This is a genomic window from Arthrobacter sp. MDT2-3 (genome assembly GCF_059090465.1).
Map to the genome: position 1 here is coordinate 230,687 of NZ_JBNHFS010000006.1, position 57,050 is coordinate 287,736.

The following is a 57,050-nucleotide window of genomic DNA, read 5'->3' on the forward strand; positions in this document are numbered from 1 at the left end:
CGACTCCCGGCGGTCCACGACAGACATCGATGCCGTGTACCACCCGGAGCAGACGGTGCAGGACGTAGCCACGGACATGGCACAAGACATGGGCCTGGACCCGCGGTGGCTGAACAACGCCGCACGGGCCTACATCCCGGACGGACAGGACACGGAAGCGGCGGAAGTGACAATCGCAGACAACCTGGTGCTGCGCGTCGCCTCACCAAGGTTCCTCTTAGCCATGAAGCTCGCGGCCGGCCGGGACCGGGACATCCCCGACATCGCGGTTCTCTGTCGCGCCCTGGACATAAACACCGCCAAAGCAGCCGTAGACGTTGCAGTCGAGCTTTACGGCGAGCACTCAATGCAACTCAGTAACCGCGACGACTTGCTCCTGATCGCCCAAGAGGCCCTCGACAGCACCAGCAACTAAGGCACGCGCCTTGACGGAATCACGGTTATCGGCTCTTCAAAAATGAGCGGGGGAGGGGCTGCAAAAGGAACTGTTTTCCGGCATTATTTGATGTCGCTTTCGCTGCTCCATGCTGTAATCCTTCTCAGGCCTGTCGCCCGGTTCTTCACACTCCTGGGTGGGAAGCCTTATCGGGCCTTCCGGAAGTTCGCCTCGGCCGGCCGACGCGAACGGATGACTCGTTAGAAACCGGTGCAGGTGCGCGTCCTCCCAGCGAAAGGCCGTCTGCAGGGCCTGAGTACTGGCCGGCCGCGCGAGCGTCGGCAGGGCACTTGGTGCTGTGTCTACTAGCTACATGCCTTCATCGCCCTCGCCGACGCCCGTAAGAAGCGTTTGTCGCAGCTTGGCGGATCAGCTAATCAATTTGAGTTCTTGGACATCTGCGGCTGAACGGTCCAGTCCGTTTTCCCCCAGAATATCTGCCAGACTTCCGTCGGAACGAAGCGTCTCGAGATCGTCCTTTATCGCTTTGGCTAACGCCGCGTTCGCCTTCGGAACGGGGAAGCAAACTTGGGCAGGATTTACGCTCGAAGCTACCCGGTCATCGGGTTCAGGGACCTCGACGGTCCACTTATCACCGTGTTGGGCGTTGGAGTATTTGGCCGATCCATAGGAATCCACGGCCACATCGATACGCGCGGCCTTGAGATCACTGATCATTGCCGTTGCATTAGGGTAAATTTTTAGGCCAGCGCCGTAGAGGGCCTTGAACTCGGCATTCCAATGATAGCCGTCTACTGTTCCGACAGCTTTTCCTTCGAGCTCCGAGAAGGTCTTTGCGCCGGTGGAGGAGAGGATCCCGATCTGGTCACCGTAGGCGGGGCCCGCCAGCGACATGGCATTGGCGCGTTCTGCCGTGCAATACCAGTTGCCGGCCGCGACATCCACTCGTCCGTTTTGTGCTGCTGAGATGACCGAGGCAGTGTCGAGAGGCTGGGCAGCAAGGGTCAGGCATTCCATGGCTGCGATCTTTTCCAAGATCTTGCCTTCTGCTCCTGCAAGTTTCGTGCCGTCAACCTGCGTGAATGGCGGCAGGGTAGCTGCGGATACTGAGAGTACGCCCTTGGTGACGGTCGATAGATCTTGATGAGCGGGCGTGCAGTCGGCTTTCGCTGATGAGCTGCTGGAGTCCAGGGAACATCCAGCTAGGGCGGTTGCGGCAAGAAGCGTGGCCCCTGCAATGGCGGTAATTTTACGCATGTGTGTATCTCCTTGGCTAGCAGTGAATGCGGGTTATTGCAGTTGAAGATGACGGGACATCTTCTGTTCCAACCGGTCTGTCAAAAGGCTTGCCGGGATCGTGATTACGGCATAGAGAAGGCCGGCGATCACGAAAACGTTGAAGTAGTGGAAATTGACATTCGCGATAGACCTTGCTTGAGCCAGAAGTTCTGGGACGGCTATCGTGAACGCCAGGGACGTGGCCTGGAACATGATGATGCAGAAGCCCAGCAAGGGCGGGATGGCGATTCGCAGGCCTTGAGGAATCACAATGTCACGCATGACATAGAAATTTTTGAGACCAAGGGCATGACCAGCTTCGATCTCCGCCTCGGGAACAGCTTGGAGGCCACCTCGGATGATTTCGCTGGTGTAAGCGGCAGTTGTGAGCGCCAGAGCGATTCCTGCGGAGAGGAATCCTGTCAAAGTGACGGGGATCCCGTAGTAAACGAGCTGAAGCATTACCAGGGCGGGCGTTCCACGGCCGATCTCGACCAAAAGGATAGCGATGATGCGGATTGCCTTGGCCGGGCTGAAACTCGCGACCGCCAGCAGGAGCCCGGCGGGAAGCCCTATGGCAAAGGTTAAAAGTGCCAGACGGATACTCATGCTGAGGCCATCAATGAGTTCGAGACGGTGTGTCATGAAGTCACTCCAGATCTCATTCATCGGGCAACCTTTCTACGAAGCCGGTTATCAAGGCGGCGCGCTGCCCATGCTGAAGGGATCGTCAGGGCGATGTAGTAAGCGCCCGCGACAAAGAACGGCAGTGCCGAGCTCGTCGAGCCGGCTGCGGTGTTTGCGAAATAGGTGATTTCGAAGACGCCAATGGTGGACGCCAGTGATGAGTCCTTGATGAGGCCAACCGCGTATGCAGCAGAAGCTGGTACCGCAACCCTGATCATTTGCGGGCCAACGACTTTTGTTGCTGTGTCCATCCGGGGCATTCCCAATGCGTCGCCAGCTTCCCACTGGGATTGGCTGACAGCTTTTAGCGATCCCCGGTAAATTTCAGCCATGTGAGCGGCTGATACCAACCCGATTGCCGCAATCGCGGAAGCACCGGAAGTGAAGATCGAGCCGAGGCGCGGGTCAAACTGCGTCGGGCCGTTGTAAATGAGAAAAAGCCAGACAACCAAGGGGACACCCCGAACCAGCTCAATGAATGCTCTGCCTATCCAGCGGACGGGACTTATGAGGGAAGCCCGCATAACAACCAAAGGAAGACCCAATACGGCTCCCAAGGCAAAGCCAATGACCGTGAGTTGGGCCGTGGCAAACACTCCCTGGGCCACGAATGACCAGACGTTCTCCGTCATCGACGGTCCAATACTGCCCGGAGAAAGTCCCGCGTTCGCTGCTGCTGAGGAGCAGCGAAGATGTCCTGGGGATCGCCTTCCTCTGTGATGCCTCCGTCACTCATCACCACCAAATGATCGCTTACGTCCCGCGCGAACTGCATCTCGTGGGTCACGATAGCCATCGTCATACCCTCGTCTGCCAACTCCCGCATAACCTTCAGGACCTCAAGGCCAAGCTCCGGGTCGAGGGCCGATGTTGGCTCATCGAAGAGCATGACCTTCGGGTCGAGGGCCAGGGCTCGGGCAATTGCGATGCGCTGCTGCTGGCCTCCAGAGCAACGGCCTGGATACTGTAAGGCTTTATCAGCAAGCCCCACACGTTTGAGCAACGTGTGTGCTCGTTCCTCTGCCTCTTCTTTACTTCGCCCAAGCACCCGCTGTTGCGGGAGCGCTATGTTGCGAAGGGCCGTCATGTGAGGAAAGAGGTTGAATGACTGGAAAACCATGCCGACACGGGAGCGCAGCGCCGCTAGCTCCCTGGCGCTGATTTTGTGGTCAGTCCGAACCGTCACGCCATCGACCGTGATCGTTCCTGCCGTTGGTCGCTCAAGCAAGTTGATGCACCTGAGGAGCGTGCTCTTGCCTGCGCCACTGGGGCCGATCAAGGCAAGCACCTGACCCTCATCAACAGTAAGGGACACCTGCTTCAGGACGACGTGGTCGCCAAATCGTTTCTCAACACTCTCGAGTTTGATGGCGGGACCGGTGGCCGCCGCGGACGAATCTCTCATGGTTACGGGTACCTGCTTGGTCACGGATGTCTACTCTCTGAACCTTGGCCCTGGTGAGTTCTTTCGCCTTCACCTTGCCCAGTGCCGGTAGTGGTATTGATGAGCCGAACCGTAGGCTCACAAAGCTCACGGGTCCCGCGACTGGAATAACTGCGAAAGCCGCTTTGCTTCGGAACCTACTGAATGGGATTGCTCATTTTGCTAGTCGCAGAAGACTGTAGGCCGCGACGCGGACCCCTAGAATTGGAATTTTCCTTGCGCTCTCAAGGTTCATCCGGAATAGTTCCAGTGTCCGTGCGTAGTCCGAAATCTTCCGGACGGCGTCAGCTCTGGAGAGTCTCCCGTTTAGTTGCGGATCAGCGCACAGATGCGTGAAAGGTGAGGTTCTCCTGGACCATCGTTTTTAGTCGGTACTGCCCGCGGCCGGTTATCGGTCGTCGTTCGAGTGGCCGTGTTCGACGGCAGTCGCGGCGTCTAATCTTCCGCGTACGATCCACGACGATGTTGTAAGAGGTGAAACACCATCCCGTGGAGCGGCGCGAGTCGGCGGTGAAACGACCCGTCCGCTGGCTGGCCGGTTATCAGGAAACGCCCCTGGCCCCGGCGGCGCCGAGAGCGCTGAGGTCCAGGTTCCCGCGAAATCCTTGGCATTACGACGGCGGCTGGCAGTTTGAGCCGGATACCTTCCCGATCCTCGTGGTCCGGCATTCGGCGAAAGAGTTCATGCTATGGACATCGAACTGCGCTAGCAACCCTCCCCCACATCACCACCATGCCTAAGTCCAGCCGTCTTGGTGTTTCTTCGCCTGTTTGTGGCTCCCGGAAAAGGAACGCTCAGCGGGCCTTTTCCGGGAGCCGCCGCCCCGTCAAGGACAGCCGTGGCAGCTCCTTCGGGGAAGCTTATTTTTCGTGCCGGCACGGCGGGCCGAATACAACCCTGGGAGAATCGCTACTACGCACGATGACCAGTACTATCGCAGGCATCCAGTCGAACCCGGCGAGGCTGTCGTAGGCGAGAAAATAGGGGGTTCTTCGCGGATGGACTATTGGCGCCCAATCCGGGCGTAAACCTGCGGTTTAGTCCGCTTATACGCACTGGCAAGCAGGATCCCTCCTAGGAATACGACGCCGAGGAAGACCATAAGTGCCGTAGATAGTGCTTGTGATCCACCGGTCAATGCGTTGAAATTCGTGATGGCGAGGTACGCGCAGATCCCGAGTCCCACACCCGCCACGCTGGGAGCAAATAGGCGCGGAAAGACGGAGAACTGGTCGCGGCCATGTCGATGCAGGTAGACGAGGATGGCACCATCACAGATTAGGAGGATCACAATCAGCACGAGGCTGGTCATGCCCAACATCGCGGCGTAAAACGCCACCGGATCAACGTTTGCCAAGACCGCCGCAATATTGACCACCAAGCAAGCGAGGCTGGCCGCAAGCGAAGCCCGGTAGGGAGAACCCTGCTTAGCGTGGACCATGCTCAGTTGCTTCGGCAGAATGCCATCGGCGCCGAGATTGAAGAGATAACGGGAGACGATGTTGTGCCCCGCTAGAATCACGGCGAATGTGCTCGTGAAGACGAGTACCGAGGAGATATCGGATAGTAGCTTCCCGCCGAAGGCCAGGAAGGTCGCGTGCATTGTTCCAGTGGGGTCACCGGCGGCCTGCGCAACAGCGTCATTGATTCCGGCCGCGTTCAGAAATGCCCAAGACGTGACCGCATACATGACCGTTGCAACAATAACCACCATGTAGGTCGCAACGGGTACCGTCCGAGATGGGTTCCGAACCTCGGAACGGAACAGCGCTGTGATCTCGAACCCGCCGAACATACCGATAGCGAACAGCATCGCCATTGCGACGGAGCCGTTGACCCAGTTCGCGGGAATCAGAGGGTCTGCAGAGATGACCCCAGTAGCGCCGCCCTGCATAAACACCGCAACGTTATAGATGACGATGACGAGTATCTCAAGCCCGAGGAACACGGTGAGGAGGGTCGCCGAAAGTGAGAACTTCAGGAGACCGAGTATGGCCACGACGAACCAAAGGATGACCCCCCAAAGATACCAGGGCAGTTCGGGCAGTCCGAGGGTGTCGTGGAACAACTGATTCGATACGACACCTCCAAAAGCGAATGTCCCGGAATAAGCTGCAAAGTAGCCGATAAGGGTCAGCAGCCCGGAGCCTAGGCCAAGCTTCTTCCCCAACCCCGCTGTGATGTACGCGTAGAAAGCCCCGGGCGTCGGCAGTATCTTTGTCATCCGGGTAAATCCCAATGCGAACAAGCCGATTGTCACACCGGCGACAATAAACGCGCCGGCGGCCCCTATGCCGTTTCCGTATCCCACAACGATTGGGATTGCCGCAAACACGATCACGAGCGGAGCATTCCAGGCCATCACGGTGAAGAACAGATGAAATAGGCCAAGATTGCCCTTGAGGTCCGCCTGAACGTTCCCAGCCTCTTTCGTAATTGTGGCCATGAGGTCGTCCTATCTGGTGGAGGTCAGTTGATTCGTGTGGGTCGGCAAGCTGGCTCCAACAAGGCCTTCTTGATCCACACCCTGCCAAGTTATGCACTTTGTGGCGATGGTCACATAGGCGCTTTTACGATGTAACGCCCCACCGCCCGTGAACTCCACAAGCTATTGAGACAGCGGGACAGCACCGTCCTCAACGCCGGACTAGGGCGGGACGCCGCGCTGCCCCCCGGGTGAGGCCCAGCATTATGCCCGTGACACACAAAGGGGCTATTGCTCCAACCATGCTTCTCCGTCATAGGGCGACAAGCTGCGTGAGAGCTCCCTCATCAGGGGCCGGCTACCCATACGTGCGCCTGGCCGGTGCGAATTCTTCCTATCGGCGCCCGGTTATCTCCTGGGGAAACGTTTTGCTGTCGGAGAGGGGCTGCGATCGAGTGGATGCACGTTCGATGAGCTGCGTAGCGAACTCGTAGCGCTTGAGTTCTGGTCTTTCACCAGCGAGTGATTGCAGGAGTAGTTCGACAGATGCCCTGCCCATTTCGGCATAGGGTTGCCTCACGGTGCTCAGTTGGGGACTGACGAGCAAGGCGGCTCGCTCGTCGTCGAAGCCGACGACTGCGACGTCCTCGGGAACACGGAGTCCTCGGGCCGCCAGTTCGCGCATGGCTGGTGCGGCAAGCCCGTCAAAGGCGCAGAAAAGTGCATCAATGCTCTGGTTGGTTTCGAGCAGTTGACCGAGTTCGGGACAACCGCTGGCGGTCTCGTCGTAGACGGTTTCAACGATGAGTTTTTTGTCAATCGGGATGCCCGCCTCGGCCTGAACATCACGGTAAGCCTGCTCGCGCTCCCGGATAAAGAGCTCCCCATCAGGTGTCGAGCGGGTTTTTCCCGCTGGCGTACGAAGGAATGCGATGCGGGATCTTCCCAGCGAAAGGAGGTGCCGGGTAACGTCTGCGGCGCCCGAGTAGTTGGCAGCCGATATCGACGGGAAATGAATGTCATGGCTGGAGTCGTCGATGGCGATGCCGGGAATACCAATGCGATCACAGGCTTCTCGAACAACTTTCTGGTCCGGAGCGCTAATAACGATGACCCCCTCGGTCGGAACGTTGGACAGCCCTTCGATGACTGCAGCAAGCCCGCCGTCGACTCCCGCTACAGGGTGGACCAGCACCTGGTAGCCAGCTGCCGACGCCGTTTCGAAGGCGCTGCGGACGACAGGTTCCCACCAGCCCCAGGCGTTGTCGGGAACAATCACGCTGATCACATGGAACCCACCCCGTCGAAGCGCGCGCGCTGCCGCCGAGGGGCGATAGCCAAGCTGGCGGGCGACTGCCCGGATGCGGTCCCGCGTGGCGGGACTCACGTCTTTGTGGTCCCCCATTGCCCGGGACACCGTTGCGATGCCTACACCGGCCTCCCGGGACACATCAGCCAAGGTCACTTTTTGCGCCATCGTCGTTCCTCCAGGGATTGAGGTCTTGACCAAACCAAATGGGGTGGTCTAACTTTATCGGAAACGTCACCGGAAACGTTACCGGTCGGCTACATCAACTTTCAGTACTCAACGACGAGGAATCCCATGTCGATATCCACAGCGGCCACGGTCAGCAGCCCCCGGGCAAAGGTCGGGCCCCTTTTCATCGCGGTATACGCGCTTGCCATGTTCGGCATTTGGATGGCCATCAACCTCCCAGCCTCCGTGACTCTGGCGCTGCGGATCTCTGAGATTGACCCCGAGGGGAAGACAACGAGCTATTCGATTGCGGCGGGCGTGGGCACCCTCACCGCAGTGCTAGCGAACCCATTCTTCGGGCGGCTGAGTGACCGTACACGCAGCCGGTTCGGGCGTCGCCGCCCATGGATCGTCGTCGGGCTTATTGGAACCAGCCTCGGCGCCGCCGTAATCGCCTTTTCCAACACTTTCCCGATGCTCCTGATCGGCTGGGTGCTCATGCAAGCGTTCGTCAACGCGGCGATCGCCGCCACGCTCGCCATCGTGGCCGACCGGGTCCCGGACTCCCAGCAAGGCTTAGTCGGTTCACTTTCCGGTGCTGCCGCATCGGCGTCCATGGTCATCGGCGTGTTCTTCATTCAGGCGTTCCCGACCAGTATCCTGGCGCAGATCGGCCTTCCCGTTGCCCTGGCCCTCGTCTTCGCCGGCGCGCTGCTTGCCGTATTCAAAGACGACGCCCCGGCCGCGGAGCCACTCCCGCCCTTCGGTGCTAAAGAATTCTTCGGATCGTTCTTCATCAGCCCCCGGCAGGAACCCGATTTTTCCTGGCTCCTCCTGGCCTTATTCCTCCTATCGTGCGGGTTCGGCGTGGTCTCGACCTACACCGTGTATCTCCTACAGGACCAGATCGGCACGCCGGAAACCGAACTGGCCAACGCCATTACGATGGCTTATGTCATCCCCGGTGTAGTTGCCTTCGTGATCGGACCAATTGCCGGCTGGGTTGGCGACCGACTCGGTCGCCGGAAGCCACTCCTCGTGATGAGTGCCATATCGGGTGTGGCGGGAATGATCGTCATCGCTACCTCCACGACAGTCGGTCAATTTTTCGTCGGCGTAACCTTTGTTACCGGCGTCTCGGCGGGCATCATGATGGGCACATACATTGCGTTCGGCATCGCCACAATGCGCGACAAACTCGCATCGGCACGCAACCTTGGCGTGGTCAACATCGCACTCACCCTGCCGTTCTCGGTAGTGCCGTTTGTCGCTCCTGCGCTGCTCAGCATCGGAGGCGGGACCGCGAACTACGTAGCGCTTGTCCTCTTCGGCGCCGCGCTCACGCTTCTCGGAGCAATCCCGCTCCTCGGGATCCGTTCCACGCGCTGACGCCTTCCTCGTTTCCGCCCTCTTCGGGCGTTCAGCTTGACGGCGACAACCGAATTACCCACCCCACCCCCATCGAAGGAACCTTGTGAACGACTATCTTGACCCCTCCCTGCCCATTGAGCGCCGTGTTGATGACCTCCTGGGCCGTATGACTGTCGCCGAAAAGGCTGCGCTCATGTTCCACCCGTCGACAGAGCCAGGCGGGGGCGCCTTCACTCATACCCAGGCGATGTCCGCTGCTGAACGCAACGTCGTCGAGCGTGGCATCACGCACTTCAATGTCCTCGGTGGGGAGGACAGCGCCGCAGTCGCGGAATGGCACAATACTCTGCAGGAACTCACGGAAAGCACGCGACTGGGCATCCCCGTTACGCTTTCTTCAGACCCTCGGCATGGGTTCCGAAGCAATCCTTTCACGGGACAGGCCCTTGACAGCCTGTCCCGCTGGCCCGAAACGACCGGCATTGCCGCGATCAGTGGAGTGGACGCCGCCAGGGAGTACGGGGACGTCATTCGCCAGGAGTTCCTGGCGATGGGCATTCGCGTCTATCTCGGCCCCATGGCTGACATTTTTAGTGAACCGCGTTGGTCCCGCGGTTTTGGAACCTTCGGCGAGGACCCACAAAGGGTTGCGGAGCTCACGGTGGCGTTCATCGAGGGGCTTCGCGGCAGTAGCGATCTCGGCCCCGAGGCCGTAGCGGCCGTCGTCAAACACTTCCCGGGCGGCGGACCGCAGATGAACGGTGATGATGCGCACGATCCGCGATACCCCGAACAGGTCTACCCGGGCGGGATGCAGGCGCTCCATATCCGCCCGTTCGAGCGGGCGTTCGCGGCCGGAGCTACACAGGTGATGACCTACTACGGCAAGCCTGTCGGCACTGACTGGGAGGAAGTTGGTTTCGCATTCAACGCTCCCGTCGTCCGCGATATCCTCCGGCGTCATCTGGCTTTCAATGGCATTGTGGTGACGGACTGGAACCTGCTGGAAAGCGAACAATTCGGTAATTTGACGTTCGGTCCGAACGGGTGGGGCCTTGAGCACCTCACCCCGGTAGAACGGGCCCGCATTGCCATCGACGTCGGCGTCGACCAGTTCGGCGGCGACCGCAACCCCGCGCTTATCGAGGAGCTCGTCAACAGCGGCGCAGTTCCCGAGTCACGCATTGATGAGTCCGCACGCCGCCTGCTGCGCGAGAAGTTCCGTCTCGGCTTGTTCGAGAACCGGCGGGTGGAGGTCGACCAAGCACGGAAGCTATGCGGTTCGCCGAGCTACTCCGAAAAGGGCGTGGCAGCGCAGCAGGCGTCCCTCGTCCTTCTCTCTGACGGCGCGGCACCAATCCTCGAGGACGCCCGACTGTTCGTCGAAGGCATGGAGGACGTGGACGGGTTTGAAACCGTGACTGACCCGGCAGCTGCCGACGCCATCGTGGTTCGCCTGGAAGCACCATTCGAGAAGGGGCGGGGGTCTGTCATCGGCGAGTACTTCCACGGGGGCACTCTCGCGTTTCCTCCAGAAACCCTCGACCGCTTGGCCGCTTACGCGGCACAAGCCCCGCTGTATATCTCGGTGTTCCTCGAGCGTCCCGCGATCGTGGGCCCGTTGATTGACCTCGGGGCAACCGTTATAGCCGAATTTGGGGCGAGTGATCGAGTCGTGCTCGATGCATTCTGTGACCGTACGCCAATTACCGGACAACTGCCTTTTGACATCCCCTCGTCCATGGAAGCTGTCGAGGCTTCGCGTGAGGACGTCCCATTCGACACGGCGTCTCCCCGATTCCGCGCGGGATTCGGCCTCAAGCGCAGTAAACGCACGGTTAATTCGCTTACACACGTCAAGCTCTGATTGAGCTAGGAGAAGGAAGGTCCGGTACCAATTGGGGAGCAGCAAGCGGCACAAGTTGGCCTGATCAAGCAACCAACCCCTGCGCCTGTAACCGTACCTCGCTGGGACGCTTTGCTTTGCAGTATCTGACAACCGTTCAACGCAAAGCTTTGCCAGAGTTCGGCAGCCAATGCGGCTAGGTGATTATTGAGGCCGTATTAGCACTTGCCGTGTCGCATTGGGGGCATGGGCTAAAAGATGCTGATCTTGACGCCACAGCCCCTCCCCCACGGTCCACGGAACCGCGCCAATCTATGCGCCCTGGATTTTTTCGGCCGTCTGCCTTCTGCTTATGCCCCAAGCGCCTCAACATCAGGTCATCGGCCATGGCCAGCACCACGAGCGCGCCTTTCACACCCGTGCTGTAAGAACGGGTGTGAAGGGCGCGTTCATCCGTGGCGTGAGCGAACTGAATCAGAGATAAGGGCGATACTCTGAATTGGGCATGTGCTCTGGAAAGTGACTGCCAACGTAGGCTACGAGGAGCTTTGAACCGAAAGTGCTCGCACAGCCAGGGAATCATCGATGGCTCCGAGGAAGCCACCTGAAGGCGATTCGACGAGCACAGGGCGCCCAGTGTCGATGAGTTTTTGCATAACACCTGCCAGAAGCTCGTCGCCGGTCACGGTGGAAGTTCGGAGCTGCAAGGAACTCAAAGTTCGGCTTGAGCCGTCCAATTTGAGGAGGTCCTGCGCCGTAATGACGAAAGGTGCACGCGCATCGGGACGGACCAGTGCTGAGCCGCCTCCATTCTGGGCGAGGGCGGTAAGGGCAGCCTCAACGGGCAATTCGGCGGGCAGCTCAGGGAGAGCTTGCGCGATGGTCGCAGCACGAACGACCTTGGCGCGCGGAGCCTCCACAGCAAAGCGCCGGACATAGTCATCGGCAGGGTTCAATACGATTTCCTCCGGTGTCCCTACCTGGACTAGAACACCGTCACGCATGATGGCGATGCGATCACCTACCTTTAGAGCCTCGGTCAGATCATGCGTAATGAATACCGAAGTCTGGCTGCCGCCACGAGCAAGCCGCACTAGTTCGTCCTGCAGGTCGGCACGGATTAGCGGATCAAGTGCGCTGAATGGCTCGTCCAGCAGCAGAAGCCGAGGGTTTTGTACAAGAGCGCGCGCAAGGCCCACACGCTGACGCATACCGCCGCTGAGCTCACTGGGGTACTTACTTTCTGTGCCGGAAAGTCCGACTAGCTCGACCATTCGGTGCGCCCGTTCTTCCCGTTCCCGGCGTGGAACTCCAGAGATTTCCAGCCCATACGCGACGTTCTGAAGCACTCGGCGATGAGGGAGCAACCCGAAGTGCTGGAATACCATGGCCCAATCGCGCCTCCGCTGCTCCGACAGCTGCGAATCCGACAATGTCAGCACATGGCTGCCGTCGATGTCGACCCGGCCTGCCGTCGGCTCAATGAGTCTGGTGAGACAGCGGATAAGCGTCGATTTTCCGCTGCCCGAAAGCCCCATCACAACGAACGTCTCGCAAGGACGGACCTGGAATGAAACGCCGCGTACCGCTGTCATGTGACCCGGAACGTAGGTGGCGCCGTCGCGGTATTCCTGCAGCGCACGTTTGGGATTCGGACCATAGATCTTCCAAAGATCATCCACTTCAATAGTGGAGCCGGCGGTGGAAGGATCGCTTTCAGGGATGCGTGTCTGCTCAGTGCGAAGGTGCAGTCGCCCTGCTTGCGGGGACAGAACTTGTTTCGTCATTTGGCTTCCTAGCTACTTTGGTCATTGATGCATGCTGAGCGGATGCGATGAATTGTGCGCATCCGTTGAAGAGACGGTCCAGAACCACGCCCAGCAGGAACATTGCAAGACCCGCCTCCATCCCGGTACCCAACAAGGCGCGGTTAACTGACGTCAGGATGTTGGCGCCGAGACCAGGTGCCCCGATCATGGCACTGACGACTGCCATCGCAAGAGCCAAGAGCAAGGCCTGGTTGAGACCGACCATCATCGTCTGCAGTCCCATTGGAATACGGATCTGGCGGAGGATTTGTCCCGGCCTAGCCCCGAAAATCTGCGCTGCCTCGATCACCTCGTGGTCGGCTCCCCGAAGGCCCGCGTTGGTAAACCTGATCATTGGGGGAACTGCAGCGATGAAGGTGGCAAGCACTGCAGCTACTTCGCCTACTCCGAGGAGCATGACAGCGGGGATAACCAGCAGATAAATCGGCAGAGTCTGCATAATATCCAGCACAGGCCGGATGATTGCCGCTGCCGTATCGTTCATAGCCATCAGAACACCAAGGGGGAACCCGATCAGTATCACGAGGACCAATGCCACGGTGACCACTGTCATGGTCAGTACCGTCGCTTCCCACATACCGAGGCAACCGATGAATGCGACGCCAAGCCCTAGAACCAGGCCTTGAATTCTACCAACGGTCAGTATGCCAAGTGCCGCAGTGATCCCGACAACAAGTGCCCACGGAGTTGCGGCAAAGAAACTACCGAGCAGATTAAGGCCGTAAGTTTGGATCATCCCGCTGACTGAGTCCAGAAATGGCCCCCAGGTGGTAGTTGCCCAGAGGACAGCTACCTCCACCGGTTCTCGAAGTCGTAGTGGCACTCCCCAGGGAGGATCCGAGAAGTACTGCCACCGACCGCGAAGAACCTGGGAAGCAAGTACGGTCAGCAGAAACAGCGCCAGGCAGACGTGAGCCGAACCGTACGGGGCGCGGAAGAACCCGAGAAACCGTTGGAGCCAGCTTGAGGATCCATCGCGGTGTGATTTGAAGCTCCGCCCAGCCTCACGGGGAGCGGTAGCGCGATCAATGATAACCGCGACCAGCACCAATGCAACGCCGGCTTGCAGGGCGTCACCGAATGCGAGACGGTTCAGCCCGCTCCAGATCGGAGCCCCGAGACCTGCGGCGCCAACCATGGCTGCCATGGTAGCCATGGCAATTGCGTACATGATCATCTGGTTGCTGCCCGCCCGGATACTGGGTTCAGCCATCGGTAACTTCACGCCGAACAAGAGTTGACGCCGGGTCGTACCAAGTGACGTTGCCGCTTCGAGCACCTCAGGCGAGACGTTGCGAAGCCCAACGCTTGTCATCCTGGCAAGCGGTGGCAGCGCCCAGATTACCGTCACTACCAGCGCTGCGGCATTGCCCATACCGAAGAGGAAGACGACAGGAACAAGATAAGCGAATGCCGGGAACGCCTGCATGGCATCGAGCAGCAACCGCACCATCGCGCTGGTTCGAGGACCCAACGATCCTATAAGACCGACGAGAATGCCCAACACAAATGCGGCTGAAACAGCAACAAGCATGAACGCTATCGTCTCTACTGTGTAGTCCCAGAACCCACCGAGGACAACCCATGCGAACAGGAGCGCGGTAAGTCCCGCGAGCTTAAGCCCCCGAAAGTGGGCAACCGCGAGCACTACTCCTGAAGCGAGGATAACCGGCGATATAGAACTCAGTATGGTAAGAAGGCCCTCGAACGTTTGCTCCAAGACAGCCGCGAATGGCTTGTAGGCCCAGGGGGCACTCTCTGCAAAAGAAGAGAATCCTGTTTCGAAGGCATTCCCTACCGGTAGACGCAGGGCTTCAGGGAAGCTCTTAGGTCCCCAGACCACGGCGGCGACTGCAGCAATACCCACCAGGGCAACAAGACCGTAGTTCGAAAGAAGACTGCTGCCCCTAGCAGGACTAATCCGGATCGCCACCATGGCCTCCTTTCTCGTAATTAGCACGCTCTTGGCTGAATTGTGTAGTCAGGGCCGCGTGAACAGTCCACCGATTTATCCGGTAACTCATCGCCCCAAGCTGCCTTTGCGGGCGCACGCTCAGTTCTCGGTTGCACTTCACGCCCAGCTGGTCCAAACGTCGCGGTTGTCTTTCATCCATTCCTTGACGGCCTCTTGGGGTGACAGGCCGTCATCGATCACTTTTGCCTGCAGTTCCTGCAGCTGATCGTTGTTCAGATCGTAGTTTTTGAGGATCTGCCAAAGCGTTGGGTGGTCCTTCTCGACCACGGAAGAAGCCCACTGATAGATGACAGTTTCGGGCCACTGGCACGCGTACGTCGTGCCCCAGCATTCTTTGGTGTGTTCGGGGAACTCAACGCGGGTAAGGTCGTACTTCTGCGTCATGTAGTTCGGGCGCCACATCAAACCGAGCCACGGCTTGCCCTGTTCATACGCTCGTGTGAGATCTGCGTACAAGGCAGCTTCTGAACCGGCGAACACCATTTCGTAGTTGAGCTTGAGGTTCTCGATGCGCTGCGGATCACCGTAGGCAAACGCCCAGGACTCCGCGCCTGACATGAACTGGCCTTTAGTGCCCGTCTTCGCGGTCGCAAAGGCGGAAGCACAGTCGTTCAGAGCTTCCCAATTCGGCAACCCAGGGCATGCGGGTGCGATGCCTCGCTTTTCGTCTCCCTTAATGACGTAGGTCGGGACGTACCATCCTTCTTCCCCCGGGTAATCGGTGGTGCCGACCTCCACGACGCCCCCTTCGCCGGCATACTTGTCCCACAGTTCGGGTGTCTGCCATTTCCAGTACGCCATTCCGACAATGGGCTGCCCCTTGGAGGCAGCTGCCATGGTTTCGGTCACGGCACCCTGGAGTACTTCAGCCTGACCCCCCAGTTCGTTGACCACGGAGACCATCAGGTTTGCCTGGATGTCCTGTTCCAGGTCTCCTACGGTGGTGAACTGAACTTTGCCTTCTTCCTTCAGCGCGGAAGCAATTGCGGAATCCACCGCTTCCGAGCCGGGGCCTGCTGCCTCTTGTGGGGTGCAGCCGCTTACAAGGCCAATCGTGCACAGCCCGGCGACGACGGCCATTGGCCATCGCTTATCTGCCCAAAAAGATATCTTGGTCATGTTGCCTCCTAGACTTTCGGTATTGGAAGGCGATCTGGGAAGTCACCTGTCTCACCACTAGTGAAGAACTATGATGTGCGTCACGACACTGGGAAAATTCCAGTGATTCGGCGACTATTTGTGGGGGTCACGAAACGGAGGGTTCGGCGTTGAGCATGGATAGCTGTCCCAAATAGGTGAGCGTGTAGCAGAAAACGCACGTCCCCCGTAACGCCGACGTAGAACCTTTTGACAAGACCATGGCTCCCTCTCTTCGACCAAAGCGACCGCTGCTCTGGACTGTCGCCGTCAGGGTCATAGACGTAGAGCAATGGTTCGCTCTTATTCAGCCGCCAAGATTCTGGCCAGAGCTTCGTAAACCTCCCAAGAACCGGATGGGACCTGTTCGTAGGAAGTTTGATTCATGTTCAGAGCAATGCGGAACAAAATCCGCATCGGGTGCTCGTGGCAACAGTTCCGCTTCCAGCGCGGTCTCCAGCACATTCCTCGTGAACTGGTTCAGCAGCCCGCCCGGGCCTACCTGGCTCACGCCCTGCTCCTTGGCCTGCGTGAGCAACGCTCCGCAAGCTCCTTCTGATCGATGATCTCTCCCGTCACAGGATCGATCATCACCCTGTCATCTCGGTCGTGGATTCCGACACGGCCGTCCCCTTTCGGGTCAGGCCGGACCCTCACACACCGTTATTCAGACAGTCCCGTGGCAGGACGCGGATCCGGCGCGCGACCGGGGAACCGGGCTGGATTCCCAGGTCTTCTGGCCTCTGGGGGCATTGGCGCTCTTGGCGGCCCGCATTTGGACGTAGGGTTCGAACAGGTCGTGGGTGTGCATTCGAGATGTCGCAGAGCGCTGGGCAGGTCTGGGCGGGAATGCGTTCCGGGGTCCCCTCCATCAGCGCTGTAGCGGAAGTGGTCTGCCACAGCCCCATAGCAATCAGAGCAACGGAGGCAACAATGAGCAGCACCCAGATCGCGGTGAGAGGCCAGCTTCGCGGGTACCTGGACTCGGGCTTAGTTTTCCTGACAGCCCCTGTCCGTGTGCATTGTTAGTCGCTGAGGTATTGTTCTTGTGCCCATTGGTCACAGTTCGAGCGCTTCGTAATCTTGTCCCATACGTTTGTTCTGCAACACACAAGATGAGGTTCAACGATGAAGCGCATCACACTGCTTTTGAAGCATGCTGGCCGCTCCGGAGCCACCGGCTCCCATTGCCCTGCCACCGGGCTCTGGAGCCCGGAAGGGGAACCGCAAGTGGTCCAGCCGTTCTCGGAAGGACACGTCTTTCCGGCTTACGACGGTAAAGCCGCTACCTGGCGTCCCGCCGACGAGACGCCATGAGAGCGGCTAGCTTAAGCTGCAGGTTCGACCCTGGTCAGCCGAGGAGTCGGTGGAGTTGGCGCAACGGGCGGAATTCTCTTGTGGGGAGGAGGCGTGGGTCCGCGAGAGCCTGACTCACGGGTGGGAAGCCGCCCAAGGATGATGACACGGACCCTCGGCAGCCGAGGCCACGGATGGGTGTCCCTTCCTGATCCAGCTCGTGGGCTACTTGGTGGTCTGCGTGGTCCCTCCACCACACGCTCATGCGCAGTGGATCCGTCGAGGCGGAGGAATTTCCAAGCTCTCCATAGTGCTTCCGGTCGACTGATGGCTTCTTCGTGTTTCCACCAGGACGGGCACCATGTTCGATTAGTTCCGCTGAGGCTGCGCCGGTAGGACGGGGAGAGGTGTTCCTGGACGAAGCTGACCACGTCCGGGTAAAAGCTTCGGCTTAGGATTTACTTCTTCCAGCTCAATGGCCGGGGAGAGGTCTGAAATAGGCCCTCTGACACCTCCGGCTTAGGGTTCTTTCTGCCGGCGGCAGGACGAAGGCGCGTCTGCGTCGACGCTACACGGGCGGATTAATCCGCAGGACCACGTCGCTGCCCCACGCCTCATCAGCACCCACAACGAGGGCGCCCGCGGCAACGTAATCCTCATCACGGAACGAGGCGGACTCCCCCGCACCCTTCTCGACCACAACCTCGTAGCCCAACCCCAACAACTGTCTGACGGTGACCGGCGTCGCCGCCACTCTCTTCTCGCGGATCAACTCGGCCACAATTCCAAATACGTTTCACTAACTTCACGTTCTTTGATGTATGTTGCCGAGGATTCCGCCGAGCTGGTCAAGCGGCCGGGCAACGGTATTCCGAAAGCCGTCCTTGCCCGTAATCACGGATCAGCCGGGAGCGGCCTGCCAGTACTTCGCCACGCCACGCTAGAGTGAACCGCTCCCCTGCCGGCGCCATTGTGGTCCCATAGCCGCCGTAGCTTGACGGAAGTTCCCTTATCGGCCTTCAAAGCACGGGAGTAAAAGTGGATGCGAGAACTCCGGACCAGACCGCATTTGGCGAAGGGGTGCGTGGGCGGTGAGAAGCAGCGCAAGAAGTGTCATGCGGCAGAAGATTAACTCCCCCGGTCGCACCTTTGGCTAAGGGCTACGTCATCCAAGACTCCGTCACTGTCGGCCGATGCTACTGTACGTTTCTGGCTTCGCTTTGCGATAAACGACGGCCATTACGATACCTAAAACAAACAGGCCCACAATCAAAGCCATTAGAGCGGGACCGGCGGCGCCAGGAATGCGTGACGAAGATGCCGAAGCTGCACATGGCCGACCGCTCCTTCGAGCGGCCCTTCGACGCAGTTGAGTGACCTCGGGGCCCTCCGGATTGAGGACCCTGCCATCCGGAGCGGATCGTAGTGGCGGCCTCTGTGCCATGGTTCATGACGCTCTTCGGCCGGGACTCCCTTTGGGCCTCGAAAATGGCGTCGGCGGTGGATCCCTCTTTGGTGCTTGCCATCTTGCAGACTCTAGCTGACCGTCAAAGCAGCGTGGCCGACCCCGAGAGCTAGGAGGAGCCGGGCAAGATCCTGCACGAGGTCAGGTTCGGCGTCTCAACCGGGCTTGCGCTGGGCTGCAGGTCCGCCTACCACGGCAGCGTCGACACCACACCGCTCTTGGTGTCCACCTTACGATCGTGAGCCGCTGGGGCTCTGCCAGGGACACCATCGCTGCACTGCTCCCCCGTGCCGACAGAGCACTGGATTGGATCTGGAACTACGGGGACAGGACGCCGACGGAGTTGTCGAATACGAGCGTCTCAACGATCAGAGCCTCACCAACCAAGGGTGGAAGGACTCCTACCTGGACAACGACATTAGTCAAGCCACGCTCGGCTCGGGTCCAAGCCGAGCGTGGCGAAGAGGCAGACGGCCTGGACGCTCATAGGCGCTCAGCCGGTCGAACTCTCGTGTTAGAGGCTGAGACCTTCCGATGCAGCATGCCGGTAGAAATCGACATATTCAGGGGGAAGCGGATCGTTGTTGAGGATGACGTCGGCGGCTTTTTCGGCGATCATCATGACGGGGGCGTAAATGTTCGCGTTCGGGATAGACGGCATCACGGAGGCATCAACAACTCGAAGGCCTTCAACTCCGTGTACCCGGAAGCTGTGGGGATCAACGACGGACTGGTCGTCGTTGCCCATCTTGCAGGTTCCGCACGGATGGTAGGTCGTTTCGGCATCCCGAGACACCCAATCAAGGATCTCCTCATCCGTCTGCACGTCGGGGCCGGGCGAGAGCTCGCCGCCGTTGAATGATGCGAACGCGGGCTGATCCATGAGGGCCCGAGTAGCGCGAACACCGTCAATCCATTCCTGGCGATCACGCTCCGTGGAGAGATAATTGAACGTCGCAACTGGTTGTTCGAACGGATCGCTGTTCCGCAATTTAATGTGCCCCTTCGACTGTGGTTGCTGCGGACCGAGATTGATTTGATATGCGTGAGGGGCCGGAGCAGGTGTGCCGTCGTTTCGCACGCCCAGCGTGAGCATTGTGAGCATGAGGTTCGGCATGGGGGCGTCATCGAACGAGCGGATGAAGCCGCCGCCTTCGAAGTGATTGGACGCGCCCGGCCCGGTCCTATTGAACAGCCACTTCAGACCAGTCATCGGATAGGTGTACTTTTTGACGATGCTCTGGTTAGAGACGGGCTGCTTGCACTTGTAGTTGATGAACGCTTCCAGGTGATCCTGCAGGTTCTCGCCGACGCCAGGCAGATCGGCGACGACGTCGATGCCGTGCTGCCGTAGCTCAGCGGCGTTACCAACGCCCGAGAGTTGCAGCAGTTGTGGCGAGTTGTACGCACCGCCGCTCAGAATTACTTCCGTGCCTCTTGCGATGGTTCGACTGCGACGCCGGGTAGCAAACTCGACGCCGACTGCGCGTGTTCCCTCGAAGACCACCCGTGTTGCTCGAGCGCCGGTGATGACGTGGAGGTTCTTCCGCTTCTTCACCGGGTCAAAGTAGGTGCGCGCAGCGTTGTAGCGTTCACCGTTCTCGATGTTTGAATCGAACGACGAGAATCCCTCCTGACGATAGCCGTTCACGTTGTTAACGAGCTCGTAGCCCGATTGCTTGGCCGCTTCGAAGAGCGCACCAAACAATGGGTTTCGCTTTCCGTTGTGGTGATGCTGGTTAACTGGGATAGGTCCCGATCGACCTCGGTACGAACCGGTTGGATCAGACCCCTTGAACGTCTCGATCCGCTTGAAGTACGGAAGAACGTGAGCGTAATCCCATTCTTCGGTTCCGGTCTCTTGAGCCCAACGCTCGTAGACGAGTGGGTTGGCGCGCTGATAAAACATCCCGTTGATTGAGCTGCATCCACCCATGACCCTGCCGTGATAGTGGTCAATTCGACGACCACGAAGTCCTGCCTCCGGCTCCGACTTCGTGCGCCAATCATAAAAGGGATGGCCCATGAGGAAGAGGAATGCTGCGGGCACTCGCACGGGAACGTCCCATGAGGAGTACCTGTGCCCGGCTTCAAGGACTAATACCTGGTTTCCCGGATCTTCGCTCAGCCGGTTCGCGAGCACGCAACCAGCCGATCCTCCCCCAACAATGATGTAGTCGTAACCGTCAAGCTTCATCCCGTTGTCCTCACTTGGTAGATGGGCGTTCATCGATCGAGTCGCCCGACCAAACGCCGTGGCCTAGCTCACATCCTTCCCCAAGTTTCAGAGAGACGGGCTAGGAAAACTTACGAAGTGGGAGTCGGCATTTTGTGGGCGATGACAGGTTGATGGATCTGCATGTTTCCTGACTGACTGGCACATAGGAATCTGATCGGACAGCTGGGACATCGTGCAGTTGTGCCATGGCTCACTATTCTGTGCTTGTTTCGGAAAAATTCCGAGGCGGTGTCCCTTCCCGGCAAGCGATGATTGAGCTCGGACGATGACCAAACTCGGACGACGACCACCGAAGGAATAACAATGACCCTGGAAAGCATGGACCTTACAGCCTTTGCGGAAACGTACCTCGCTAACGAGAGTGATGAAAACGCGTCAAAGGTATTTAACCCAGCGACCGGAGAAGTGATCGCCAGGTTCCCGATTGCATCTGATTCCGACGTCGATGCGGCCGTGCAGCGAGCTTCGGCGGCGTTCAAGACTTGGGGAAACACCTCCCCGGCCGAGCGCGCGACCGTGCTGCTTAAAATCGCTGACGCGGTCGAGCAGGAGAGCGATGAATTCTCGCGGATTGAAAGTGAGAACGTAGGGCTTCCCCTTGAAGATGTGCGCGAGTTCGTGGTGCCGACAATTGTGGATGTTCTCCGATTCTTCGCAGGCGCTGCTCGCATCTCCACGGTGCCATCAGCTGATGAGTACGACAACGAGAGCACTTCATGGGTTCGCCGGGAGCCGCTCGGTGTCGTCGGACTCATCACGCCTTGGAACTATCCCCTACTGATGGGTGCCTGGAAGATCGCACCGGCACTCGCAGCCGGCAACACTATGCTGATCAAGCCCGCGACGGTGACGCCGCTCAGCACCCTCAAGCTGGTCCAGATCGCCAACCGCTTCCTTCCTGAAGGCGTGATCAACCTCATCCTTGGTAGCGGAGAAGCGGGGACCGCGATGGCCAAGCACCCCGGAATTCGAAAGATCGCCTTCACCGGTGCAACTGCGACTGGCAAGTTTGTGGCAGCAACTGCTGCAGAGACCGTCAAGAAAGTGGGCCTGGAGCTCGGTGGCAAGGCACCGGTGCTGGTCTTCGCTGATAGTCCAATCCGCAAAACCGCCAAAGACCTCGTCGCCTTTGGTTATTCCGGAGCTGGCCAAGATTGCACGGCTGCGTGCCGCATCATCGTCGAAGAATCTGTGTACGAGGAATTTGTCGAGGAGTATTGCAGGGCAGTCAGCGAGCTTGTCCTCGGTGACCCATCAGATCCTGCCACGACGCTGGGGCCGGTGATTTCAGAGAAGCAACTGAAGTCGGTGCTCGGGTTCATTGAACGCGCCCGGGAAGCCGGCAACACCATCAAGATGGGCGGAAAACAGGCTGATCGGCCGGGCTGGTTCATCGAACCGACTGTGATCACTGACGTCAAGCAGACGGATGAGATCGTTCAGAGCGAAGTGTTCGGCCCAGTGGTGACTATCCAGTCGGCACAAAGCGACGACGAAATGCTGCAGTTCGCCAATGACGTCAACTACGGCCTGTCAGCAAGCGTATGGACGACCAACCTGGCACGCACTTTGCGCTTCACCAAAGAACTTCGCTTCGGCACGGTCTGGGTCAACCAACACACACCGAATGTCTCTGAGATGCCCTTCGGCGGATACGGTGAGTCGGGCTACGGCCGCGAGCTGTCTCTGCACGGTCTGGACGAGTACTCCCAGCTGAAGCACGTCATGGTGAAACCTGGGCTCGACCTTTAGAAGCTGAGATAACTAGGAGATGACAGAGAGAGCAATGACCACGATTACAAAAGTTCCGGTAAAGATGGCTGCGGTTCAATTGGTCGGGCACGGTGGACTCGACCAGCTGGTGTACAGGACCGATGTGCCGACCCCTGTTGCGGAGCCGGGAGGAGTCCTCGTCAAGGTTGGCGCCTGCGCGCTCAACAATACCGAGATCAACACCCGCACAGGATGGTACGACCGGGTGGTGGAGGAGTCGGTCTCGGAGGAGCTTGGTCTGTCTGGGCGCGAGGACGGGGCCGGTGCCACCTGGAATAGCACGAAAATGTCGTTTCCTCGGGTTCAGGGGGCTTCGGTCGCTGGAACGATCGTGGCAGTCGGGGAAGGAGTGGATGAAAGCCGGATCGGTACTCGAGTTGTCGTCGACCCGTCTGTTCGGGATCCACAGCTGCCTCGCCGTGCTCAGATTGTCGAGTACTTGGGCGGTGACCGAGACGGCGGATTCGCGGAATATGTAAACGTGCCGTCCGTGAACGCGCACAGGGTGAGCACTGACCTCAGTGATGCGGAACTCGCCACTTTCCCGTGCTCTTACGACACCGCCGAAGAGATGCTGGCTCGGACCGAGCTTAGTGAGGGCGAGACGGTCGTCGTGACAGGTGCGGCCGGCGGCGTGGGTACTGCAACTATCCAGCTGGCACAGGCACGTGGCGCCCGCGTAGTCGCAATCGCGAGTGCTGCCAAACAGGCCCGGCTGAGGGAACTCGGCGTCGACGGATTTGTCGCACGGGAGGAACCGGACCTAGTGGCTGCCGTTGCAGATATCATCGGTGAACGCGGCGCCGACGTTGTCATTGACGTTGTCGGAGGCAGCATGTTCGAGAGTTTGCTTCTAATGCTTCGGCGCGGGGGTCGGTACGCAACAGCAGGCGCCATCGGTGGACCGGTGAGTCGTATCGACCTTCGGGAACTCATCTATAAGGACCTGGACTTGCACGGGATCACGAACCCGACGCCTGAAACGTTCGCTCGTCTCGTCGGTCTCATCGAGGAGGGAAAGATCAAGCCTCTCGTAGAGGAAGTCTTTCCGCTCTCTAAGGTCGGTGAAGCTCAGGAGACGTTGCTTAGGAGAACCCATATCGGCAAGATTGTCGTGGTGCCTGACAGTTCTATGAGTTCCTACTCAAGTACCCACAATTGAAAAGAGGAACTTCTTGGACCTGGTTCAGTAGCCCGAGAACTCACCGCTAGAAGGATTCGGCCCTGTCGTCGCCATCCAGTCGGCCAAGGGCCATGATGAATCGCACAGGCTCGCGAACTATGTTAACTTCGTGGGTTGTCTCCGGGAGTCTGGACCACAAACCTCGCCCGCACACTCCGCTTTTCACGGGAACTGCAGTTCGGTACTGCCTGGGTAAACCAGCACATATTCCCAGCGTCCGAAATGCCCTTGGCGGGTACGGTGAGTCCGGGATGGGGCGCGAACTCTCTGCCAACGGAATAGACGAGTACTCGCGGCTCAAGCATGTGATTGTCAAGCCAGACGCCACCGCCTAAAACTAAAGAGTCGCGTTTGGGGGCCCACTCTACCGGTGGGTCCCCAAGTCGTCTGCCCATAATTTGACGGAGTAGAGAACGCGCCGGTTCTTCATACGGTGAAAATTTTACCGCCGACGACAGATTGTTGGAGAAATTGATCCACGAGCAGTGGATACGGGGGCTCTGTCCTTGAAGGAGCTGCGGCTTTTAGGCTGAGACCTTCGGGGGTAGATGCCGCATCTTTGTGCTGAATCTTTATACGTCAATGAGAGAGATATCGACATTGGTGCTGGCCGCTGCTGCCACGCCTGTCGTGCCACTTGAGCCTGCACAGCCTGATCTGGAGTAAAGACTATGCTGTTGAACCTCGTCAGGGAGTTCCTGCTCCGCCCCATCCCCGCGCGCAGAGGCTGGGACGCGCCGCCCGCCGTGCGAATTGGTCTTGCTACCTCCAGCCTCGGATTACTCCCCTTGGGGACCAATCTAATAACCCCTCTTTTTCCAGTGTTCCAGGAACGTATGTCGCTGGGCAACGGCGCCGTTACGGCAGCGTTTGTAGCCTATATCTTGCCGGTCGTAATTGGATTACCCCTTTTTGGCCACTGGTCCGAGTACATGGGCCGACGAGTTGTGCTCTTGACAAGCTTGACGCTTGGCATCCTTGCGGCAGTAGTTGTCCTCACGGCTTCGGGCCTCCCCGGACTACTGGCAGGGCGGGCACTTCACGGACTGGCAGTTGCTCTGTCGTTCGGGGCCGGCGCAGCAGCACTTAGGGACCTGTTGCCGGGCGAACCGGATCTTTGCGCGAGGATCATCCTCCTTGCGTCCGTGGGAGGCGGCGCCGCCGGCCCCCTTGTCGGTGGATGGCTATCGGAGCTCGGCGATCCGGTCGGAGTGCCGTTCTCGGTGTATCTCGTGACTTTAGCGGTGGTCGTCATTTTGCTGGCCGCGGTGCGTGCGAATCCTCCAGTCCTTGCTCCCAGACCGCATGGCTTCTTCGAGAGTCTGCGCCCGCCCCGCCCATCGTTACCCAGAGCTGCCTCAAGGTCGTTCTTTCTCACCTCGGGTACTGGTTTTGTATCATTTGCCGTGTTTGGTTTTTTTCTCTCCGTCGCCCCGGCGTTCTTTGCCCCTATGCTAGGCGGAGCCAGGATTATGGGCGGGCTCACGGGGGCGCTGATACTGGGCGCCTCAGCATGCGCACAGCTACTACCGATTCCTGGCCGTCAAAGAGCAGCGGTCAGCCTGATGGTTATGGCAGGAAGCCTCGTGCTGATCGTGTCCGCCCAAATTCAGCAACTCCCGGGATTGCTTCTGATTGCTGTAACCCTCACAGGACTGAGCCAGGGGTTGGGTTTCCGGACACTCTTCGGCGCACTTAACTCAGAACTCCCGCCAGGAGCCGCTGCCCAGAGCGTAAGCCTCATGTATGTCATCACCTATCTGGGTAGCGCCCTGCCGGTTCTTGGTCTTGGGTATGGCATGGATTATTGGGGCGCCGCGGCCGCAGTCAACACGTTCCTGCTGGGCGCTTCAGGATGCGTTCTTATCATCGCCGGCGTCTGCCTGGTGCATCACCGGCAAGCCCGAGGAGCCGAATGAGCCACACAAGAATGGGCATGCAAGTGTCTTGAAGCTGGGACCAATTCGACCGCGAAGATTCCACGCGAAAGTCTGCGGCTATGTGACGCAGCCACGCCCTAAGGACGGCCTACGTGGACGAAGGTGGCGCCCACAGCTGTGTCTAGATCGGGCTGGCCGGTTGCATCCGCCCGCACGGGAAAGCAGAGGTCCGGAAAGGAAAAGGGGAGGGCAAGGAGCCGCCCGGAAGGAAAGACCCGTTCGCGTTCTGGCCGGTCGTCTCCCCGCCACGTCCCGGGGTCAACGTCTGCGGGTTCAGTGCTGGGCGATGAACTCCAGGAGTTGAGCGTTGAACTCAGGATATTCGTTCAGGTAGGGGTCGTGGCCGCTGTGCTCAAATACACTTAGGCGGCCGTCGGGCACAGTGTCGGCAAACCAGCGCATTCCCTCAAGCTCGTAGAACGGGGTATGCCGGCCGGTGATGACCAATGTCGGGACCGCGATCCGCGGCACCACGTCGCGCCAATCGGAGACCATGTGATCGATGAGCAGGCGGCGTGCCTTGTCGAACGGGAACGTCTCCCAAGAGGGCTCGATCGATTCGACCAACTCTTTCACGAAGTCGGGCATAGCCGGTTCACGGCCATTATCGAACCATTCGAACCGAAAATGGGCCGCATCGAAGACGTTTTGCTCCGTGATGCCACGGACACCCCATTGCCAGTCCTCGCCGTTGACGATCTTCGGGGACTGGTCAACTGCGACGAATGCCGTTGTGCGCTCCCAGGGATTAGTGGCGATGGAAAAGTGAGCCAGGCTGACATTCGCTCCCATCGAGTGACCGACGAGAACAACGTCACGGAGGTCCAAGGCGGTCAACAGCTCGCCGAGATCCAGAGCGAGGCGGCTCATCCTCTGTCCGTGCTCCGGAAGGTCAGAGCGCCCGTGGCACCTGTGGTCATATCTGATCACACGGTATCCAGCTTCCACCAGAGCATCGCGCTGCCACACGAAGTGTGCGCTTTGCGCTTGGAAGCCGGAGGAGAAGACAACCGGGCGCCCTTCGCCCTCATCGTCGTAGCGGAGTGTCACTCCATCAGAGGTTTCGAAGGCCAGGTTAGTACCGCTCACGGAAATTCCCTTTCAATTGTTCTGACTGATGCTAGGCCTCGGCGCTGTTTTTTCTGGCACGGCGAGCCCGAAAAAAATCTTCTAAACCATCAGGACGTAGACGTACGGGTTCAATCGTTCGCTGACATGCGCATACCTGCTCTGTAGCACCGAGGTTAAGGAGGTCATCCAAGATGGCAAGCGTAGGCGGCAAAAACCTGAGGTTCCCGGCACTTTCCCCGTCCAGGAGTTCCTGCACAGGCGACCACTGCGATTGCGATGCCTCAGTAGTAGCGTGACGCGGTTCCACGCCCGGCATCACCGCACTGACAAAAAAGTAAGTATCAAATCGCTTCGGCGAACCTTCCGGCGTTATCCAGTTAGCCCATGGCCTGAGCGCCTCCGGGTCTAAGGCTATGTTGCACTCCTCCGACACCTCCCGGGTCGCTGCAGCAATCAGCCGGCCAGCCTCAGGCCGTGCCTGAGACAAGTTCTCTCCAATGCTGGTGCGCTTCCAAGCATCAGCGTGCGCCTCCAGCAGGGAAGCGCTGAATTGCAGGTGTGAGGAGTCAATCTCGTCAACCCGCCCGCCGGGGAATGCGATGACGTCGGCAGCAAAATCCATGGTCGAGGCCCTGTGCTGAACAAACACTTCGAGTCCAGCCGGTGAGTCCCTAAGCAGAACAACGCTCACCGCAAGGCGTGGACTAACCAAAGGTCCTGGCTGTGCTTGGGGTACCCGTGTCACTCTTGCCCCTTTCCTGAGGCTGGTTAACTTGCGTGGTTTGGGTCTCACGGTTTCAGCACGACTCTGCCGTAAACGCCGCCGGATTCGAGAAGGTCATGGGCGGCCGGAACAGAATCCAAAGAAAGGATTTCCTGTATCTCGGCCTGCACCATGTTGCGTTGTAGGAATCGCAGGCAATCCTCCAGTTCGGCAAGGCTGCACGCCTTTGAGCCTATGAGGCGTATCTCTCGGAGGATCAGCGCCCCCGGCAAAATCCCGACTGCCTTGTTTTCTAAATTCCCAACAACGACGACAGTGCCACCACGCCGGACAGAGCGGAGACTGCTGTCCAGGGTTGCGTAGGCAGTCATCTCAAGGACAATGTCAGGTTGGATATTTCGTTGTCGAACCTCGCTGTCGAACTTTCCTCCCGCAGCAACGATAACCTCGTCGGCATACAACCGCAGCCGATCGACTTTTCGCTCGCTCGACGTGACCGCCACAACCTCAGCTCCCATACTGCGGGCCAGCTGTAAGGCATGTATGCCGATTCCCCCGCTCGCCCCTGTTACCAGCACGCGCTGCCCTGGTTTTACGCCAGCGAGAGTCAGCGCATGATATCCGGTCCCAATCGCGCATGCAGCAATGGCGGCAGCTTCAGAAGAAACTTCATCAGGGATGTGGGCAAGGCTGAGTTCATCCAAAAGGCAGTACTCGGCGTAACCGCCATCCAAGCCCTCTCCGTAGAGGAGCCCCTCCATACAGAGAACTTCCCGTCCACCTAAGCAGTCCCGGCATCGATGACAGGACCGGCGTTGTGTCGAGGCAACCCGGTCCCCAACTCCGAGTTTGGTCAAGCCGGGACCAGTGACGGCGACTGTGCCCGCAATTTCATGCCCCATGGTCGTCCCAAGGACGCGATCGACCTTGCCGCTTCTTCTCATGATGTCCTGGCCGCAAACGCCGCACGCTTCTACTTTCACGAGGACTTGGCCCCATCCTGGGACCGGGACATCTCGAGAACGTGCTTGGAGAACTTCACTGCCACCGAATGCTAAAAGGGGGAAGGCGACCATGGTCTCCGGGGTAACTCCGCTACTCACCATCAGATGCGGCCTTAGCTGTGCCGCTGGGTGCGTGCGCGGATGACCGGTACAAGAGGACCACCCAAAAGCCGCTCTGACAAGTCTCGCCTCGTTGATTGAGCACCTCAACTTTGGTTCTGACGATGCCGCGATCCGCCTTGGTTGCCGAGGGTTGGAGCTCCGTTACTTCTTCCCGCACTGAGATAGTGTCCCCGACCCGGACGGGTGCAGCCAGCTTCCAGTCCTGGATGCCGAGGAAAGCTATAGCGGATTGTTCTTTCCACCCGACGGCCATTTCCAAGCCAAAGGCGATGGCTAAGGCGCCGGGGCCATGGAATATCCGTCCGCCGAATTCGGTTGCTTTGGCATATTCCTCGTTGGTATGCAAAGGGTGCATGTCACCTGACCAGGTGGCGAAGGTGACAAGATCCGTTTCGGTGATGGTGCGGCCTTGCGAAAGCCAGGAATCACCAATTTCCAGGTCCTCGAGGAACCTGGTTGCCGACGGGATAAGACGATTGTCTGTCGAGGGGGCCATCATGGCTCCTTTCAGTGCCGGCTAGGTGGAAGGTGATTTCCAGCCGGCTTTGGCTCGATCCGCATTGAAGTCTCTGTCTGTGACGCCGTTATAGTGTGCAGCGTCACGCGGAACAATGCGGATTGGCTTACCGGCGGAGAGTTCTTCGGATACGTGTGCGATGACTCCCGGAAGTGTGGAGAGTACAGCTATGCCCGTGCCCTCTTCTGGCGTGAAGCCCAACCCAAGCAGTATCGCTGCCATGACCCCCACGTCGTTGATCGGAATGTCTGACTTGCCAGGGAGTTCAGTGAAGGCCCTGTGAACGGCCTCGTACACTTCAGCCGATTCTCCCCAGACTCCCTCCTTCACTGCTATTTCTTTAAGACGTTCGCCACGGGGGTCAATCTTCTTGAAGACCGGATGACCGAGACCGGGGATCCTCTCCTTTATCTGCCGCATCGCGCTCACCTTTGCCTCCGCGAATTCTTCCAGCGGCAGCCCCGAGCTTTGGTACTCGGCGTGAGTCGCAAGGATGAAGCGGCCCGTCTCTTCGGTCGAAAGCGTGTGCTTGCCGACAGACAAGCAGGCAGCGGACATGCCGATTGCCATACTGGGATTGGCGGAGACGGCAAACCGGGCAGCCAGTGTTCCTGGCTTTTCAAGGGCGTAGTCCAGTACGCCGCTGAGCACAGCGTCCAAACACCGCACCTCGTGCGGGGTGGGAACGCGACCGCGAATCAGCAGGAAAATGGCTGCAGTAAAAGGGATTTGCCCAATGAGATCCTCAAGGTCGTACCCACGCACGTACACCTTGGTATCGGTGACTTGGCTGACAGCCGATGACCAATAGTCCCTTGATTGCTCCGCGATTTCCGCTTCCAATGTAGTCTCCCGAACCGATAAGTGTCTTAAAAAAGGGCTGATGGGGCCCGTACCCTTAGGGCGTACTTCTGGACAAATCTGCGCTAACAGAAGGAACTGTAGGTCCCATTTGGCGTTGCCGGCATTGGAGTTTCAACGAGGCTGTGGCCCGCAGGGGTAAAGATTCCAATGGCATCGCACCTATCCATCCCGTGGTTGCTGCAACATGGTTGGTTCCGGGTCCTCCAACGCCCGTAGCAGCTGGAGGACCCGGGGGTCTTTGAGGGCGCACTGGAGTGTGTTTACTCGATGACTTGAGACCTGCAGAACCTACTGCCGGTCATGCGCAGGTCCAGGATCGATGATTTCAGCCAGATGCCTTGACGCCTGGTCTGTGTGGTTTTCCAAGATTTGCCGGACCTGCATGTGGCAGCTGAATCCGTCCGTCAGGATCGGAGTCCCTTCCGACGTCTCCCGTAGCGCGGGTACCAGAGACTGTTCGGCCACTGCCATGCTGACGTCAAAGTGCTGGTGTTCGAAACCGAAGTTTCCAGCAACGCCGCAGCATCCGGTGGCTTGGTTGATACTGCTCACTCCTAGAGCAGCCAGCGCAGAAGTTTGTGATGCCGAGCCAAAGGTGGCGTATTCGTGGCAATGAGTTTGAACAGTTACTGAGGTGGGGATGGTCTGGGGACGCCAGCCTGCGTTTGCTTGTTCCAGGACCGCGCCTGCAAAGTTCTGGATTCGACTTGCGACGCGGCGGGCGGACTCTGTTGGCACGAGCTCTGGCAGGTCTTTTCGCAGTGCTGCTGCGCAGCTGGGCTCGATGACGACAATTGGACGATCCGTACCGTCGTCCAGGGCTGCGGCGGTCTTCCTTAGGAGCTTCCGGGCGGTATCCAATTGACCTGTTGAGATCCAGGTCAAGCCGCAGCACTGGTCCGCGCTGCACTCAACCGATTTCTGGGCGTCCTCGAGTACCCGTTTCGCTGCACCCGCAACTGCGGGCCGGAAGCCGCGGGTGAAACTGTCAACGAAGAGTACCGTGTCCGCATCAGTTGGCCGGGCGGTGCCGATTTCCCTTTCAAGCTGGCCACGGGACGCGAAGTCAGGCATCTTGCGTTTCGTTGTGATTCCTGCGGCACGGGCGATAAGCCCAGCAAGAGGGCTGCGAAGGGTCATGTTGATCAATGGGGCGATGCGGCCGGTGACCTTCAGCCACGTCGGCAGCCAACCCAGGCTGTAGTGCGACAAAGGACGCAGGCGCCTCTGGTAGAAGTGGTGGAAGAACTCGGATTTATACGAAGCCATGTCGACTCCTGCGGGACAGTCACTTGAACATGCCTTGCAGGAAAGGCAGAGGTCCAGGGACTCTCGAACGTCTTTCGATTTCCACCCCTCCTGCGCCGTTCTGGACCCCATGACCATTTCCTGCAGCACACGGGCGCGGCCCCTGGTTGAGTCTTTTTCGTCCCGAGTGGCCCGGTAGCTGGGACACATGACTCCCGCTCCAGCCGTCGTGCGGCATCGTCCGACGCCGATACAGGATTGAACGGCGTCGGGGAAGCCTTCCCGGCCTTTCAGCGTCGGCTCGAGGGCAAAGGAAGTCCGGAAACCGCGTGCGGGGGCGCCAGCAAGAGCGAGATCGGACATGATCGGGGCGGGTTTGGTGATGATTCCAGGGTTTAGAAGTTCCTGCGGGTCCCAGATGGCCTTGTAGTGAGTAAAGGCTGCGATTGCTGCAGGGCTATACATAATCGGAAGGAGTTCGGAACGGGCCCTGCCATCCCCATGTTCACCAGAAAGGGAGCCGCCGTGGCGGCTGACCAAAGCCGCGGCCTCCCGGAGAAACCGTTCCATGACAGCTCGTCCGGAGTCGCTTCGTGGGTCAAAGGTTATTCGTACATGGGTGCAGCCTGCTCCGAAGTGCCCGTACATGACGCCGCGAAGTTGATGTTTTTCCAGCAGGGCAGTGAAGTCCGAAAGATACGCGGCCAGATTTTCCGGAGAAACTGCTGCATCCTCCCACCCGGCCCACGACTGCTCGCCGTCAGCGAGCCGGGATGACAGACCCGCCCCGTCTTCCCTTACGCGCCACAGGTTCGCCCGGTCACGCGGATCCGGTACGGCCAATCCTTCCAGGAGATTTCCGCGCTCAGCCAAGCTTTGCAGAAGATTCTCCGCCTGCAGACGAACATCTTCAGGGTTTTCACCATCCAGGTCGACATACAGGTAGGCGTTGCCTTTAGGCAGCGCCCCGACTGCCTCATCCCCCCGACGATGGCGGACCGTTTGAACGATGGCATCATCGATACCTTCAACGGCTGCAGGATTAAAACGCAGAATCTCGGGTACATCTGACGCTGCGGCAACGACGTCGGGATAGCCCAGGCAAACGAGAAGCGCGGAGGGTGCGACCTTTGCCAACTTGACGGTGGCAGAGACGATGACGGCGCAGGTACCTTCGCTGCCGGCCAGCGCCTTAGCCGTATCGAACCCGTTCTCAGGGAGGAGGTTCGCCAACTGGTATCCGGAAACCTGCCGTGCAAGTCGACCGAACTCAGTCCTGAAAACGGCGAGGTTGGAGTCAGCAAGATGCTTCAGTCCTTCCTGGATTCGTGCGGCCTCCGCCGTCGATTCCGCGTCCGAGGGATCGAGGGCCCTGACTCCGCCTGCTTCAGCAGTCACCAAGTGTCCCGATGCCGTCACCAGGTCCACTGAAACGATATGGTCGGCGGTTCTGCCGTCCCTGACCGAGTGGTTGCCGCAAGCATCGTTGCCTATCGCCCCCGCCACAGTAACGCGCCCCATCGATGAGGGGTCAGGAGCGAAAGTATAGGTCCCACCTGTTGCTGCTTGTATTTCCTTTTGCAAGGTAGTCAGGATGATCCCAGGTTCAACAGTGACAGTCCGTGACTCCAGGTCCAGTTGCAGCAAGCGGTTCATATACCGCGAAAAATCCAGCACGAGGCCACTTCCGATGGCGTTGCCCGCCATGCTGGTCCCACCACCCCGACTTGTCACAGGGCACCCATGACGCCGGCAAACGCGAATAATCGACCTGACGTCGTGGCTGCTGCGGGGAAAGGCGACCGCCAGTGGCCGGACACGGTAGTTGGAGGCATCAAACGAGTACTCGGTCCGTCGCCGACTACTGCTGTCCACCTCTATGCCAGCGTCTTTAAGATCACGAACAAGCGCTTCGGTGATGTCTGAGCTCATGGTGCTGAAACTTTCCGTAAGGTGGCCTGTCGGGCCTATCTAAGACTGGTGGCGGCTCTGCCCTGTCGAGGAGGCGTTACCTTCGCCATGGAATACCGTTCTGAGATCTTAGGGTGGTCTCAGGGGAAGCAGCCGCCATAATTTCTTCGAAAGAAAGAACGGAACTTTGGTCCTTTTCCGAGGGCCCCCTATGCTGCTGCCTCAACTCTCCCCCTAGATCCGGGGTGCAAACCCTGTCGTGCCCTACCGGTACGGGACTGGGCAGATCATCGCAGTGTGTGGAGCTCTGCGACACTACCTGTAGCTTCCACGAAGAGAACGGCCCGATGCCGTGAAGTTGCCAGTTTCGCACCAGCGATCACCCCCGTAGTTTGAATGGCATGGGAAGAAAAAGCGTATTAATCACAGGATCCGGATCGGGTATCGGTCGAGGCATTGCCAAGGCATTTGTCGAAGCAGGATATGAGGTCTATGCCAGCGATATCTCCGAGGAACGTCTCGCAGAGACCCGAAACGAACTCGGCTCTCCGGAGTCACTTCACACAAGGGTTGCAGATGTCAGCGACTACCAGTCGGTATCCTCGCTGGTTGACGAGGTCGTGGACAAGACCGGGAAGTTGGACGTCTTCGTCAACAGCGCAGGTGTATTTGACGGGTACGCCGACGTGCTTGAAACGACCCCGGAGCTATGGGCCAAGATCATCGGAGTCAACCTGACCGGGGCCTTCTACGGAGCCCGCGCCGCTGCACAGGTGATGACAAAGCAGAACTCCGGCCGGATCATCGCTATTGGTTCAGTTGCAGGCCAGCGGGGTGCGGCCGACGGAATCTCCTATGTCGCTTCCAAGGCTGGTCTGGAAGGCCTGACTCGGCGGCTTGCCATCGATGTTGCCCCACACGGCGTGACCGCCAACGTCGTCGCTCCCGGCGTTATCAAAACCAACCTCCGCGCGACCTCCGAGGAAATCCTCGGCGACCTGGTCTCAACCCAGCAACGCGGCATTGGCGTATCGCCCGAAATCATGGACTTCCTCATCCCCGCAAAACGGTCAGGTGAACCATCAGAAGTCGCGAGTGTCGTCCTCTTCCTCGCTTCCGATGCTGCCAGCTATGTCAACGGTCAGACCATTCAGGTCGATGGCGGCTGGAACGCCACCTAAATCTGCCGGGCTGCATGTCGGGCTAACAAACAAACCATCAACCAGGGCCCCAAGTGGGGACAACATGAAACAGCCGGAGCAAGACAGAAGCTGAACTCCGGGACGTGAAAGGTGTATCAGTGATCAGGACAGCATTGACCGAGGCCCTCGGTCTCCAGTACCCCATCTGCTCCGCAGGCATGGCCAGGGTGGCACAAGCCGAGCTTGTCACCGCCGTTAGCAACGCCGGCGGCATGGGATGCCTCGGTGGTGTCAGCTTCATGCCTGATAACCTCCGGGCCGAAATCAAGAAGATCCAAGCTGGCACCGACAAACCCTACGCGATTAATCTGTTACTCCCCGATTCACTTACCACTGAGGATGAAGCACAGTGGGCGCCGGTGCGCGAGCTGTGGGGATCACTGTCCGGAGCTGACCAGGAAAAACTGGCGGGCGTGGAAGCTCTTTTGACCCCTGGCGCCGTAGCAGACCAAGTCCAGATCGTCCTGGACGCGGCACCCGCTGCCATTGTCCTGACCTTCGCCACTCCCGACTGGTTCATCAAGGAATGCAAGGACCGCGGGATAACTGTCTTCTCACTTGTCGGTTCCGTGGGCAAGGCAAAGGAAGCCAGCGCCGCCGGTGTTGACTTCATCGTCGCCCAGGGCACCGAGGCCGGGGGCCACACTGGCTACGCATCAACCATGACCCTCGTCCCAGCCGTCGCAGATGTTGTAGATCAGCCGGTTCTGGCTGCCGGAGGCATCGCCGACGGACGAGGGCTGGCGGCCTCTCTCGCTTTGGGTGCGGCAGGTGTTTGGGTCGGAACCCGATTTATTGCCAGCCCCGAGGCTTACGGCCATGAAAACTTCAAGAACCGTGTGGTCGAAGGTACTTTCAAGGACAGCACCATTACTTACTCGTACAGCGGTAAGCGCATGCGCGCTTTCGAGAACAAATGGACCTCGGAATGGGAATCGACCGAGAAGAAGCCGGCAGGGTTCCCTGGCCAATACGCAGTCGCAGGCACCCGTGTCGAGACCGGGTATCAGGACGGTGACATGGACTTCGGGATGATGCCGGTCGGACAGACAATGCAGTTGGTTCATGAGATTCTTCCGGCCGGCCAGATCGTGGAGAACATGGGCTCGGAGGCGGAGAAGATCCTCAAAGGGCTTGCGGTCTGAAACTAACCGCACGCCGGTTCAAGGCCCCACTAGCCCAACGTTGTTGATGCCCTGCGGCAGGTTAGCTGGCCTACAGCGTGTTCCAACCTCAAAATCAATGTGGAGCGGATATGAATAACTCGTCAACCGAGCAAATGGGCTGTGTTTCAGCACTCGAGAAGGTCGCGGGTCGAAACCCCGACCACGCGGCCATCATCGACGGCGATACCACTATCACCTACGGGGACCTGCAGGCGTCAATCGAGCGGCGCGCCGGGATACTGCTCAAAGCCGGACTCAAACCCGGTTACCGAGTGGCCCTCGTAGCTGAGAGCTCGGCCGACTACCTGGCAACCGCTTTGGCTGTATGGCGAAGCGGCGGCGTCCTGGTCACCGTCTACCCTTCCTCCGGGCCCGGCGACCTGGAATATGCCATTGATACGAGTGACCCTGCGCTGATCGTCACCTCTGAAGGCGTTGATGGTGCATCGATTACTACCGCGGCACGTAACGCGCCCATTGTCGATATTGCTGACTTCCGGGTTACCGAGGTGCGGCATGACGCGTCGCCCAACCCGGAGGGTCTCCGCGAACCGCTCGCCATGATCTGCTTCTCGTCCGGCACCACAAGCCGGCCGAAGGCAATCATGCTTTCCGCAACAGCCATTTACAACTGCGCGGATACCTACGGCGAGGTTTGGCACCTCAGCCCAGAAGACACGGCCATCATCTGTCTACCAATGGCCTGGCTCTACGGGCTGGCCAGCACCTCATTGGCCGTCCTGCTACGCGGCGGGACTGTCGTGGTGGTCCGCAGGGCCCGTCCGGACATGATAGCGCCAGCCATCGAGAAGCACTCAGCCACGTTCCTGGCAGGCGTCACTGCAACGTTCGGGAAACTGGCGCAATACGCAGAGCAAAACAACACCGGCCATCCCGCCTTTCCTTCACTTCGGCTCTGCATATCAGGTGGAGAGCCCAGAAATGAAGCCGCCTTCAGTCGTTGGCAGGCACAAACCGGGCTGCCCGTCCTGGACGCGTACTGCGCATCCGAATGCCTACCGCTGGTGACGTACGACCCGGTCGCCAACCCGACACCCAAACCGGGATCCGCCGGCAAGCTGGTGCCCCGCTCGAAACTGAAGGTTCTCGACGCCCAGGGACAGGAAGTCCCGGCAGGTGAGACTGGGGAGGCGTACTCTACAGGCCCTGGTCTGATGCTTGGATATTGGCGAGACGAGGAACAAACGCGCGCCGTCATGACCGAAGACGGCTGGTATCGCACCAAAGACCTCGTAAGGGTAGACGAAAACGGCTTCGTTTACGTTGTTGGCCGCCTATCCGACGTCATCATCCGCGGCGGCACAAATATCTCTCCGGCAGAAGTCGAGCGGGTCCTTCAGCAACACCCATCTGTTGCTGAAGCTGCCGTCGTGGGCATCCCGGACGACATCTACGGCCAGCGCGTCGTGGCGGCCATTGTCCCCCACGGGGCGTTACCCCTTGACCACGACGAGCTTAAAACGTTCACTGCCGCCCGTCTCTCGTCGTATAAGGTTCCCAGCCAATTCATCACCGTCGATGCACTTCCAGTGAACTTGACGACCGGAAAAGTCAGCCGACGGGACGTGGCAGCGCTCCTGTCGGCAGAAGCACGTCAAAGCAGCTCATAACGGCGTAACTACACCCGCCACCAAGATTTATGCGGCAGCGCTCCTGCGGCAATGCTGCCAGACCAGAAGAGTTAGGACAGGAAGAAAATGAACCTCGACAAGGCCGGAGTTGTGGTCGTAGGCGGCGGGATAGTTGGCGTAACAACGGCGTACTTCCTCGCGACAAAAGGCCATGACGTTGTACTCCTCGAACAGCGCGAACTTGGCCACGGAGCCTCTGGGCGCAACCTGGGATTCCTGCATATGCAAAATCGCCACGGCGACTACGCAGTGGAGCTGACACGCGCCGGCAGAGCTCTTTATGACGACTTTGCAGATATCCTCGGGCCGACCTTCGAGTACAGAAGCAACGGCGCCATGACGTTCTTTTATACGGACGACCAGCGCCGCGTCTACAAGGAATTCGTTGAAGCCCGCATTGCCGACGGATTCAAAGCGGAGCTGCTTGACGACCAGGCTGCTCACGAAGCCGCGCCGATCTTGCCGCCCGACGTCATAGGAGCCACCTTCAGCCCGGAGGACGGCCAAATTCGAACGCCCAAGTTCGTCCGCGCCCTGGCCCAGGAATGCCGCAGACTCGGTGTTCGCATCCACGAGAACACACCGGTCCTTGGCCCGCTGCGACGTGGTTCGAAGGTCGTAGGTGTCAGGACAGTTGGGGGCGATGTCTCCGCGGACAAAGTGGTGTGGGCGACGGGCATCTGGTCAACAATGCTTGAAGCGGAAGGCATTAGCGTACCCATAAAGGCACACAGGCTTGGAGCTGTAATGCTCGCGCCCGTCGAAGAGAAACTCGACAAGATTCTCAACGGACCGCTGGCGGCCAAGCAGTACGCCCACATCCGCAACCTTCCCAGCTATCGGGATGAATACTTCACCTCGCCTTCCGAGGACCAGACGCACGCCCTGGAACACATGGAGTGTGTGGCCAAAACGGAAAACGGCAATCTGTTCATAGGGTGCCCCATGGATTACCCTGACCAGCTCGATGACAGGATGCCCGCCGCCGGGCTGAAGCTTGCGATCGACTCCTTGCTCCGCACTTTTCCCAACTACAGGGCTCTCGGCATCGAGAGCGCGTGGGCCGGCCTGGTGCCTGCCACGGCCGATTCCCTGCCAATCGTTGATGAAGTAGAGGAACTTCCCGGGCTGGTCCTCGCCACAGGCCATGTCTACGGCAATCTCGCCGGGCCGATCACGGGACGTCTGGTGGCCGAGCTAATTTCGGGCGAGCAGACCAGCTTGTCCCTCGACGAGTTGTCTCTCTACCGGCCGTCCCTCGCCGCCCCCGTTGACGGGGTCATCAGGTACTGAGCCAGCTGGTTCACCATCTACAGCATCTAACGAATACTTGAGAACTGGAGCACGCTTTGACTACCAACCTCCTGGGCACGACCAGCTCTTCCGCTGTCCGGTATCTTGACGACCTTGAGCTCGGCCAAGAATGGATCTCCGCCGGCCGTACCGTCACCGAATTCGACGTCGTCACTTTCGGCACATGGTCGGGGGACATGCACCCGTTGCACACGAATGAAGAGTATGCGAAAACGACTGAATTCGGGACCAGGCTTTTCCACGGCCCTGGCGCCCTGTCCCTTGCATTCGGGCTTGAAATGGCTTTGGGATGGAAGAACGGGTCGGCCATAGCATTCTTGGGCATCGACAACTGGAAAATGTGCGCCCCGATACGAATCGGTGACACCATCACAGTTCGCGAAGAAGTGATTGGCATCAGGCCATCCAGCAGCAAGCCGGACCGGGGCATTGTTACGACCCGTGTTCAGATTCTGAACCAGAACGGGGTTGTTTGCCAGGAAGGCGACTGGGTCGTCCTCCTGTCACGCCGGCCAGGATAAGGGGCACGGCTCCTCAATCGTTGACCACCTCCGAATTTGGCCTAAAGAAAGCTGATTGTTGTGCCTCTCCAACTACCTGAAGGCAAACGGCTTGCCGTTTCGCTCAGCCCGGATTTTGATGCTCAAAGTGTCTGGCTGGGGACGTTTCGCTCGACCTCTCAGACTCAGCTGTCACGGGGTGAGTTCGGCGCCGTCGTTGGCGCACCGCGGCTTCTAGAGGTGTTTCAACGCTACGGAATAACAACGACGTGGTGTGTGCCTACACACACAATGCAAACGTTCCCCCGCTCCGTGAAAGCGATCGTCGAGTCGGGCCATGAAATAGGGGCTCACGGCGTTTATCACGAGTATGTGCCCAAATTGGAACGGGACGAGGAGCGGCGCCTGCTGGAACTACAGATCAGGCAACACGAAGAGTTTATTGGGAAACGTCCGCGAGGCTACCGCTCTCCCGCGCTAGACGTCACCGACAACACCCTTGAACTCTTGGAAGAGTTTGGCTTTGATTGGGATTCATCCCTGATGGGTCGCGACTTTGAGCCATATCGACCCCGTATGGTCGTCGATATCAGCCTGGAGAAGGGCAACACGTTCGGCCCTGAGAGCAAGCTCCTGGAGTTTCCAGTTTCCTGGTTTCTTGATGACTTCCCCGAACTGGAGTCCTTTAAGGGCAGCCCCCTCATGCAAAGCAACGAGGCGGTGCTCGCGCGTTGGATCGACAGTTTCAACTTCGCCTATGAACGGTGCCAGGGCGGCGCAATGACCTGGACTCTGCACCCGCAGACGATCGGAAGAGCGCACAACCTCCTCATGCTTGAGAAATTCCTCGACCATGTATCTTCCTTCGACGATGTGTGGTTTCCCACTCTCTCCGAGCTCTTCGACTGCTGGCGTGACGACGACAGCGGCCTGGCTACCGCCGCTGCCGTCCCGGTCACTGAACGTGCACGTCATGCCCCCATTTATCTTGAAAGGACAACCCCATGATCAGGATGCTTCTGATAGGCCCCCCTGGCGCTGGAAAAGGTACTCAGGCCAGGCACATCACCGAAAAGCACGGAATCGTCGCCATCTCGACTGGAGATATCTTCCGGCAGAACGTGAAGAGCAAGTCTCCGCTCGGCCGGGCCGCAGAGTCTTACATGAACGCAGGCAAATTCGTCCCCGATACGATCACGAACGAAATGGTGCGTGATCGTCTGAATCAGCCTGACGCGCAGGACGGTTTCTTGCTGGACGGGTATCCTCGCACGGCAGCTCAGGTCGGCTTTCTCGACGAGGCGCTAACTGGCATGGGTCACAAACTTGATGTAGTACTTCAACTCGTCGTTGACATGGACGAATTGGTCGAGCGGCTGCTCAGGCGCGCTGTCAGCGAAAACCGTACAGATGACACAGCCGAGGTCATACGGGAAAGAATGGCCCTCTATTTCGAGCAAACAACCTCCGTGACAGCCCTGTACAGCGAACGTGGCCTCCTTACCAAGGTCGAAGGAATCGGCACTGTCTCCCACGTTGCCCAGAGGGTTTCAACCGCTCTGGATGTGAAATTGGGAGCGTCCTTGACGCTCTAACGGGTCGCGGCGTAGCGCCAAGGAGGCGTTCGGCTCTCGCGTTGTAGTCTGGCAACAAGTAGGGTCGGTCTTCCAGGAAGACCGACCCTACTCGCATTTCACGCGAACCACAGGTCTCTTATCGGCCAGGGGCCTGTACAACCCCGCCTCTTTGCGCCGGAGGCCTAGCGTAGGGCAGCACATCCGTTGCTTCGACGTCGGACGGCTTACGGTTCCCCGCCGTCTCGCCCGATGACTTGGGCCGTGGCTGTTGGAGCCGCCCGAGCTCCAAAGCTGTTAGTGCCAGGAAGACCGAAGAAACGGCTCCCGGCTCCCTCAAGTTGATTTCAAGAATCTCTTCAGCTTTTGCTAAGCGGTATCGCAGCGAGTTGTGGTGGATTTCGAGGGCGTCCGCCGCCGCATTGATATTCTGCGCATGCTCAAAGTAAGTCTGAAGGCCCTCAACAAGAAGCTCCCGTCCTTCAAGTGGCTTGAGAAACTCCTGAGCCCAGGTGATCATTTTGTCAAAGCCAACATCCGCAAATAGCCGCGTGGCGTAGCTGAAATCCTCATAGGCCATGATTTTCGGACCGCGGGAGTTCCTGCGAAGCGTTCTAACGGCGAGCTGTGCGTCTTGATAGGAGTCCAAGATGTCCCCAAGCGCGTGCACTTTGCGGCCGATGCCAATATGCGCGTTCGGGAGTTTGTTGCCTTCGGCTATGACGATCCTGCGCAGAGTCTGAATGCTGCATTGCGCAGTTATGGTGACCGTCTTGTCCCTCGCGGTCATAAGATACGAAACTGACTGCGACTCCAGCGCCATGCCCAAAAGTTCGGAAAGCTCGTCGATGGGGGGCAGAGGCCGGGACGCAACGGAAGAACGAATCGGACGGAAGACAATGGTGCGCAACTCTTCGGCGAAGGACAGTCCAAAGGCGGAGATTCGGCCGGCCAGTTCTGGATTGTGCGGCTCCCGGCGTAAGGCAAGGGCCTCCTCCAGCACTGCTGTCCGTATAGCACGCTCCTGCTGCCTGGCTGCCACTGCCATCCGTTGACTGGCCTCCACCAGTGTCGCTGCAACATGAGCTGCCGACGTTGAGTAGGCGTCAGGAAAATTTGGGCGCCGAGTCGTAACGAGCAGCCAACCGAAATGTGATTCATCTTGGATCGGAGCGGAAATTCTCGCCGCCACGCCCCGCCACCCGTCAATGTCCACCTTCTGCGAATCGGCTTCGGTACGGGCGATCTCTCCGAATAGCAGGGACATGGGTACGGGGCCTGTCGCTTGTACCGTAAGACCGGACCTGTCCACCAGTACTGCTGTGGCGTTGCATACATGCGCAAGGCGGTTCAGGAGCGCTGGTATTGGATCGGGTTCAGTCATGGCCTGGCTTAGTGCCCGCTGCAAGGAGGACAGTCTTCTTGATACTGATTCCTCCGGTACCTGCATCGACCGTGAAATGGAAACAATTATGTCGGCAACGTTTAAGCTGGCGTCAACGGCGACAACAAGGTGACCGCTGGCAACGGCTTGCACCTCGTCCACGGTGGCTGCCACCGTGGAGGATACAAAGAGCACCCGGCCTGCTCCACCAAGTTGAGCTAGAAACCCCTTTAGATCAGCATAGGTTTCCAGACGAGGACAGACTATGACGATGTCCGTGTCATCCGGGAGATCTTCTGGCTTTAAGAAGACCGTAGCGCCCCTGACCTGCCTGGACAGTTGGGAGTCTTCGCCGGCCAGCAACGTGGCAGCCGCACCCAAATCCGCCAGTACCGTTCCCAACGGAACGGAAATCGAATCATGGTTCATAAGGGAACTCTCTTGGAACAGAACCGGAACGGTCGGACGCCCTCCCGCCGTCGCTTTCGCCCCAGACTAAACGAGGAACACCACCGAACCATTGTAGGAATTCTAACTCCATTTGCGACCCTTTGGAGGAGTACCAATTACTGTCCCGTCTAAGGCCTTCTAACGTCACCTGCAGACCACTCATTTGAAGTACATGGACAATCAAAGCCAGAGGCCTGGCTCGTTGAAGGGCTGTTAACCAGGCAATGGGGCATGGTCCCGGCATTAAGTAGTCCGATCGTGCTTTCCGCCCGGGTGATCTGGAAGACTAAGGGTAGGGCTTTACAGAAGCACTCCCAGCAGGAAGGAAACGTGCTATGGGCGCTGACACCCTCGCGGCCGGCGACATTGTGGTCGTAGGAGCAGGAATCGTAGGCCTTTGCACGGCCTGGGAGCTGCGCAAAAGGGGCTTCGATGTGGTCGTTGTTGAACAGCGGTTTCCTACATACGGCGCGTCAGGGAGAAACCCTGGTTCCTTGTGGCTGCAAACTCGGCGTACAGGCACTGAGTTGGCACTCGCCAAGGCGGGCAAAGAGAAATACCAGGAGTTTCTTGGCGAGCTCGGTGACGTATTCGACTATCGCAATCAGGGTGGGCTTTTCTTCTTTGAGACCGACGAACAGGGCAAAGTTTTGGAGGACTATGTCCTTAACCGGCGGGAGGCCGGTCTGGACATAAGCATGATCAGCCGGGATGAGGCGCTGAAACACTCGTCCATCCTTCCAGACAGTGCCGTGGGCGCTGTGTTCTGCGCAGACGACGTGCAGATCGACGGCGTTCAGTTCGTTAACTCCCTGGCCGCTGCCTGCGTTCGGGCCGGCATCCGGACATTTGAAAATACATCTGTGCTTTCTACTTTGCGCCACGGAGAGACCGTTACAGGTGTACGCACGGTCAGGGGTGAAATCCACGCTCCGGGTGTGGTATGGGCAACAGGCGCCTGGTCTACGAACCTCCGGGCAGAGGGCATCGACGTTCCCATCGATACTGCCCGGGTGGGCCAAATGCTGACGCAGCCCGTAGACGCACAGTCAAACGCGATAATGCACGGTCCCCGGGGCGTCTACGGCTGTGGGGCACTTACGGACCTTGCCACTTACGATCCTGCAATTTTTGCTCCCCCAAGCACTTTGTCCGTCAACTATGACGACTCAATCGCCCAAAATCGCGGCGGTTCAATATTTATTGGCAACAGCTTTGACGGTCGCGGCTCCCTCAACCCCCACATCAGCATTAACGCCACAAACGCAATGGTTTCGACAACGTTGGACAGGTATCAAGGGCTCGCCGATTACGGCGTTACCGGCCTCTGGGCCGGATTGGGAAGTGAGACCTCCGACCACCTGCCAATCGTTGATCGTGCTGATGGCGCATATATCAACGTCGGACACGCTTGGGGTATCGCCAGCGGTCCTATTTGCGGTCAGGTAATGGCTGAGGTCATCGCCGGTGAAGCGAGCAGCTTCGCCAAAGCTTTGAAGATGAACAGGCCGGCGCTACCCGCTGGGACCGACTCCTAGCCCCCTCCTTCATACGTCAGCCGCCAGGAGAGTCCTCCGTGGCGGCACGGCTACACGGCATCGCTCTCATTAGCCCTCTTATGTAGCACTTTCCAGGAAAGCTCCCTCCGAGCTGACTTAGTTACCCCTCAGCCGTCCCATGCCCGCCGTGGCAGGGGTCCAGCGTTGGCAAGGGAACCAATGTCCGGCCAGACTTTTGAGAATCCTCCCAATGTTCACCCCCCTGGGGCTCCAGTACCGTCAGAGTCACAAGTCGGCCCGGCCATTCCGGGAACGGTTTCACCAACCACGCTCGACCTCGATCGTTCATCTGCAACATCAATTGCCATCATCCGCGTGACCGGCAGGAACGTAAGTGAGGAGAAGAATCGCCGTCCACGCGGCCGATTCTAGACAGGAGTTTCTTATGACCACGGCGTCATTGAAGGTAGCCACCATTCAGTTCGAACTTCGACAGGAGAACAGCCTCCACGAGTACTTGCAGCACATGGAGACACTTGTGAAGCGCGCCGCGGAACAAGGTGCCGAACTTGTGCTCTTCCCTGAGCTTGCAAGCACCGGACTTCTTGCTGCAATTGATGATCACGAGGTCACGACTGCCTCCATCACCTCCGACTATTGGCACTCCCTGCCGCAATTCACGGAGGACATCGTTGCCGGCACAGTCAGGATGGCCAGGGAGAACAACGTTGTCGTTGTCGGCGGAAGCCATAACCGCGTCGCAGAGGACGGATCCCTGAGGAACACCGCGTTCATCGCACACCCTGATGGGCGAGTCGAATCCCAAGACAAAATTCACCTGACGCCCCAAGAGCATTCCCTGGGCGCCAGAGGGGGCGACGAACTGCTCGTAACAAAAATCGGACCCTTCACGGTGGGACTCTTGATCTGCGCCGATATCCAATTCCCCGAACTGACACGGTACCTCGTGCATAAAGGAGTGGATCTGATCCTATGCCCCTCCCTTACCTGGAACCGTCGAGGGGTGCACCGGGTTCGCACCGGATGCCAGGCACGGGCCATAGAAAACCAGCTGTACGTCGTAATGTCCCCCCTTTTCGGTACCAGCGGACTTCCGACTGATTCGCCAATGTACGCCGTAGGAAAAGCACTAGTATCCGGACCGGTGGACAGGACCGTGGGCATCAACGACGGGATCCTGGCAACGACGGAATCCACTGAAGAACAAGTGCTGATTGTTGACCTCGATCACGACTTACTGCTCGCCTCCAGGGCGAATCCAGAAGCTCCCGGTCTCGCACTCCGCAGATTGGATCTCTACGCGAAGCTTCAGGCGGAAATGGGAGCGTAATGCCTCTTTACCAGCACCGTGTCAGAAACCATGAAGTTGATTCGCAGGGGTTTCTGTTCAACAGTCGCTACCTTGAAGTTGCTGACGTAGCGATGACCGAATTCTTCCGCAGCATCGGCTGGCCCTATCCCAAGCTCGTAGCCGAAGGCACTGATCCCTCCGTAGTCAACGCAGTCCTCACATTCAAGGCCCCGGCCTATTTCGACGAAACCCTCGACATTGATGTCGACTGCCACAAGGTCGGAACCTCGAGCTTCGTCCTGAACGTTCGGATTAGCCGTGACGACACCGAGCTGGCAGATGTCGAACTCACCTATGTCAACGTCGACCCCGCGAAAGCGAGATCCCGGCCACTGCCGGAAGCCGTTGCCCTGGCGCTAGGTGCTGCCTTGAAGGGCCATCCGCAGCAAGGTCGCGCCGGGTTCCTGCCCCAAAGCCAGCACGCCTAGTCTCTCCACCACGGAGAGCGTCTTGCCATGACCCACCGCCAACTCAACACCTAGGAGACCCTTGTGTCGGTAACTTTGAGCTACAAACCAGCATTCGACCCGAACAACGTCAAAGACTTCGGCCCTGCGAAAATCGAGCACAGAACAGCCGCTTCCCAGCTGACGCAGCTGGGCACCTACTTCATGACCTTCGACGGGACAGGGTTCAGCGACCCTTGGACCGTACAGTACGAAGAAACCATTTACGTGATTGAAGGGCAGGCCCGCCTTCTCGTCATCGATGGTGAAAACGAGGAGTCTTTGATCGGCGACCGCGACGAGCTAATCGTTCTTCCCAAAGGAACCACCGTCCGGTACGGAGCCGTCCCAGGAACCCGTCTCCTCTTGTCCATTACGCCGGTTAACTGGCGCAATGCGGGCGCCTAGGCTGTGGTGGGATCATGAAAGGCCCAACCCCTGAAGCCCTGCCCAAAGGTGGGACAAAAAGCGCGATAAAAGGTACGTCGTGGGGAAGCCTCGAACCGGGACAGGCCGTGACCCTCGAGAAGGGCATCCATCGCATCACCGGTAGCATCGACGCTTTGACGGAGGATGGGCATATCCTCTGGATCATCTCGTCGACGGGGGAAAGGCGCCTGTTTCATATCGACGACGGTTACGCCCTCTTCACTGCACTGCCCGAGCCTTCTTAGGTAGCGTGAGCTGTGCACGGTCATTTAGGATTCTGCCTACTTTAGGGGCAGTATCTGCGCAGGGGGCAGCATCGGCCGTTTTTTGACGCAGCGCTGCGATTCCAAGACAAATTCAAGCGCCCAGCCGTCCACGTATAGGGCCAGTGCCAGTGCCAAAAGTATTCGGCCATCGTCTGATTGACCAAGTCCTGGTGGCGGCCGGTTAGTAGGAGGAGACGATGCTGGTTACATCCTTCGCCTGTCCTGACCAGCGGCCGCACAGGAACATGCGTGCTGCCCGAATACTTCGGGGTCGACCGGCCGCTGGTTCTTCGGCAGGTTTTCCACGACCAGCAAATAGGACTCGGTGACGAGGTCGTCGACGAAAAGCGGGTCGAGGTCGCCATCCAGGTGCAGAGTGATCCAGTGCTTTTTGTTCATGTGGTATCCCGGAGTGATGTCCTCGTAAGCCGTCCGCAAGGCCAGCCCGTCAGAAGGTGTGGCTTTGAGGATGATGATCGGTTGCCCCAGGACTGCGGTCTGAAGCATGAAGACCTTCCCGCGCACCTTATACACGTCCCAGTCATCCCCGAAGGGGTGTGTCAGTTCCGCTCCCGGCAGGTCTTGGGTCCGGGCAGCGGCGCGTTCCTGCAAGTTCTCGCCGTCCAAAATTTCCTCTTCATCCAGTATCTAATGGGTGGGCACCCTTCTCGGATTCTCGAACAAGGATTCGGGATTCTCAGCTCCGGCGTCGCAACCCGAGGAACAAACGGATCCAGTCGAACACATAGCCGCAGAACTATGCCTACTTCATCCCGCCCGGGTTTTCGGACGGCTATGGCCGCCCCCATGAGCCAAGTCGCCGTCGCCGCCTGTGCCGTCACGTATTCCCTGGCGCGTACCGCCGTTGGTTCCGGGCCACCGACGTAGCCGGAGCCTCCTTGCGGCCGGCCGAAGTGCCTTCGGCCGGCCGCGATTGCATTTGAAAAGTTCAGCTAAGGCGTGACGACGGTCTTGCCGACGTGCGTCGCTTGAGCAGCCGCGCCTGTGCTTGGGCTAGGTCCTGAAGCGCGAAGGTTTCCTCAAGCAGCGGCTTCAGTTGTCCGCTCTGAACGAGCTCCACCAGGCGCGCAAACGTGGAAGGGTGGGGTTCGTGATGCCGTACATTTCGAGGTCCTTGTAGATAAGGTCGCGGAGGTCGATGCGGGTTATAGGACCGGCGGTGGCACCGCGGTGGTGTATCTGCCAGCCCTGCTCGCAGCAAGCTCGTGAGAACACCAAACATGTCACCCCCAACGACATCCGCAACTAACTATCCTTGTAATCATTTCCAGTAGAAGCGCGGCCGGGATCAGGAAACTCCCTGATGTTTCTTCCGAAAATATGGTCGTTTTCCAAGGCTTAGGTATTAGTCCCCGCCTGCAAGGGGTTCATTCCTCAGAGGCCGCAAGAGTTTCGGCAACACGGAAGGGGGCTCGGCCTCCCGGCGGGACCCCAAGAAGAAGCACGCCGGCTCGTTAGCCAGGACTATCTTTGTCTTAAGGCCCTGCGTATGTTCGTATTACTCAGTGCATTACTGCCGTCCAATGCAGCTATAGATGTGGGGTTTCCGGCTGCGGTACACCAGGGCTGCTGTAACACCGAGGACGAATAGCCCAAAAATTACCGTCAGGAGTGCCGCGGCGACCTCGTTGGAGCCTCCTACCAACATCGGGAAGTTTATTGCTGCCAGCACTAGCGCGCTTCCGAGACCTACGGCCGCGAGGACCGGGCAGACTACCGTCGCCCAGGTGGAAGCCAGTTGACCGCCGTTGCGACGCATGTATAGGAAGACGGCAACATTGCAGATGAAGATTATCAGCAGCGCGATCATGCTGGTCATCCCAAGCACTGCGGTGTAAAAGCCGAGAGGGTCCACTCCAAGCAAAACGATTACCGCGTTCAGGACTAGGGCAGCGCCGCTTGTCGCAACAGAAGCTACATGGGGGGACCCATGGCGCTTGTGTACTGAGGACATCCGTTTTGGCAGGATCTTGTCTGCGCTGAGATTGAAGACGTAGCGCGCAGTGATGTTATGCGCAGCCAGGATCACCGCGAACGTGCTCGTGATGACCATGACAGTCGCCAGCTCAAACAGCAATGCGCCGCCGTAAGTCTCAATGCTGGTGTTCATCGCACCGGTGGGATCTGCCTGAGCTAGCCCGACCACTTTGTCGATGCCGAGCGAGTTCGCGAACATCAGTGATGACAAGGCGTAAATCGTCATCGCAATGGCAATGACCGCGAATGTGGCGCGCGGGATGATACGGACGGGATTGCGCACTTCTTCACGAAACAGAACAGTGACTTCAAACCCGCCGTACATGCCGATAGCAAGCAGAAGTCCCAAGCTGAAGTTGCCGTCGAACCAATGTGCGGGGCTGAGGGGTTCAAGGGAGATGCCGGAGCCGTCGGCGCCTCCGTTGACAAAGACAAGCAGATCGTAAGCGACGATGATGAGAATCTCGGCGAAAAGGAACAGTGCCAACACTTTCGCCGACAGTTCAACCTTGAGATAACCGAGAACCGCCGAAGCCAGCCAGAAGGCCGCTCCCCAAACGTACCAAGGCAATTCCGGTCCGTTCAGGGTGTTGGTCACGAGTTCGCCTAGGACGATACCGCCGAAGGAGAACGTACCGGCATACACACCGAAGTAGGCAAGCAGCGCGACGAACCCCGACCCTAGGCCGACCGCACGTCCAAGACCGGCGGTAATGAGGGCGTAAAAACCGCCAGGATTGGGGAGGACTCTCGCCATCCTCGTGAAACCTACAGAGAACAACGCAAGGATGAGCCCGGCTCCGATGAATGACAGGGGTGTTCCCAGCCCGGCGCCCTCCATCACCATGATGGGGATGACACCGACCACGACCACCATTGGGGCGTTATAGGCCATCACGCTGAAAATCAGCTGGAAAAAGCCCATATTGCCCTTGAGGTGGGGCTGCGACTGAGGTGGTCGCTCTGTCACTGTCGGAATCGTGGTTTCCATCATCGTTCCCTTCTAAATGAAAAGCTGGTTGTAACAATGGCCAGTGACGTTACAAGGCGGTTCCAGGGCCACAGTGAGACTCGCAAATCTGCCAGCAGCGAAGCCCCGAAACGCTAGGGCGCCTGAGTGTCTGGATCTGGCTCTCCAGGCGCGGCTGCTGCAGCCTTCCGACGCCCGAATTGAGCTGCATAACCATGGTGCCCTCACAGCAGCCCCTACGGTATTGGCCATCTCACGAAGAGCCCTTAGACATGTTGGCCGCGTCACAGCCATTCGAATCAAGGGGCAGAAGTACCGCACGTCACGTTGCAAGTGAGAGAGCACAGAATGCGTCAAGACGCGACGGTGCCCCCGGGTACTGCCAATTGGCTCAACGCGTGCTCGCTCAAACTGGCCAGCAACGACTTGCGCGGAATGCTCAGCTCGACCGACACCCGACAGCATCAACAGCTTTGGAGTATCGATGGCCTACTGGAACATGCGCGGCTCTGCCATTTCCGCCTCGGATACTTTCCAATCGTCCTAAGTGTCCGGTGCAATCCGCAGCAACTAGCACGACCGCGAGGAGACTTTTGAACGTTCTTCTGCCCTGGCGAGCACACCCTCGTCGGAACAGTAGCCGTTGCCAGTTCCTTTTAGGCATAGCAGTCCTACGAGATGATTCCGATCATCGGTGACGGCCAGCCGGCGCCGCCCCGTCAACTGCAATACGGATGTTGCCGCACTAAGAAGGGAATCTGGCGTGGTAGTCCGGCCGATGAGCGTACCGCACGTGCTTGCGGGAGTAGCTCCATCGACAGTTAGCGGGACGTCCGAGCGTTCGATTGTTGTGACGAGGCGTTGCTCTGCATCGACGACCAATGCCATGTGAATGTGGTCGTCCTCAAACTCGGATCGGACCTGGTCGACAGTGGTACAAGGCCCCAGTGTCTTGGGCATGGTCACCACGGCGTGCCTGACCAGCATTAGCCTCTCCGGCTTTTCGATTTGTGTTTTTCTACCGCCGGCATGAATAACCCTCCTGCCGCTGATGTCCCAGCCGGAATTCCTAAAGACGCTGGGTATCTGTCCTCGCCTTCTGTCAGGAACTGCGAGTTAGGCGGTTACAGGACAAGCCATACCGGCCGTGCCAACCTAGGCACCGCGTCTTCGGCGAAGAGCCAATCGGATCAGGTACATCAGCGACTTGCCTGATGGATTTCCGCTGCCGCAAGGAACCCCCACCGCCAAGAATGCCATAAACTGACCCGGTCAGCATGGTCAGTACACCAACGACGGACTACCACCCCGGTGCAATGTCTAACAGCCGTCCCGCACCCCGTTCCATCCACACACACTCGCAAGGTGAACAACCTCCACCCCTTCGGGGAATCCAATGACAGTTCTTGGAGTTCCTACGACCACAGCATGGCAGTGTCGGCCCTTCTCCAATTCTCGCACCAAGGGCCGTTACCTAATGTGGGTGCAAATCTCCTGAACCGCTTGATCAGCGTTCCTGGCACGGACGGGCTGGGGCAACAGCCAATCAGCGGCAGTCACTAGGACAGCACCCAAGGAAACGGAAGCATGCGCACGCATTTGACCCACTGGGGAGTCTTCGAAGCCGAGAGCGATGGAAAGGCTTTGCGGTCAGTTAGGCCCTGGTCGCAGGATCCAGACCCGCGCAACCTTCTGGACAACGTAGCTTCTGCACAACACCATCCGACCCGTGTATTGCGCCCGGCAGTTCGTGCCGGGTGGTTGGAACATGGGCCGGGAACCGGTTCCGGCCGGGGGAATGAACCCTTTGTAGAGGTTTCATGGGACCGTGCCATTGAGCTGGTCAGCGCAGAACTGGGACGCGTCTACTCCGAAAAAGGCCCCTCGGCTGTCTACGGATGTTCATACGGTTGGGCCAGCGCTGGCCGATTTCATCATGCGCAAAGTCAGATCCACCGATTCCTCAACTCATTGGGAGGATATGTCGCCGGCGTAACGGACTACAGCTATGGCGCCTCCGGGGTGCTTCTGCCACACATCATCGGAGCCACCCCCGATCAGGTCATGGCCCGTGCAACCTCGTGGGAAGTTGTAAGCGAAAAAACGGAACTTTTCATCGCCTTCGGTGGACTTTCCGAGAAGAACAGCGGAATTGGCCCTGGCGGAATTGGGCGTCATGTCGCCAGAGACGCGATCCGGAGGGCAGTGGCCCGAGGGTGTCGATTCATTGATGTGACGCCCATCGCGGATGATACGTATAAAGAAGCCGAGGCAGAGTGGATTGCGCCGCTGCCCGGTAGCGACGCGGCCCTGATGCTGGCCCTCGCGTACGTGCTGGATTCTGAAAACCTTGCTGATCGGAATTTCCTTTCTCGGTACTGTGTTGGTCTGGACAGGTTCCTGCCGTACCTTCGGGGTGAGGTTGACGGCATTCCAAAAGATCCACGGTGGGCCGAGGAGCTCACGACCATCCCTGCGGCTCGAATTGTCCAATTGGCGCGCGACATGGCTGCCTCTCGGACCATGATTAATCTCAGTTGGTCCATGCAGCGGCAGCAGCACGGCGAGCAACCGATCTGGCTTGGGGTCACGCTCGCCGCGATGCTTGGTCAGATAGGACTGCCTGGCGGAGGTTTCCAGCACGGTTATGGTTCTTCCGCAGATGTAGGACTGCCCTTGCGAGTTTCCAGCGCGCCCTCATTCCCTCAGGGCCGCAACCCCGAGACGTCGTTTATTCCGGTGGCACGAATATCTGACATGCTGCTCGAACCAGGCACCCAGATCGACTTCAACGGCCAGCGAATCACCTTGCCCAAGATCGAGTTGATCTACTGGGCCGGCGGTAACCCGTTCCATCATCATCAGGATTTGGCAAGATTCCGGAAGGCCTGGTCTCAACCAGGAACTGTCATCGTGAATGAACAGTTCTGGACCAGCACGGCAAGGCATGCTGACATCGTGCTTCCAGCAACGATGTCATTTGAGCGGAATGATTATGGAGCCGGGCGTAACGACCCCTCATTCTTCCCGATGCGTGCTCTAACCGCACCTCCCGGCAGCGCACGGGACGACTACGACATTTTCGCCGCCATAGCGGACAAGCTCGGACGGGGTGAAACGTTCACCGAGAACCGGGACACGATGGGGTGGCTCCGCTACTTGTATGAAGCGTGGAGAAACAGGCTTGGTGAACGGGGCGTCGATGTCGTCGATTTCGACACCTTTTGGGAAACAGAAAAGATTGAAATCCCGATTATTGAGCCTCGCCAGGTTTTGTTCTCCGACTTCCGGAACGATCCTGGGATGCACCCGCTCGCCACGCCTAGCGGCAAAATCGAAATTTTTTCCTCGACTATAGCCAGCTTCGGTTATGCCGATTGCCCAGGCCACCCCGTGTGGATCGAACCTGACGAATGGCTCGGTTCGCCCGGCCCTTACCACTTGCACCTAATCGCTAACCAGCCAAAGACAAAACTTCACAGCCAACTCGATATCGGCGCCACCAGTCAGAAATCCAAAATCCAGGGACGAGAACCAATTCGAATGAACCCTGATGATGCCGCCGCGCGTAGCCTTGAAGACGGACAGGTTGTCCTGGTGCGGAATGACCGCGGTAGTTGCTTGGCCGGCTTGGCAATCAGCCCTTCCCTACGACGTGGCGTCGTTCAGCTTTCCGCCGGGGCCTGGTACGACCCTGCACCGGATGACCCTTCCTTCTGCCGGCACGGGAACCCCAACGTGCTAACAGCAGACAGGCCATCCTCAAGCCTTTCACAGGCCACGACGGCACAGCACGCGCTCGTCGAGGTCGAAGCCTGGTCGGGTGAAATCCCCGATCTCACGGTGACGGCTCCACCCGTACTGATCCGAGAGGAATAGCATCTTCATCAGGCAGGAGGCAACACCGCTCCTGCCCGCCTTAGCAACACAACGCGCTCGGCCGCCAGTGATCTAGATACTCTCGCACAGGACCTGCGGACCTGTCCGTGCGGTTCAGGGTTCAGCAGCGGAAGAGTCCGAATAGGGCAAGACTTGCAGTCACAATGGCTCACTTTTCCACCGTCACCGACACCGTCCATGGGCTGCGGGTCGAGGCTGACGAGCGACGCACTGCGAGCTAGTGCTTTGGGACATAGAGCAATCAATTTTTAGTCATCGCTCTGTGCATTGAAGGTATGGTTTCGGATTTCGTCGATAGCAGACCAAACATCAGAAGTTCGCGGAATACATGAACCGGGCAGCAGGCGTCAGATCTTCAAGCACTACCCCTCTTCTCGTTCTATCCGAAGTCACTTCGCTATCTGGCGCCCCCGCCAAATTGGCACGCGGCTACCTCCCCGGCAGCCACAGCGGGAGCGGGGCACAATCGGAGCTACAAAGATGAGACCCACTTGGCGCCATTGCCAGGATTGGGGGCTATACAAGTTTGCAGGCGTTCCGCTGGCAAAAGTCTTATGGATCACTTTGGATATAACTGTTTGAGTATCCCTAGCGATGCAAGACCTCGGCCGTTAGGCCTTAGATGCAGTCCATTGCGACCATCAGTGAATCAACGAAGGATACCAATGTCCACTGGAGACCAAAGATTTGGGAGTGCCACCGGCGCCCATCTTGGCAAACGGCGTCTGAAAGTAAGCGATATCCGCATTGTCAACAAGGCCGCCCTGAGGCGCGCTGTCGCCGGAACCGTCGTCGGAAACATTATCGAATGGTATGAGTTCGGAGTATTTGCCTACCTCATAACTATAATGGGCCCTGTCTTCCTGCCGCAGGCCGACCCAACAGTCCAGGCCCTGTACCTATATGGCACATTCGCAGTAACGTTCGTTGCCCGACCTTTGGGGGGCGTATTCTTCGGATGGCTGGGAGACAGGATCGGGCGACGGAAGGTCCTCACGTTCACGCTTCTCCTGATGTCCGTCGCCACGTTTGCTACCGGACTGCTCCCGGGCTACGCCGTCATCGGTCTATGGGCCCCTGCGCTTCTCGTGTTCCTGAAACTGCTGCAAGGGTTCTCGGCCAGCGGAGAATACACCGGTGGTGCGACTTTCCTGAGCGAATATGCCCCGGATAGGCGACGAGGTTTCTATGTTGGATTCATGGGCTCCAGTTACCTCGGGTTCGCCTTTGGAGCCGGTTTGGTAGCCGTTCTACAGCTGAGCTTAAGCCAAGACGCGATGCAGTCCTTCGGCTGGCGCATTCCGTTTCTCATCGCTGGGCCGCTGGCCGTCATAGCTCTGTATTTCCGCTATCGGATCGAAGAGTCACCCACCTTCAGTGCCGTCTTGAAAGAGCGGGCTGAGGAATCCCGGAAAACCGGTGAGTTGGCAAAAAACCCGGGTATCTTGCAGGTTATTCGGACCCACGGGCGCTTCATTCTGCCCGTAATGGGCGTCGCAGCCGCCGGCAACGTCATTGCCTACACCATGACCTCCTTCACTCCCACGTATCTGAACCAGACGCTCGGGTTCCAAGGAGCTCTCGGCACCCTCGTGATCTTTCCCCTGTTCGTCCTCGCCGCCTTTGCAACCCAGTTCTTTGCCTCGCTCTCGGACAAGATAGGCAGGAAGCGTATCTTGTACACCGGAGCCATCCTCGGCGTCGTGCTTCCGATTCCGGCGTTCATGATGATGGGATCCGGACAGGTCTGGGGCGCACAGCTCGGGACACTTTTCATTATGATCTGCGCAACTCTCTTTTCGTCGAGCTACGCTTCTTCGCTGCCCGAGCAGTTCCCGACCCCCTCGCGTTCCAGCGCTCTTGGGCTCGCATACAATGTGGGAAATGCTGCCTTTGGCGGCAGCTCCACTGGTTGTTGCGGCGCTTATCGGAGTTACCGGGAACAAGATGGTGCCTGCCTACTACCTCATGGCTGCTGCCGTTCTGGGACTAATTTCCGTCTTTTTCCTCAAGGAAACAAGTAGGAAACCCCTGAATGGGTCCATGCCCAATGTGGAGACAAAGGAAGAGGCTCAACACCTCGTTGATACCCAGGACACGAACAAGCTCCTCGATCCCGCGGAAATGCCTCTCACCCTAGTTGCTCCTTCAGACACCGAGCGTAGAACGCGCATCTAACCGATCAGGATTAGCTCTGGGGGTATTGGGCCGGCTGACCTCTCGGCGAACACATTTGAGAATGACTGCATCTGCAGTAGCAATGACCTCAAATCGACAGGAACTGAGTCGAGGTCGCCGCAACCCCCACTCCAGGAGCATCAAGCCGCCAAGGCCACCCACTCTCGCAACTGGGTGGCCTTGGCCACAACAAAACAAAACCGCAGAGTAGCCAAGGGACAAAGCAGTAGCGAAGTAGTACCCAACTGGAAACCTCCGCACAAGTGATCGGCAGTTAGGGCACGGCAGATCTGAGGAGCCCAAATCGGGACTTGTCATACAACCGTCTTGCGGAACGAGCTGGGCGTAGGCCGAGGATCCTTTAGTTTTCACCGGAAGTGGAGTTCCCCCTTTACAACCCATTTCCTCTCCTCCCCCAGTCCTTCTGGCCATTCTCTTGCTGCCTCGACTGCCAGTGGTCGCAGCTCGTGACGAGAACAGCCTTAGGAAAGCCTGCTCTTGCGGGGAAGAAGGGATGAATGCATTGGCGAAGAAACCATCAGACGACAGTACGACCGGTGGGCTCCACGTGGTTTTCTATGATCCCTTGGCTCAGCAGGAGAAACCGTTACGCGATGCCCACACTCGACTCCCAAGGCTTGCCGTTGCACGGCGGCGGAAACAGGGCGAAAGGGCCAATTCAAGGTCAGTTCGAGCCGAGGCGGTCCATCAGGTCATCGGTGACCTGGCTGTGCTGGCAGCAACCCGATTGGCGGCCTCGTGCTCAGGGTAGCGGGCCGCTACCCTCGAACGGACGTTGCGGCACAGTTACGACGATCTCAGCGCCCCTCACATCGAGAACCCGAATTACCCTGAGCAGGTGGTGGTGGCCACCGGGGGCGCTTTGGTTCATAACCCTGTTCGGCCGCCACTCGCCATGGGCCTAAGAAATGGCGTTGTCCGGTAGGGGTACATCCAAAGCTGACACACCGTCCCTTGCCTGGTCTTCGGAACAACCGGGATCGACCCACGTTCCAAGTCTGGTCCGCCGCCCACAGCCGGGGACAATTCTCAGAGGTTATCCACCGCTAGTGCTGCCAAGGAGCTACCCCAACGGCTCCCAATTTCCAGCCGTGGATAACCTGAATTGACCCCAGCCATGGACGGATCAGAGTCGCCACCAGTTCCGGCCGCGTCATCAGACAGGGGTTTGCCCGGTCGAGGCAGGTTGACGGAATATCCAACATCGGCCTTTCAAAACAGGTGGGGAAGTGCCTTAGAAAGGGCTGTTCCTGGCATCATCTCTGTCCACTTCCATCTAACTTGACGCAGAGTCGCTACATCTGACGCACTCTCGCCGATTGTTCACGACACCTGCGGCATCGCCAGGTCAGAGCAACGTAGACCCCTTCAAGTTTGCCTGGTCAAGGAAGCTGCGTTGGATGTCTAACGGACATCCGACAACCCCGAACAGGCGCGACGTTGACTAGGTACGTGACCTGCCCTGCGGAGGTCTTATGAGTCATCTAGAGATCTGGCCTCGTAG

43 protein-coding genes and 2 pseudogenes (1 of these 45 cut by a window edge) are annotated in these 57,050 nt (G+C 58.7%); 22 read left to right on the forward strand and 23 right to left on the reverse strand.

Annotated elements, in window-relative coordinates:
• Positions 1 to 415, forward strand: the 3' portion of a protein-coding gene (locus AC5RUQ_RS17715; protein ID WP_493948638.1) for a DUF6036 family nucleotidyltransferase. It extends 137 nt beyond the left edge of the window; only the last 415 of its 552 coding nucleotides appear in the window; its start codon lies beyond the left edge, outside the window; it ends in the stop codon at positions 413 to 415.
• Between the two features lie 390 nt (positions 416 to 805).
• On the opposite strand, the gene AC5RUQ_RS17720 is transcribed toward AC5RUQ_RS17715, so the two are convergent.
• The 6 genes from AC5RUQ_RS17720 to AC5RUQ_RS17745 all read right to left on the reverse strand — a co-directional run bounded on the left by AC5RUQ_RS17720 (position 806) and on the right by AC5RUQ_RS17745 (position 7,709).
• Positions 806 to 1,654, reverse strand: a complete 849-nt coding sequence (locus AC5RUQ_RS17720) for a substrate-binding periplasmic protein (protein WP_493948639.1) — start codon at positions 1,652 to 1,654, stop codon at positions 806 to 808.
• 33 nt (positions 1,655 to 1,687) lie between these two features.
• Entirely contained in the window at positions 1,688 to 2,344 is a 657-nt protein-coding gene (locus AC5RUQ_RS17725; RefSeq protein WP_493948640.1) for an amino acid ABC transporter permease, read from the reverse strand.
• Complete coding sequence (locus AC5RUQ_RS17730; RefSeq protein ID WP_493948641.1) at positions 2,341 to 2,994, reverse strand: amino acid ABC transporter permease; 654 nt, start codon at positions 2,992 to 2,994, stop codon at positions 2,341 to 2,343. Before AC5RUQ_RS17730 ends, AC5RUQ_RS17725 begins: the two co-directional genes overlap by 4 nt.
• Positions 2,991 to 3,767 carry an amino acid ABC transporter ATP-binding protein gene (locus tag AC5RUQ_RS17735; RefSeq protein ID WP_307097765.1) on the reverse strand — a complete coding sequence of 259 codons (777 nt, stop codon included), beginning with the start codon at positions 3,765 to 3,767 and terminating at the stop codon, positions 2,991 to 2,993. Before AC5RUQ_RS17735 ends, AC5RUQ_RS17730 begins: the two co-directional genes overlap by 4 nt.
• Before the next feature lie 1,043 nt (positions 3,768 to 4,810).
• Entirely contained in the window at positions 4,811 to 6,253 is a 1,443-nt protein-coding gene (locus tag AC5RUQ_RS17740) for an APC family permease (protein ID WP_493948642.1), read from the reverse strand.
• Positions 6,254 to 6,626: 373 nt separating this feature from the next.
• Positions 6,627 to 7,709, reverse strand: coding sequence for a LacI family DNA-binding transcriptional regulator (locus AC5RUQ_RS17745; protein ID WP_493948643.1), 1,083 nt, complete (start codon positions 7,707 to 7,709; stop codon positions 6,627 to 6,629).
• A 126-nt stretch (positions 7,710 to 7,835) separates the two neighbouring features.
• Between AC5RUQ_RS17745 and AC5RUQ_RS17750 the strand changes: the two genes are divergently transcribed.
• Both AC5RUQ_RS17750 and AC5RUQ_RS17755 read left to right on the forward strand, forming a co-directional pair.
• Positions 7,836 to 9,098, forward strand: coding sequence for an MFS transporter (locus AC5RUQ_RS17750; protein WP_493948644.1), 1,263 nt, complete (start codon positions 7,836 to 7,838; stop codon positions 9,096 to 9,098).
• 85 nt (positions 9,099 to 9,183) lie between these two features.
• Positions 9,184 to 10,947, forward strand: coding sequence for a glycoside hydrolase family 3 protein (locus AC5RUQ_RS17755; protein ID WP_493948646.1), 1,764 nt, complete (start codon positions 9,184 to 9,186; stop codon positions 10,945 to 10,947).
• A 515-nt stretch (positions 10,948 to 11,462) separates the two neighbouring features.
• Here AC5RUQ_RS17755 and AC5RUQ_RS17760 read toward each other — a convergent pair.
• From AC5RUQ_RS17760 to AC5RUQ_RS17785, 6 genes and pseudogenes are all read right to left on the reverse strand, one after another.
• Positions 11,463 to 12,713, reverse strand: a complete 1,251-nt coding sequence (locus AC5RUQ_RS17760; protein ID WP_493948647.1) for a quaternary amine ABC transporter ATP-binding protein — start codon at positions 12,711 to 12,713, stop codon at positions 11,463 to 11,465.
• Positions 12,661 to 14,691 carry an ABC transporter permease gene (locus tag AC5RUQ_RS17765; RefSeq protein ID WP_493948649.1) on the reverse strand — a complete coding sequence of 677 codons (2,031 nt, stop codon included), beginning with the start codon at positions 14,689 to 14,691 and terminating at the stop codon, positions 12,661 to 12,663. Before AC5RUQ_RS17765 ends, AC5RUQ_RS17760 begins: the two co-directional genes overlap by 53 nt.
• 135 nt (positions 14,692 to 14,826) lie before the next feature.
• Positions 14,827 to 15,810, reverse strand: coding sequence for a glycine betaine ABC transporter substrate-binding protein (locus tag AC5RUQ_RS17770; RefSeq protein ID WP_493948650.1), 984 nt, complete (start codon positions 15,808 to 15,810; stop codon positions 14,827 to 14,829).
• A 490-nt stretch (positions 15,811 to 16,300) separates the two neighbouring features.
• Positions 16,301 to 16,458: pseudogene (locus AC5RUQ_RS17775) on the reverse strand (IS256 family transposase); the annotation flags it as partial.
• Between the two features lie 737 nt (positions 16,459 to 17,195).
• The gene (locus AC5RUQ_RS17780; protein WP_493948651.1) at positions 17,196 to 17,594 is read right to left on the reverse strand and encodes a DUF4913 domain-containing protein; all 399 of its coding nucleotides are present in this window, start codon (positions 17,592 to 17,594) and stop codon (positions 17,196 to 17,198) included.
• 137 nt (positions 17,595 to 17,731) lie between these two features.
• Positions 17,732 to 17,944 (reverse strand): hypothetical protein, encoded by a 213-nt coding sequence (locus AC5RUQ_RS17785; RefSeq protein ID WP_493948652.1) that lies wholly within the window; start codon positions 17,942 to 17,944, stop codon positions 17,732 to 17,734.
• Positions 17,945 to 18,450: 506 nt separating this feature from the next.
• On the opposite strand from AC5RUQ_RS17785, the pseudogene AC5RUQ_RS17790 reads away from it, so the two are divergent.
• Positions 18,451 to 19,075, forward strand: a pseudogene (locus tag AC5RUQ_RS17790) (glucosidase family protein); the annotation flags it as partial.
• Between the two features lie 67 nt (positions 19,076 to 19,142).
• On the opposite strand, the gene AC5RUQ_RS17795 reads toward AC5RUQ_RS17790, so the two are convergent.
• On the reverse strand, positions 19,143 to 20,825 hold the full coding sequence (locus AC5RUQ_RS17795) for a choline dehydrogenase (protein ID WP_493948653.1): 1,683 nt from the start codon (positions 20,823 to 20,825) through the stop codon (positions 19,143 to 19,145).
• A gap of 345 nt (positions 20,826 to 21,170) precedes the next feature.
• Here AC5RUQ_RS17795 and AC5RUQ_RS17800 point away from each other — a divergent pair, with 345 nt between their 5' ends.
• From AC5RUQ_RS17800 to AC5RUQ_RS17815, 4 genes are all read left to right on the forward strand, one after another.
• The gene (locus AC5RUQ_RS17800) at positions 21,171 to 22,619 is read left to right on the forward strand and encodes an aldehyde dehydrogenase family protein (RefSeq protein WP_493948654.1); all 1,449 of its coding nucleotides are present in this window, start codon (positions 21,171 to 21,173) and stop codon (positions 22,617 to 22,619) included.
• A gap of 34 nt (positions 22,620 to 22,653) precedes the next feature.
• Positions 22,654 to 23,802, forward strand: a complete 1,149-nt coding sequence (locus AC5RUQ_RS17805; RefSeq protein ID WP_493948655.1) for an alcohol dehydrogenase family protein — start codon at positions 22,654 to 22,656, stop codon at positions 23,800 to 23,802.
• 135 nt (positions 23,803 to 23,937) lie between these two features.
• Complete coding sequence (locus AC5RUQ_RS17810) at positions 23,938 to 24,105, forward strand: aldehyde dehydrogenase family protein (protein ID WP_493948657.1); 168 nt, start codon at positions 23,938 to 23,940, stop codon at positions 24,103 to 24,105.
• A gap of 389 nt (positions 24,106 to 24,494) precedes the next feature.
• Entirely contained in the window at positions 24,495 to 25,742 is a 1,248-nt protein-coding gene (locus AC5RUQ_RS17815; RefSeq protein ID WP_493948659.1) for an MFS transporter, read from the forward strand.
• A gap of 294 nt (positions 25,743 to 26,036) precedes the next feature.
• Here the strand turns inward: AC5RUQ_RS17815 and AC5RUQ_RS17820 are convergent, their stop codons facing one another.
• The 6 genes from AC5RUQ_RS17820 to AC5RUQ_RS17845 form a co-directional block, all read right to left on the reverse strand.
• Complete coding sequence (locus tag AC5RUQ_RS17820) at positions 26,037 to 26,852, reverse strand: alpha/beta fold hydrolase (protein WP_493948660.1); 816 nt, start codon at positions 26,850 to 26,852, stop codon at positions 26,037 to 26,039.
• Between the two features lie 31 nt (positions 26,853 to 26,883).
• Positions 26,884 to 27,456, reverse strand: a complete 573-nt coding sequence (locus AC5RUQ_RS17825) for an NUDIX hydrolase (protein WP_493948661.1) — start codon at positions 27,454 to 27,456, stop codon at positions 26,884 to 26,886.
• A 167-nt stretch (positions 27,457 to 27,623) separates the two neighbouring features.
• The gene (locus AC5RUQ_RS17830; RefSeq protein ID WP_493948663.1) at positions 27,624 to 28,664 is read right to left on the reverse strand and encodes an alcohol dehydrogenase catalytic domain-containing protein; all 1,041 of its coding nucleotides are present in this window, start codon (positions 28,662 to 28,664) and stop codon (positions 27,624 to 27,626) included.
• Positions 28,654 to 29,184, reverse strand: a complete 531-nt coding sequence (locus AC5RUQ_RS17835) for a MaoC/PaaZ C-terminal domain-containing protein (protein ID WP_493948665.1) — start codon at positions 29,182 to 29,184, stop codon at positions 28,654 to 28,656. The genes AC5RUQ_RS17830 and AC5RUQ_RS17835 overlap by 11 nt, the downstream gene beginning before the upstream one ends.
• A gap of 18 nt (positions 29,185 to 29,202) precedes the next feature.
• Entirely contained in the window at positions 29,203 to 30,045 is an 843-nt protein-coding gene (locus AC5RUQ_RS17840) for a citryl-CoA lyase (RefSeq protein ID WP_493948666.1), read from the reverse strand.
• Between the two features lie 309 nt (positions 30,046 to 30,354).
• Entirely contained in the window at positions 30,355 to 33,246 is a 2,892-nt protein-coding gene (locus tag AC5RUQ_RS17845) for an FAD-binding and (Fe-S)-binding domain-containing protein (protein ID WP_493948667.1), read from the reverse strand.
• A gap of 380 nt (positions 33,247 to 33,626) precedes the next feature.
• Between AC5RUQ_RS17845 and AC5RUQ_RS17850 the strand changes: the two genes are divergently transcribed.
• The 7 genes from AC5RUQ_RS17850 to AC5RUQ_RS17880 all read left to right on the forward strand — a co-directional run bounded on the left by AC5RUQ_RS17850 (position 33,627) and on the right by AC5RUQ_RS17880 (position 40,654).
• Positions 33,627 to 34,406, forward strand: coding sequence for an SDR family NAD(P)-dependent oxidoreductase (locus tag AC5RUQ_RS17850; RefSeq protein ID WP_493948668.1), 780 nt, complete (start codon positions 33,627 to 33,629; stop codon positions 34,404 to 34,406).
• 119 nt (positions 34,407 to 34,525) lie between these two features.
• A complete protein-coding gene (locus AC5RUQ_RS17855; protein ID WP_307093722.1) occupies positions 34,526 to 35,572 on the forward strand; it encodes an NAD(P)H-dependent flavin oxidoreductase in 1,047 nt (348 codons plus the stop codon).
• A gap of 110 nt (positions 35,573 to 35,682) precedes the next feature.
• Positions 35,683 to 37,224, forward strand: coding sequence for a class I adenylate-forming enzyme family protein (locus tag AC5RUQ_RS17860; RefSeq protein ID WP_493948669.1), 1,542 nt, complete (start codon positions 35,683 to 35,685; stop codon positions 37,222 to 37,224).
• 87 nt (positions 37,225 to 37,311) lie between these two features.
• Positions 37,312 to 38,538 carry an NAD(P)/FAD-dependent oxidoreductase gene (locus AC5RUQ_RS17865; RefSeq protein WP_307093720.1) on the forward strand — a complete coding sequence of 409 codons (1,227 nt, stop codon included), beginning with the start codon at positions 37,312 to 37,314 and terminating at the stop codon, positions 38,536 to 38,538.
• A gap of 56 nt (positions 38,539 to 38,594) precedes the next feature.
• On the forward strand, positions 38,595 to 39,080 hold the full coding sequence (locus tag AC5RUQ_RS17870; protein WP_307093719.1) for a MaoC/PaaZ C-terminal domain-containing protein: 486 nt from the start codon (positions 38,595 to 38,597) through the stop codon (positions 39,078 to 39,080).
• 60 nt (positions 39,081 to 39,140) lie between these two features.
• Positions 39,141 to 40,067 carry a polysaccharide deacetylase family protein gene (locus AC5RUQ_RS17875; protein ID WP_493948670.1) on the forward strand — a complete coding sequence of 309 codons (927 nt, stop codon included), beginning with the start codon at positions 39,141 to 39,143 and terminating at the stop codon, positions 40,065 to 40,067.
• Positions 40,064 to 40,654 carry an adenylate kinase gene (locus AC5RUQ_RS17880; RefSeq protein WP_493948671.1) on the forward strand — a complete coding sequence of 197 codons (591 nt, stop codon included), beginning with the start codon at positions 40,064 to 40,066 and terminating at the stop codon, positions 40,652 to 40,654. Before AC5RUQ_RS17875 ends, AC5RUQ_RS17880 begins: the two co-directional genes overlap by 4 nt.
• A gap of 118 nt (positions 40,655 to 40,772) precedes the next feature.
• Here the strand turns inward: AC5RUQ_RS17880 and AC5RUQ_RS17885 are convergent, their stop codons facing one another.
• The gene (locus AC5RUQ_RS17885; protein WP_493948672.1) at positions 40,773 to 42,446 is read right to left on the reverse strand and encodes a PucR family transcriptional regulator; all 1,674 of its coding nucleotides are present in this window, start codon (positions 42,444 to 42,446) and stop codon (positions 40,773 to 40,775) included.
• A 356-nt stretch (positions 42,447 to 42,802) separates the two neighbouring features.
• Here AC5RUQ_RS17885 and AC5RUQ_RS17890 point away from each other — a divergent pair, with 356 nt between their 5' ends.
• The 5 genes from AC5RUQ_RS17890 to AC5RUQ_RS17910 all read left to right on the forward strand — a co-directional run bounded on the left by AC5RUQ_RS17890 (position 42,803) and on the right by AC5RUQ_RS17910 (position 46,458).
• A complete protein-coding gene (locus AC5RUQ_RS17890) occupies positions 42,803 to 44,005 on the forward strand; it encodes an NAD(P)/FAD-dependent oxidoreductase (protein ID WP_307093715.1) in 1,203 nt (400 codons plus the stop codon).
• A 355-nt stretch (positions 44,006 to 44,360) separates the two neighbouring features.
• Positions 44,361 to 45,317 (forward strand): nitrilase-related carbon-nitrogen hydrolase, encoded by a 957-nt coding sequence (locus tag AC5RUQ_RS17895; protein WP_493948673.1) that lies wholly within the window; start codon positions 44,361 to 44,363, stop codon positions 45,315 to 45,317.
• Complete coding sequence (locus AC5RUQ_RS17900; protein ID WP_493948674.1) at positions 45,317 to 45,766, forward strand: acyl-CoA thioesterase; 450 nt, start codon at positions 45,317 to 45,319, stop codon at positions 45,764 to 45,766. The genes AC5RUQ_RS17895 and AC5RUQ_RS17900 overlap by 1 nt, the downstream gene beginning before the upstream one ends.
• Before the next feature lie 63 nt (positions 45,767 to 45,829).
• Entirely contained in the window at positions 45,830 to 46,192 is a 363-nt protein-coding gene (locus tag AC5RUQ_RS17905) for a cupin domain-containing protein (protein WP_307093712.1), read from the forward strand.
• A gap of 14 nt (positions 46,193 to 46,206) precedes the next feature.
• Complete coding sequence (locus tag AC5RUQ_RS17910) at positions 46,207 to 46,458, forward strand: hypothetical protein (protein ID WP_493948675.1); 252 nt, start codon at positions 46,207 to 46,209, stop codon at positions 46,456 to 46,458.
• 225 nt (positions 46,459 to 46,683) lie between these two features.
• On the opposite strand, the gene AC5RUQ_RS17915 is transcribed toward AC5RUQ_RS17910, so the two are convergent.
• From AC5RUQ_RS17915 to AC5RUQ_RS17925, 3 genes are all read right to left on the reverse strand, one after another.
• The gene (locus tag AC5RUQ_RS17915; RefSeq protein WP_493948676.1) at positions 46,684 to 47,106 is read right to left on the reverse strand and encodes an MmcQ/YjbR family DNA-binding protein; all 423 of its coding nucleotides are present in this window, start codon (positions 47,104 to 47,106) and stop codon (positions 46,684 to 46,686) included.
• 322 nt (positions 47,107 to 47,428) lie between these two features.
• The gene (locus AC5RUQ_RS17920) at positions 47,429 to 47,722 is read right to left on the reverse strand and encodes a zinc-binding dehydrogenase (RefSeq protein WP_493948677.1); all 294 of its coding nucleotides are present in this window, start codon (positions 47,720 to 47,722) and stop codon (positions 47,429 to 47,431) included.
• Positions 47,723 to 48,010: 288 nt separating this feature from the next.
• Positions 48,011 to 49,471, reverse strand: a complete 1,461-nt coding sequence (locus tag AC5RUQ_RS17925) for an APC family permease (RefSeq protein WP_493948678.1) — start codon at positions 49,469 to 49,471, stop codon at positions 48,011 to 48,013.
• Between the two features lie 1,563 nt (positions 49,472 to 51,034).
• On the opposite strand from AC5RUQ_RS17925, the gene AC5RUQ_RS17930 reads away from it, so the two are divergent.
• On the forward strand, positions 51,035 to 53,326 hold the full coding sequence (locus AC5RUQ_RS17930) for a molybdopterin-dependent oxidoreductase (protein WP_493948679.1): 2,292 nt from the start codon (positions 51,035 to 51,037) through the stop codon (positions 53,324 to 53,326).
• A 686-nt stretch (positions 53,327 to 54,012) separates the two neighbouring features.
• Positions 54,013 to 55,371, forward strand: a complete 1,359-nt coding sequence (locus AC5RUQ_RS17935; protein ID WP_493948680.1) for an MFS transporter — start codon at positions 54,013 to 54,015, stop codon at positions 55,369 to 55,371.
• Positions 55,372 to 57,050 lie beyond the last annotated feature (1,679 nt).

Bases quoted from the DNA above. Each gene is read 5' to 3' on its own strand.
- AC5RUQ_RS17750 (WP_493948644.1), top strand. From the start codon at position 7,836: ATGTCGATATCCACAGCGGCCACGGTCAGCAGCCCCCGGGCAAAGGTC.
- AC5RUQ_RS17745 (WP_493948643.1), bottom strand. From the start codon at position 7,709: ATGGCGCAAAAAGTGACCTTGGCTGATGTGTCCCGGGAGGCCGGTGTA.
- AC5RUQ_RS17735 (WP_307097765.1), bottom strand. From the start codon at position 3,767: ATGAGAGATTCGTCCGCGGCGGCCACCGGTCCCGCCATCAAACTCGAG.
- AC5RUQ_RS17920 (WP_493948677.1), bottom strand. From the start codon at position 47,722: ATGTTTGGTGTTCTCACGAGCTTGCTGCGAGCAGGGCTGGCAGATACA.
- AC5RUQ_RS17725 (WP_493948640.1), bottom strand. From the start codon at position 2,344: ATGAATGAGATCTGGAGTGACTTCATGACACACCGTCTCGAACTCATT.
- AC5RUQ_RS17860 (WP_493948669.1), top strand. From the start codon at position 35,683: ATGAATAACTCGTCAACCGAGCAAATGGGCTGTGTTTCAGCACTCGAG.
- AC5RUQ_RS17770 (WP_493948650.1), bottom strand. From the start codon at position 15,810: ATGGCCGTCGTCGCCGGGCTGTGCACGATTGGCCTTGTAAGCGGCTGC.
- AC5RUQ_RS17850 (WP_493948668.1), top strand. From the start codon at position 33,627: ATGGGAAGAAAAAGCGTATTAATCACAGGATCCGGATCGGGTATCGGT.
- AC5RUQ_RS17900 (WP_493948674.1), top strand. From the start codon at position 45,317: ATGCCTCTTTACCAGCACCGTGTCAGAAACCATGAAGTTGATTCGCAG.
- AC5RUQ_RS17800 (WP_493948654.1), top strand. From the start codon at position 21,171: ATGACCCTGGAAAGCATGGACCTTACAGCCTTTGCGGAAACGTACCTC.
- AC5RUQ_RS17845 (WP_493948667.1), bottom strand. From the start codon at position 33,246: ATGAGCTCAGACATCACCGAAGCGCTTGTTCGTGATCTTAAAGACGCT.
- AC5RUQ_RS17890 (WP_307093715.1), top strand. From the start codon at position 42,803: ATGGGCGCTGACACCCTCGCGGCCGGCGACATTGTGGTCGTAGGAGCA.
- AC5RUQ_RS17805 (WP_493948655.1), top strand. From the start codon at position 22,654: ATGACCACGATTACAAAAGTTCCGGTAAAGATGGCTGCGGTTCAATTG.
- AC5RUQ_RS17730 (WP_493948641.1), bottom strand. From the start codon at position 2,994: ATGACGGAGAACGTCTGGTCATTCGTGGCCCAGGGAGTGTTTGCCACG.
- AC5RUQ_RS17880 (WP_493948671.1), top strand. From the start codon at position 40,064: ATGATCAGGATGCTTCTGATAGGCCCCCCTGGCGCTGGAAAAGGTACT.
- AC5RUQ_RS17830 (WP_493948663.1), bottom strand. From the start codon at position 28,664: ATGGTGAGTAGCGGAGTTACCCCGGAGACCATGGTCGCCTTCCCCCTT.
- AC5RUQ_RS17935 (WP_493948680.1), top strand. From the start codon at position 54,013: ATGTCCACTGGAGACCAAAGATTTGGGAGTGCCACCGGCGCCCATCTT.
- AC5RUQ_RS17835 (WP_493948665.1), bottom strand. From the start codon at position 29,184: ATGATGGCCCCCTCGACAGACAATCGTCTTATCCCGTCGGCAACCAGG.
- AC5RUQ_RS17815 (WP_493948659.1), top strand. From the start codon at position 24,495: ATGCTGTTGAACCTCGTCAGGGAGTTCCTGCTCCGCCCCATCCCCGCG.
- AC5RUQ_RS17720 (WP_493948639.1), bottom strand. From the start codon at position 1,654: ATGCGTAAAATTACCGCCATTGCAGGGGCCACGCTTCTTGCCGCAACC.
- AC5RUQ_RS17865 (WP_307093720.1), top strand. From the start codon at position 37,312: ATGAACCTCGACAAGGCCGGAGTTGTGGTCGTAGGCGGCGGGATAGTT.
- AC5RUQ_RS17760 (WP_493948647.1), bottom strand. From the start codon at position 12,713: ATGACGAAACAAGTTCTGTCCCCGCAAGCAGGGCGACTGCACCTTCGC.
- AC5RUQ_RS17795 (WP_493948653.1), bottom strand. From the start codon at position 20,825: ATGAAGCTTGACGGTTACGACTACATCATTGTTGGGGGAGGATCGGCT.
- AC5RUQ_RS17825 (WP_493948661.1), bottom strand. From the start codon at position 27,456: ATGGATTTTGCTGCCGACGTCATCGCATTCCCCGGCGGGCGGGTTGAC.
- AC5RUQ_RS17740 (WP_493948642.1), bottom strand. From the start codon at position 6,253: ATGGCCACAATTACGAAAGAGGCTGGGAACGTTCAGGCGGACCTCAAG.
- AC5RUQ_RS17885 (WP_493948672.1), bottom strand. From the start codon at position 42,446: ATGAACCATGATTCGATTTCCGTTCCGTTGGGAACGGTACTGGCGGAT.
- AC5RUQ_RS17925 (WP_493948678.1), bottom strand. From the start codon at position 49,471: ATGATGGAAACCACGATTCCGACAGTGACAGAGCGACCACCTCAGTCG.
- AC5RUQ_RS17765 (WP_493948649.1), bottom strand. From the start codon at position 14,691: ATGGTGGCGATCCGGATTAGTCCTGCTAGGGGCAGCAGTCTTCTTTCG.
- AC5RUQ_RS17930 (WP_493948679.1), top strand. From the start codon at position 51,035: ATGCGCACGCATTTGACCCACTGGGGAGTCTTCGAAGCCGAGAGCGAT.
- AC5RUQ_RS17910 (WP_493948675.1), top strand. From the start codon at position 46,207: ATGAAAGGCCCAACCCCTGAAGCCCTGCCCAAAGGTGGGACAAAAAGC.